This is a genomic window from Novosphingobium mangrovi (assembly GCF_022818885.1).
Taxonomy (GTDB): Bacteria; Pseudomonadota; Alphaproteobacteria; order Sphingomonadales; family Sphingomonadaceae; genus Novosphingobium; species Novosphingobium mangrovi.
The window spans coordinates 1-45148 of record NZ_JALHAT010000023.1 but is presented as its reverse complement, the minus strand read 5'-3'; the positions used below and the strand labels follow the sequence as shown (position 1 = coordinate 45148).

Sequence of the window (45148 nt, the reverse complement as noted above, 5' to 3'; positions counted from 1 at the left end):
CGGGGCCGCGGCTGGCGCGGGCGGTGCCTCGCTCGCCGGTTTCGCCTTCTTGGGCGCGGGCGCGCGGGCGGGCTTCTCGTTCGCCTTCACCGGGGAAGGGCGCGCCTTCAGACCCAGGCGGTGGGCCTTGCCGATGACCGCATTGCGGCTGACGCCCCCGAGTTCTTCCGCGATCTGACTGGCGGTGGACCCGCTTTCCCACATCTTGGTCAGCTTCTCGATGCGCTCGTCCGTCCAGCTCATTCCTGTTCCGTTCCTCACAGGACAACCGCGCGCGGGTTGTCCGAAATTCAAAAGGTGGCGCTTGCCATGCCAAACGTCAGCCGATAGTCGCCGGGGCATGGACGATCAAACGAATTCGACCGAACTCCACAGTGCCGAGAGGCCCGTTGAGCCCCGCCGTTTCCCGGCCAAGGGCGAGCCCATCATCCACACGGTGAACTGGGTCGGGCTCGGAACCCTCTATATGAAGGAGGTGCGCCGGTTCTTCAAGGTCCAGACGCAGACGATCTGGGCGCCTGCGGTGACCACGCTCCTGTTCCTGGTGATCTTCTCGCTGGCGATGGGCCGCGGGGACCGCATGGTGCTGGGCGTGAACTTCGCGACCTTCGTGGCACCGGGCCTGATCGTGATGGGCATGATGCAGAACTCGTTTGCCAATTCCAGCTTCTCGTTCCTGGCCGGCAAGATCCAGGGCACGATCATCGACTACCTCATGCCGCCCCTGAGCGAAGCCGAACTGATGGCCGCGATGGTGGGGGCTGCGGTCACCCGTGCGGTGATGGTGGGCCTGGCGCTGTCGATCGCGATGCTGCTCTGGCCCGGGGTCGACCTCTCGATGGCGCACCCCTGGGCGGTCGTGTGGTTCGGCCTCATCGGCGCGGTGTTCCTGGCGCTGCTGGGCCTTCTGTCCTCGATCTGGGCGGAAAAGTTCGACCATAACGCGGCGGTGACAAACTTTGTCATTGCCCCTCTCTCGCTGCTTTCAGGTACGTTCTACGTCATCGACAACCTGGCGCCTGCCTTCCAGGTCATCAGCCGCATCAATCCCTTCTTCTACGTGATCTCGGGCTTCCGCTTCGGGTTCCTGGGCGAAAGCGACATCGGCGATACCAACATGGACGTGCTGCACAGCGCGCTGGGCATGACGCTGGTCGATGCCGTTCTGGCCGTAGTGGTCTACATGATCCTGCGCTCGGGCTGGAAGCTCAAGGGATAGATCTCGTTCATGCCGAATCTGCCGCACACGAGGATTTGTTGGGGAAGGCAGAAGGTGGCTTGCGACATTAACCAAATTGCATCTCTTGCGGGAGCAGTCTGGCGCCCGTGAAGGAACGGCGTGCCCATCCCCCTCGGGCAGGTTCGGACCGAAGCGGTTCGGCCTTTGCCTTGTCGCTGGCTCTCGCCATCATGGTGCTGGGCACGCTGCTGGTCGCGCTGCTCCAGTGGTCGGGTGGCCAGGTCGACCGGATTGCCCGCGAGCGGGACCAGGCGACCGCGAAGACCGTGGTGGCGCAAAGTGTCGAGCAGATGAGCCATGGGCTCGAGGTCGGCGCGTCCTCCCGCGCACTGCTGGGCCAGTTGTCCAGCGGCGAGCCGGATCTCGAATGGCTCGACGTTTTCGCCGAGCGCTGGTTCACCGACTATGCGGGCCTTGCCGAGACCTATCTCCTGTCGCCTGAAGGAACGCCGCTCTACGCGATTGAGGGTAACGCGCGGGTCGCGGCGCGCAGCTACATCGGGATCGAGCAATACGCCGCCCCGCTGGCCGAACAGATGCGCGGGGCGACCATCCGCAACCGCACCCAGAACGATGGTTCGAGCACGCGTACGCCGGTGGTGGCGGATCTGCGTTTCCTGCGCGGCCGCCCCGCGATCCTCTCGGTAAAGCCGGTCCTGGCTGGCCGGGCGTCCGATGGCGAACGCGTGGGCGCGGTGCCGATGGTGGTGGGGGTCGCCTATCTCGACGGGCCTTTCTTCGAGCGTCTGGCGCAGCACTACGGCCTGGCCGATATGCGCTACCAGTCCGGTCCCCGGACCGGGCCGGGCGAGGCCTCCGCGCCGCTGCGCGATCGCTCCAGGCAGGTCATGGGCTACCTCGTCTGGCGTGCCTTCACGCCGGGCCAGCAGGTGGTCTCCGCGCTCGGCCCCGTGTCGATGCTGTTGGTGGTGCTCGTTGCCTCGGTGGTCTTTTTCCTCGCGAACCGTCTGACCCGGCGGACCCACGACCTGGCCGTGAGCCGCAGCGAAGCGCACTATCAGGCTCTTCACGATCCGCTGACGGGGCTGGCCAACCGCATGATGTTCGAGGCCTGGCTCGATGAGGCGCTGGAGCGCTGCGAGCAGGGGCCGGAGGGGACAGGGCATCTGGCGCTGCTGTGCATCGACCTCGATCGCTTCAAGCTGATCAACGACACTCTGGGCCATCCGGCGGGCGATGAACTGATCCGGCAGGTGGCCGCGCGCCTGCGCGCCGAGGTGCGCGATTACGACATGGTTGCGCGCATGGCGGGGGATGAGTTTGCCATTGCCATCTGCGAGCCCGAGGACCGCGCGGCCGTCGAGGGGATCTGCGCGCGCATTGTCGAGCAACTGGCCCGGCCCTTCGATCTGTTCGGCGCGCGCGCCTATATCGGCGGCAGCATCGGTGTCGCGCTCGCTCCCGATGACAGCCGCGAGCGGACCGAGCTGACCCGCCGTGTCGACATCGCACTCACCACGGCCAAGGCCGAAGGGCGCGGGCGCTACCTGTTCTTCACTCCGGCGATGGATGCGGACATCCGTGCGCGCGAGGAGCTGGTGCAGGCGCTGCGCCACGCCGTGTACGAAGACCCGGCGCAGTTGCATGTCCATTACCAGCCCATGTACTGCGCGCGGACCGGCGCAATTCTGGCGGTCGAGGCCTTGTTGCGCTGGGAGCATCCCGAGCGCGGTTTCATCGGCCCGGGCACGTTTATCCCCCAGGCCGAGGAATCGGGGCTGATCGAGGCGCTGGGCAACTTCGTTCTGCGCCGTGCGCTCGAGGACGCACGGGCCTGGCCTGAGGTGCGCGTCAGCGTCAACATCTCGCCCTCGCAGATGCGGTGTACCGATTTCGTGGCACGTGTCCGCGACCTGCTCGAGGAGACAGGGGTTGCGCCGCAGCGTCTGGAACTGGAGATGACCGAGACCGCGCTCATGGCCTCCTCACGCGATGTGCGCCGCACGATCGCAGCCCTGCGCGAACTCGAGGTGGCCTGCGCCCTCGACGATTTCGGGACAGGCTATTCCTCGCTCAGCCACATCCGCGACATGGCGGTCGACCGCATCAAGGTCGACAAGTCCTTCGTTGCGGCCATTTCAACGCCGCAGGGGGCAGGGCTGGTGGAGGCCATCGTCAGCGTGGCGCGGGTGCACGGCATGGCCGTAACGGCCGAAGGGGTGGAAACCCCGATGCAACTGGCCTTCCTGCGCGACCTGGGGTGCCATGAACTGCAGGGCTTCCTGCTTTCGCATCCGGTCTGCGCGACGCGGCTGTCCGCGCTTCTGGCGGAAAGCCGGGCCGGACAGGGCCCGGCGCTGCAATGGGCCGGGAGTGGCGGCTGGGCGATCTAAGATCGCCGCATAGGGCCGCGAACCGCCGCGTTGAACTCAATGCGCGAGGCTGCGACGAAGCTGGTAGCGGCCGTTGCGGTAGTCTTCGAAGATCTGCGAGAGCGAGGGGTGGTCGACCGGACCGCCTTCGTCGTCGGCCATCAGGTTCTGCTGGCTGACATAGGCGACGTAGCTCGAATCGTCGGCTTCGGCGAGGAGGTGGTAGAAGGGCTGCTCGCGCAGGGGGCGGATCTCGGCCGGGATCGATTCGTACCATTCCTCGCTGTTGGCGAAGACAGGGTCGATGTCGAAGACGACGCCGCGGAAGTCGTGATCGCGGTGGCGCACGATGTCGCCGATGGCAAAACGGGCGCGCATCTGGCGCGGCGCATCGATCACGCGTCCGGCCTGAGGCGAGAAAAAGGACGCTCTGTTCATATGTGCAATATAGGCCCCGCGAGGGGGGCGGACAAGCAAGCTGAAAAAATGTTCCCCTTTTTTGTCATTTAGGGGCTTGGCAAGACCGCAAAGTTGGATTAGTGGCGCGCTTCTTCCTGACCTCGCAGGCATATCCTGCAGATGGCACTTCGAGCGGAGAGGTGGCAGAGAGGTCGAATGCGCCGCACTCGAAATGCGGTGTACGGGCAACCGTACCGTGGGTTCGAATCCCACCCTCTCCGCCACTTACTCTATAACCCGTTGATTTCGCTAAAACCCCTGGATATCCGGGGGTTGGAGGCGTAGATGTGTCACAGAAAATGTCACATTCCAAGTCCTCTCCCTCGACGTTGCAACGGGTTGCAAACCACCGCTACCTCTACCGGCGCGGAAGCCATTTCTACTTCCGCCGGGCTGTGCCCAAGGACGTGCGGCAGGCTTTCGGAGGCAAGCCGGACGAGACCATAGCCCTCAAGACCGATAGCCTCTCGCAGGCACGTCATGTGCTCGCGAGGCACCTGAGAGATTTCGACCGCAAGCTGGCCGAGGCGCGGGCCTTGCCCGACCCTACGGCTCCGGGTTTGCCCAAGTCGCGCATCCTGCGCGTCCCGGAGACCGAAGAGGTCGATGCGGTCGTGCGCGCTTGGCTCAAGACGCAGGAGGCAGAGACCGTCACGCGCGTCATGGCCCTTACGCCCGGCCAGCTCGATGCCAGTGCCGACGAACTCGGCCACTTTGAGCAAGCGGTGCGGGCCGCAGCACGGGCGGGGAACGGCGCGAACCTGCCGCTGTCTTGGCTCGCGGATCACCTTGCAGAGGCACACGGTTGGGAATGCCACGCCGGAAGTCGGGCGCGCGGTTACCTCGAAGTCCGGCTGGCGCGGGCGCAGCTTGAATGGGCGCGGGTTGCTCGGTCCGAGTACGCATTTGATCCTCGCCCTCAGCCGGACGCCTATTTCGCGCCCGACCATGCTCGTGCGGATGCCGAGGTCTTCGCGAAGGTGGTGCACCATCAACCCCTGCCGATCTTCGATCTGCTGGGAGACTATGCCAACGAGGCGATGCCATCCCCGGCGACACTGAAGGCTTGGCGCACCTGCCTCCAATCCCTCATCGATCATCTTGGTCACGACGATGCCGCGCGAGTGAGCCGTGCGGACGTGGTCGCTTGGAAGGACGCGCTTCTCAAGCCACAGGGAGGTGAGAAACCCAGGTCACAGCAGACCGTAAGCAAGAAATACCTTGCCGCCGCCAAGACGGTCTTCGGTTGGGCTGAGCGCAACATGCGCATACCGGAGAACCCGGTGTCCAGGGTCGTCGTGTCGATCCCAAAAAAGGAGCGCCTGCGCGAGGAGAAAGGCATAACCGATGCCGAAGCCGAAGTGATCCTCGCTGCGGCCCTCGCTGCCGAACCGGATGCCCGCTCCCCAATCAGGGGGTTCGCGCGCCGCTGGGTTCCTTGGATATGCGCCTACACTGGCGCCCGCGTCGGCGAAATCACGCAGTTGAGGGCTGAGGACATATTCCGGCATTCCACAGGCGTGCAGTGCATACGGATAACGCCAGAGGCGGGGGCGCAGAAGGGTAAGCAAGCGCGGATCGTGCCATTGCACCCCCATCTCCTCGAACAGGGCCTCCTCGACGTTGTGAAGGGCAAAACAGGGCCGTTGTTCTACGATCCGTCGAAGCATCGTGGCGGGACCGAGGGGAACCCGCAGCACAAGAAGGTAGGCGAGCGGCTTGGGGGTTGGGTCCGAGACCTTGGAGTGGACGACGAGGAACTGCAGCCAAACCACGGCTGGCGTCACCGCTTCAAACAACAGGCACGCGCGATCTACATGGACATAGAGACACGGGATGCGATCCAAGGGCACGCCGCAACGACCGAGGGGCAGAAATACGGCTCTGTCCCGGTCCAAGTGATGTACGAGCAGATTGCACGGCTTCCACGATATTTTGCAACATAACACCTCGCACTTAGGCGGCACGTGTGGCGGCTGAAGTGCAACCCGTTGCACTCGCGGACCGTGAACGTGCAAGGTCGCGTCAGTCGTCTCGTGGATGACGGCCGCGCTTGGATGCCGCGCCGCCTAAAAAATTGACTTGCATGCCATTCCAAATTTAGGTTTTGCCACTTAACAGTGGCGCAATGCGGAAAAGGCCCCTCTTTTACAAGACAATCGCAGAGCTCGAAGCTCTAGTGGAAGCAGAACAACATAGCGCGCCTGTACTCGATCAGGTCTGCGATGAACTCGGGCATCGAGATACGGACCGTGCCGACCGGCTTTCACGCCACATCGCGTCAATCAAGCACGCCTTGAAGTCTGGCGAACCTGTCCGGTCTGCTCCTCCGACGCCAATCCAGGCTGAGTTTCCTGATCTCACTCCTGCTGGCGATGTGCATCGTGACGAGGTCACAACGCCGGAGAGCCGAACACAGCTTCGCAATATGCTGCGCGCCGTGCGAGAGCGAAAAGCCGAAGAGCCAGATGAAGATACTAGGACGACGCCTTCCGTGACTTTGGACCGTACTGGCGACCACGTGCAGCGTCCTGATCCGCATGTCGTTTCGCGCATGATCGACCTGATCGACTATGTCGTCGCGGTCGAGAAGGACAAGCTGAAGATCGTCACCGATGTTGCACAGCACGGCGCTTTTCGCCGTGACGCTGCCGGTCTCGCCAACTTGCCAGGCGTGCACCTGAATGCAGTCGATGGCGGCGAAGTCGCCTGGCTGAAAGTCGAGCGCCTGAGCAGGGTTGCGCCGCCGGTCCCTGATGGACCAGCTTTGAAGGTCTGGGCGGTGCTCGTCGACGACCCGGCAAAGAAGCCACGGCTGCGGGACAGCATTACAGCCAGCGAGTGCGTCCGTGCGGGGCTTCAACTTCAGTCAGGCCAGAACTCGCTGAGGCTGTCCGACCTTGATGAGTGTGGCGACATCGAGGCCGCATTCGCTGGCTACCTCGCAGGGCCATGGGAGGAGTGGTCAACGAAAGAAGGGCCGCGACGGGAGGCCATTGCGCTCTATTCCGCGCTGTTTTCCCTCCGAACAGTCCTGGGAGCACCAGATGGGGCGCCGCAGGAATTCGTGTGCGGTATAGGCTTTGCCGCTCTTCTGCGAGACGATAAGCGTTTGAACTACCCGTTGCTCACGGTCCCGCTCGACATCGAATTGGACCACAAGAGCCACACCATCTCGCTCGTGCCCCGCGAGGAGGTGGCTCCCTCGGTGGAGGTCGATCCGCTTGATGTGCTGGGACTGAAGCACGTGGACGATTGGCGTAAGCAAGCCCGCCAACTCCTCGACGGACTGGCTGACTCACCCCTGACGCCATTTGCGGCGGAGACCTACGAACCGATCCTGAGGCTGGCCTCTTCAGTGCTCGATCCAAATGCCCGCTACGTTGAAAGCAAGGGTAAGGTCCTGTCGCCGCCCGTGCCGGGGGCGGAGCTTGTCGTGAGCGATGCTTTCGGGTTCTTCCAGCGGGAACGACGGGCTACCCAACTCATGGCGGACCTGCGGTGCTTCCGGGAACTGTTGGAGGGCCCTGAGACATCTCTGGAGCTGCCAGGTGCCGTAGAAGCGCTTTTCTCGGAGCCGTCAGACGACGTCGCGCACGAAGATTTTCCCACCTTTCGCGGGATCAACGCGATCCCAGGCGTCACGTCCTCGAACGGAGAAGGTGCGGACCTGTTCTTTCCCAAGCCCTTCAACGGTGAGCAGGTCCAGATCGCGCAGCGCCTTGCGGTGCGCGATGGCGTCGTTGTGCAAGGGCCTCCCGGCACGGGCAAGACACACACCATTGCGAACATCATCAGTCACTACCTTGCGAGCGGCAAGCGCGTGCTAGTGACCTCGCAGAAAACCCCTGCCTTGCAAGTGCTCAGGGCGCAGCTTCCGGTTCCCATCCAGCCCTTGGCGGTCAGCTTGCTAGACAGTGACCGGGAGGGGTTGCGTCAGTTTCGCGCCTCAGTTGACCACGTGGCAGAGCGTTTGCAGAACATGCGGCGCGCGGACCTTGATCGCGAGATTGAGGATATGGAACGTCGGGTGGACGGGCTGCATAAGACCCTGGCGCAGCTTGACTTCGAGATCGATAAATTGGGACGCACGGCACTCCAGCCGGTCTCATTGGATGGGCAGGCGATCCCGCCCTTGAAGGCCGCTAACGAGGTTATGGAGGCGGGCGATGCAGCTCGCTGGATCGAGGATGCGATCACGCCCGATGAACGATTTGCACCCCGGTTTGCCGAGGAAGATATTGCGATATGTCGTGATGCCAGGGCGGCGGTTGGTGACCTGATAGACTATCTCGGAAAGCAGCTGCCTCCGGGTGATCTTCTCGAAGACGTTGACGGCATTTGCGCAATTCACTCCAGCTTGCTTCAGGCCGAGGACATCAAGGCGCGTATCAGCGATGGCGCGCTCTGGGGCCTCGTAGATGAGACAGCGGCAACCTTGGAAGCGGTCGCTTCCGTGCAAGATCGGCTCGCGGTCTGGACGGAGCAGCGTGACAGCCTTGGCGTTGGTGCGCCCGCTTGGGATAGCACGCTTGAAGACTTGCTGGCGTCGCCGTCGGAACCGTTGCTCACGGCCCTAGAGGAACTTGAGGCGGAAGCTGTCAGATTGGCTGAGGAGCACGCTTGGTTTCTGACCCGTCCCGTCACCATACCTAATGGGGCGCTTTCTGACCCGAAATTCATTGAAGCCGTTCATGATCTGCGTGATGGAGGGCAGGGCATCAGCGGCTTTGCAGGCCTATTCGCTCGTCGCACCAAGCAAATGCTGGCCGATGTAAGGTTGCGTGGGAAGGCGCCGGATGGCCCGGAGCATTGGGCTGACGTGACTCGCTTTATAAGCTCGAATGATGATGCGCACAGCTTCTCAGCGAGTTGGAACCATGCCTGTGCGGGCACGGGGTTGCCGGAACTGCCCTTGAACGCGTTGTCTGCGGGGCGGGAGGCGGTTCAGGTCCTATTTCGTTTGGGCGCGCTGAAGCGTCTGCATTCAGACGCGGTATCCCTCTCGGCGGAATTGCGCAAACTGCTGCCTGAGTGGAGCGGTTCAGTTGACCGCAACGCCGACACCAGTGCCACCCTCTATTGTCTCAGGCTGCATCTCGACCGGGGTCGGCTTAGCCGAGCTAACGAGAAGCGCCGGAAGTTGTTGGCGGCTTTGGAAGCGCACGACACCCCGCTGCATGAAGACATGAGACAATTGGCCAACCAGCTCGGTTCCGGTCAACTCTCAGAGGCGGCGTGTAGGGATAGCCTCCTCACCTTGCTCCGTCGTTCAGAGCATCTACATGGGCTTCAGAGGCACTTTGACGACATTGCCCGGATCAGTGAGGCAGTGGCGTCCTCAGGGGGCGTAAGCTGGGCTGAGCGCCTCAGAACCCGTGCGGTCAATGGGGAAGACCTTGAGTGTCCCGGCGACTGGCGCCGTCGCTGGCGACTTCGGCGGCTGGCCACATGGCTCGACGCGTCCCAGTCAATGGATGCATTTATGCGATTGCACGGCCAACGTAGGGAGGCCGAAGGTGACCTCGCACGAACCTATACCCGATTGATTGAACTGCGGACGTGGCGGGAACTCAAGAGCCAGGCTTCACCGAAGGTCATGGCTGCCCTTAGCGCCTATGCCGTTGCCGTAGGCAAGATAGGGAGGGGAACCGGCAAGAATGCCAACCGGCACCGCAAAACAGCGCAGCACGCCGCAAATGCCGTGAAGGGCGCTTTGCCGTGCTGGATCATGCCGCATCACCGCGTTTCTGAGTCACTTCCCGCCGAGCTTGGCATCTTCGATCTAGTAATTGTCGATGAAGCCTCTCAATCGACCCTAGCGGCGTTGCCAGCCCTGTTTCGCGCTCATCAAATCCTGGTGGTCGGTGATGACAAGCAGGTCAGTCCCGACAACGTGGGGCTTGCCATGGATCAGGCGAACGCTCGCGCCGCAAGATATCTGAGTGAGCAGGTCGCACTCTATCGAGCACCGATGCGTGAAGAGGCATCCTTCTACGATCTGGCGAGTGTGATCTTCGGGAACGACAACCTGATGTTGCGAGAGCATTTCCGGTGCGCCGCCCCCATCATCGAATTCTCAAAGCGCCAGTTCTACCGCAACGAGTTGAGGCCATTGCGACTGTCAAAGCCATCCGAGCGACTTGATCCTGTCCTAGTCGATGTTCGGGTGACTGACGGGTACAGGAAGGGGAAAACAAACCCACCTGAGGCGGATTTCATCGTTAGCGAGTTGCGTCGGATGGGAGATGATCCTGCTTTCGACGGGAGGACGTTCGGCGTGACGACCTTGTTGGGCACGGAGCAGGCCGCACTCATTTACAAGCGTATCGAGGACGAACTGGGTATCCCCTTCATTGAAAAATACCACGTGCGCGTTGGAGACCCGGCCAAGTTCCAAGGTGACGAGAGAGACGTCATGTTCCTCTCGCTCGTCGTGACTAAAGGCCACGCTAACGCCCTGAGTGGTCTTGGGTTTGAACAGCGCTTTAATGTCGCGGCTTCTAGAGCACGCGAGCGGATGGTCCTCGTGCGTTCCATCGAGCTGGAGGAACTAAGCCAGCGCGATGCACTTCGGCGAGCGCTGCTAGAGCATTTCCGATGTCCCTTTCCAGCAGACGAGGAGAATGCGCAGGATGCGAGGGCGCGATGTGAGTCAGGCTTCGAGCGCGAAATGTTCGATGCGCTGACGACGTTGGGGTACAGTGTCGATACGCAAGTGAAAGTCGGCGCCCACCGGATCGACATGGTTGTTGAAGGGGATGACGACCGACGCCTAGCTATCGAGTGCGATGGCGATCGTTACCATGGGCCAGAGCAATGGCCTGCAGACATGGCGCGGCAGCGAACGCTTGAACGCGCAGGCTGGACAATTTGGCGGTGCTTTGCATCTCGTTTCGTGCGCGAGCGGCAAACTGTCATCGACGAGCTTCTGGAGCTGTTGAAGTCCATGGGCATCCAGCCGCGTACGTCTGAACGAAGGTCACGGGTTCACACCAGTTTGCGTGAGTGGTCTTCGGGCGGTGATGGTGATTTGGCGCAGCATGACACAGAGCTGGCGATTGCTAGCATTTCGGAAGAAGGCTTGGCCTCTTCCGAAGTGGTGCAATGATAGAGGGGGCTAAGGGAATTTGCCGGTTCGACAAAGGCGGAAGCCGGAAATTCGGGTCGCTAAGTCCGCGTTCAAATGGCGCCGCTGTGCCGTCAGGGTGCCGCGCATGGTGAGCGAACCCGCGCCGAGGGCGGTGTGAACGAGGCCCAGCATGCAAGTTACGCAGCGATTCGTGCCAACCTTTTCCTGGGCGCGCACGAGGCTATCGGCGATTGGGCGGCGTTCCCCTGGCACAGCGTGCGCGGCGAAGTGCAGGCCTGGAAGCCGCACAGCTCGCAGGCGCTGGCCATCGATGTCTTCGGCACCATCGCAGCGCATCCGGATCGCGACATCGTGCTGGATGCTCTGGCGCGCTATGCAGGCCTCCCCGCAGGCGGACCATGGGAGGTGCTGCTTGAATGGAGCGACCCCGCCAACCTGCTCGCCGAACCGCGCCCGACGCAAGTCGACGTCCTGGCGGTGGGGGCCAACGCCATTCTGGTCATCGAGTGCAAATTCACCGAACCCGGCGGATCGTGCAGCCAGACCAAGCGCATCGCCTCTGGGAGGGGCGCAGGGCTGGCCCAGTGCGACGGTGCCTACCATCCCCAGGTGAACCCCAGATCGGGCGCAGAGGGCCGCTGCGCGCTCTCTGCCAAGGGCATCCGCTATTGGGACGCGCTGCCAGCCGTCTTCGCGCTCGACCCCGAAGCCGACCATGCCCCGTGCCCTTTCCGGGGCGAAGTCTTCCAGTGGATGCGCAACATGGTCCTCGCCCATGAACTGGGCCGCACGAGAGGCAAGCAGGCCCGCTGCATCGTCGCCTTCGCGGCTGGCGGCAACTTCCCGACCGAGATCAAGGCGCGCTCGCTGGACTGGCTCCCACCGTTGCAACCCGTTGCACCGTCGCCGTTGGCGCTGTCGTATCAGGCGATCATCGAACTGGGGGGCGAGGCATCCGGCAGCCCGACATGGGGCGATTTGCGCGCATGGGTGGACGGCAAGGTCGATACAGTCCTCGCCGCGAAAAATAAGGTGGGAAGACCATGACGGGTCGCGTCTACATCGCCAACTTCGGCGAGGGCAATGCGCTCTGGCCGGTGGCCAAGGCGAACGATACAGTCGCCCCTCAAGCCGTGGCCCGCGTCTTCAAAGGCAAACGCGCGTCCACCACCCACCCCGTGCTTGATGCGCTGGCTGGGATTGGCATGGTGCGAAGGCTCGCCGATGGATGGTTTGCGGCGTGACCACCGTGCAAGAGGTTGTCGGATCGCCCGACAGGGTTATGGGTGCGAAGGCCGTATTCGGCCCGATCAGTTCGCACGTCTTGTGCTTTGGCGGTCGCGGCGAAAGCACCGAAAAGAGGTTCTACTCGCAACCCGCAGGCGCTGCGAAGCGCGCGGTCAATGCCCCGTGGGTGTTCGCTATCGGCGGCGGGAGCAAAGTCCGTGACAACCTCGGAGGCAAGGTGGTCAACCTCGTGCGGGTTTCATGTGTATACGGTGATACCGCTGCCTTCGTTTCCCCGGCAGAGGCTGAAAGACTTGCGCAGTGGCCTGCCGCTGTCGCGTTGCACGATGTCTGGGAGCTTGATGGACACCCCCACTTGGTCGACGATCTCGGGCTACCCGATCGCAGAATACTTGCGGGGGCAGTGGACGGGATCATCAAGCCCGAACAGCATTTCGATGCCTTCTGGAAGGCTGTGCGCGACTGGCCGGTCACGCTGAAACCCCTGCCGTTGCCGCTCAACTTTTACGACAGCGGCGTGCCGCGCCAAGTCAACCGGATGTTGCCCACGCTCAAGACGGGCACCGAGGAAGGCAAAGCCGCGTGGAAGCTCCAACGTTCTCGCGAACGCGATCGTGCGCTTTCACGGGCGGCAAAGGTGCTCAACGTCGGCAAGTTTGGCGTTTGCACCTGCGAAGCGTGCCAGTTCGCTCATAGCGATTTGGGTCTCTTCGACGCGCATCACCCCAACCCGCTTTGTGCTGGCATTCGAACCACGCTCGCCGAGCACCTCGTGGTCCTATGCCCGACATGCCATCGTCGCGCCCACCGCAAGGACCCACTGTCACCTTTCACGCTCGACGAACTGAAGGAGTGGAACCGTGCGGGTCGTCCTTGACCCAGAAAGTGCTCGAAGCATCGTAGCTGACGCCAGTCCAGTGGCCCTGTGTGTGGGGGGGGCTGCTGTTGCTACTGGGCTGGGCTTGCTCAGGCTGTGGGAGTTCTACCGCGACCGATCACCCCAGCTCAAGGTGACCAGCATGTGGCGCGCCGACCCCGAAACGGGCAACGACGTGCTCATCATCAACGCGGGACGAAACGTCCATGGCGTTGCGCCCGACAACCGGAGGGTTTCAAGCTTTAGCTTTGCTAGGCGCAAATCTTGTAGCTTGTGATCTATAGCTCACAACATAAGTTGACGAGTGTTATGAGCCTGCTTAAGAGCCAGGTCAGCACCGCACCTAACTTGTGAGCCATGCCATGAAAATTGCGTACTACCGGGTCTCTACAGGCGACCAGAGCATCGAGGCCCAGCGCACTGCTATGGGTGGTCCATTTGACAAGGAATTCGCCGACGAGGGCATCAGCGGTGCAACTGTTGCATCAGCGCGCCCCGCCTTCGCCAAGCTGCTTGAACTTGTTCGTCCGGGCGACGTGGTCCATGTCTACGCGGTCGACCGCCTTGGCCGTGATGCCATCGACGTGCAAACTACGGTGCGCCGCTTGATCGATGCAGGCGTGACGGTCGACGTGCAAGGTCTCGGCCCCATCGCGAGGGGCGTTGGCGAAATCATCCTCGCCGTGCTTGCACAGGTTGCGGAAATGGAGCGGCAGAGGATTGCAGAGCGCACAGCGGCAGGGCGCGCAGCAGCGCGCAGGGCTCTCGCTGAGACCGGTAAGACCCATCGTGGCAAGGATAGCCTAGGGCGCCCGTATGCGCACGACGCCGCCGTTGTACGTCAATGGCGCGCCGACATGGGGGCCAGCATTTCTGCGACCGCCAGGCACTTCAAGCTCTCCACCGCGACAGTGAAGCGCTACTGCGCGATGACAGCCTAAAATGGTCGTGTCGGACAGGCTCTCGGCCTAGCGCCTGAGGGTGCCTCTCAAAGGATCAGCTAGCCAGTTTGCAACGGGTTGCACAAAGCTGACGCACGCGCGGAGCACATGAGGTTGGTCAGGCGGCGCTCAAGGCGGGGCCAGCCGTCCCACCAGCCCCAAGCGGCCTTTTTCGCGACGATGTGCCTCTCGATCTGGTCAAGTTCGTGAGGGCCAGCGTGCATGATGCTCGTCCCGACCGAAATGTCCCATGCGGCTACCACTTGCCTTGGAATGGTGGCGCGAGCGTCACCATCGGCCGGCTTGCAGTACCAGGTGCCAAGGTAATTGAAGCCTTGGTCCAAGACCTCACTGCGGGCCATGCCCAATTCGAAGGGGCCAGCGCCGTGCGCGCGAAAAGCGGCACGGGCAAGGTCCACGATCTCCCTCTCACGTAGGCGGGGCGCAAGAACGCCTACGTTGTCCGACCATGTGAAGATGGGCAGGTCCTCGAAGACAGCGACGCTTCGGATCACCGCACCTATCACCATTTCGCCGATGAGAGGGGAGAGCGCAGAGCCTTGGGGTATCCCCCGCTGGCCCCTCTCTCTGGTTGCTTCATGCGATGCATGAACGATGGTCCGTTCCCTGTAGCCCGTGAAGCTCATTTGCCCTGTGTGGACATGTCGCCGAACGAGCTCTGGGGGAAGGCCCAGTTCCCTTTCTAGCCAGGCATGTGAAATGGACCCGTAGAAGTCCTTCACGTCGAAATGGAGGAAGACCATGTCTTCGTCGCATTCGGCCATGGCGGCTAGGAGGGCTTTGCGAACCGCCGCTGGTCCACGACGCCCTCTATCACGCGCGAGCATGAATTGGGCCTCGTGGAGGTTCGCAAAGGGGGTGAGGGCCGTGCGCAAGACCTTCTGACGTGCGCGGTCAACCCAATGAAAGGACGTGACGAGGCGGTGGCCCTGCCCCGGTCCCTTGCTGACTGAAAAATTTTGTGCGCGTGCAGGGCGCGTGAAGGTCCGCGACTTGCCCAAGGCCTCGAAGACATGTTGCAGTCGCTTGAGGCGGGTAGTCTCGGCAACATCAGCATTGTCATCGGACCGTATAGGCCAACGCTTCCGCGACGCCGAAAAGAGGGCGTCCAGGTGTGCCGTCACGGATTGCAGATGGTCTCGCCTTGCCCGGCGAGCGTTCCGGGAATGCCCAATGGTGGTCAGGCGTTCAATGCTGAGAGCAGATTGCCGGGCTGATTGCCTACACCAACGCCGCAGTGCTCGCTCCTCATCGAGCGAGATGGACCGAGCAGAACGCACCCCCGTGAGGATCGCAGCAAGTGTGGCCTCATCCCCTCCATCATTGAGGTGAGGGGCATTCTGATTGGAACTCGGCATTTTGGCTCCTTGCGAAGGAGCCTCCCCCTTTAGCCAAATCTAGAGGCAATGCACTACCCTTTCGGTTGCAACTCCGTTGCAAAGCTCGGCCTCCAAGTAGTGGGGTGAAGGGGCCCCAAACATGTAGGTTGCAATCTACCAAATCTTTGATTTGCTGAGAATATTTCTATTGACTCGAACATGAGGTAGCTTCAGCTTGCTGGGGGCAGAGGAGGTCTTATGTCACGCAGGTACACATGGCAGGTCGGTCACCGAGGCTGCTTCTTGGGGTATGGAGACAGGATTGGCACAGAGGTCGGGCAACTTCCTCCGTTATGCCATGTTGTCGTCGTAAATGTCGGTGGCGGTGGCGACCTGCTCGTGATCCGTCTGGATGGACCTGGTTACAAGCCGCACCAAGAGACGGTCTGGCCGGAGGAGCTCCTGTTCATTCCTCATGGCATGCCCGACGACCCCGACGACGAATGAGGTCGATGAAGTTGCAATTTGATGCGGAGGAGGCTCATGGCCAAGGATCTATGGACCGATGTACTGTCACATAATGTGGCACATTTTTCTGCTTCGGCAAATTGTCAGAATATTGATTTTAAACGATTAAAATTCCATAGGTTCGAATCCCACCCTCTCCGCCACGACGTCCTAAGCGACTGTCGCTCCACAACCTTTTGACTACGCGCCTTGGACGGCTTTCGAAATCGGAAGCGAATCGTCTCGATGCGCCGGTAATCGATCAGTTCCGGACGCGGATCGAGCGGGCAAGGCGCGGGGTGGTCGATGAGATGGCTCCACCACCATCGGCTATCGGCGTCGCTGCAATCACGCATATCACCTATCATCTCGGGCGGAATTTCTGACGGATACCACGGGACTGGGCCAGCCTTACAGGCGGGCGCCGCATGCCGTCTGGGGAAGCGCGAAGCGCGGATTGGTGAGGAACCCCTCGTCGGTAAGGCTGGCGAGCAAGGCGGTCAGGCGGTCCATGTCTTGCGCGGAATAGGACGGCACCGGTCGATGCCGCGCGATCGCGGAGGCGAGTTCGGGGGCCGATCCGTCGTGCAGATAGGGCGCGGTCACGGCGACGTTGCGCAGCGGCGCGGTGCGAAAACGGCCGGCATCCTGCGTCCTGCCGGTGATCTCCTGCAGGCCCGGGTCCTCGGGACGCATAGCGGCGATGCGGTGGTAATTGGTATTGGTGAGGTTGTCGCCCGCATGGCACGAGGCGCAGTCCTGCGTGAAAATCCCGGCCCCTGTACGCGCGGCCGGTGACAGGGCCTCGCTACGGCCCGCACGCCACTGGTCCCAGAGGCTGCCTTCGGAGACAAGAGTGTCCTCGAACGCGGCCAGGGCCTGCGCGACGCGGGCGTAGGTTATGACCTCGCGTCCCTCGTGCTTTTCCGGGAAAGCCGCCTTGAACATGGCGATGTAGCAGGGGTCCGCAACCTGTTCGACGACTACTACGTCCTGACCGATGGCTTCCCGGGACGCGGGCGCAGCTTTTTCGTCGGGCTCAACGTGGCGTACTGAAGCGGGGGAGGGCTCGCTTCCCCCCTCAGAACATGCTGAGTGTGCCGGTGCCTTGCGCGTAGTCGAGGAGAATCTGGCGCGTCTTCTCGTCCATGAAAGGTTCGGTGTGGCTTGATGCCTCGATCACGAGAAGGCGCGGATCGGCGGGATCGAAGGTGGGCCAGCGCGGAGCGAGCGTGGACGTGGGCGTGCCGCGCGTGATGAAGCTGGCCCACAGGTCCGACATGGTCAGCGCCACGCGCCAGTCGTCGAAACCGAAGTCCCGGGCCGCAGACGTACCCAGCGTGCCGAACAGGTAGGGGATCTCGGAGGAGTGGAAGGCCCCCCAAAGCGCCGCTTCGCGAGCGTCCCGGGCCGGCGGTTCGGCATGCGTGAAGAAATAGGTGTAGAAGGGGGAACGCGCGTGCGCGTGGCGTTCGCGTGCCCACACAAGATGCGCGCCGAGCCCGCGCTGCCAGCGCATCCGGCGCGCCGCAGCGGCGCGGCCGGTGTCGCTGGTGGCGGCGTAGAGTGCCGCCAGGTCCGGGCTGGCATTGGGGAAGTTCGTCTCGAACTCTTCGTGCCATTCGTCCTGGGAGAGCGCGGGAGCGACGGGACGCCGGGTCACGTTCTCGTCCTGGTTCATGCCCACGATCATCGGCACGTCGGCTAACGCGGCAATGCCTTCGCTCGTTCCGGGATCATGGGGCAGCACCTTGCCGTCCACGACCGGGCCAAAGCGCAAAGGTGCGCCGCCAGGGGCGGGGAGGAGCTTTTGGGCAGGAAGCTGGCGCGCCTGCGCCACGCTGGAGACACCAAGCCCGGCCAGGAACGCGCTGCCGTTCGTGCGGGCATCGGCGATGGGGCGGGCCATGCCGGGCGCGGGCAGGCCCGATTCGACGATGGCCTGGTGGAAAAGGCCGCGGGCTGCGGGGGCGGACAGGAGCGTGTGGACGCTCATCCCGCCCGCGGACTGGCCCACGATCGTCACCTTGTCCGGATTGCCGCCAAAGGCTGCAATGTTGCGCTTCACCCATGCGAGCGCGGCGATCTGGTCGAGCACGCCGAAGTTGCCCGAAAGGCCGTTCCGGCCCTCGGTCGCAAGGAACCCGAGGGCGCCCAGGCGGTAATTCAGGGTCACCACCAGCATCCCGCGGGTGGCGAGGTTGTGCCCATTGTAGATCGGCACGGCGGAGGAGCCCGAGGTGAAGGCGCCGCCATGGATCCAGACCATCACCGGCAGAGCTTTCGCGGTCGTCTCGTCCGACGACCCGGTGGCCTGCACAGACGGACGCCAGACATTAAGCGTGAGGCAGTCCTCGCTGAAATTGTCCGTGACCACGTATTCGCGGGTCCAGGGGCCGTAGTCGCCCTGGCCTTCGGGCTGGATGCAGCTGGCACCAAAGGCATCGGCGGCGCGTACATTGTCCCAGGCCGATGCGGGGGCAGGGGCCTTCCAGCGACGCTCGCCGACAGGCGGTGCGGCATAGGGGATGCCGAGGAATGCCTCGACCTTGCCTTGCGACACGCCCGAAAGCGCGCCCTGTTCGACGCGGACCTGCGGGAGCGGGCGTTCCTGCGCCTGGGCTGCCGGGGCGCCGAGCGCGCCCATGCCCACAAGAGTGCCGATCAGGCGGGCGGCGAATGCCCGGGTGGGTCGCATAACGGTTCGGATCCTTGTTGGGCTGGCCACATACCGGCAGGGTTAGCTCTGCTGCGGTGGGGAGCCTTCGAGATAGGGAAGCGCCGCGCGTCCCAGCAGCAGACCCGAAGGCCAACCGGCGTAGAACGCAAGGTGCACGATCAACCCGCGTAATTCATCGGGTGTCACGCCGTTCCCGATAGCCTTGGCCACGTGCGATTCCAACTCGTCGCGGCGGTTGGAGGCGGCGAGCAGCGCGCAGGTGACAAGGCTGCGCTCACGTGGCGGCAGTTCGCTCTGTTCCCACAGGTCGCCCATGAGGACGGTGCGCCGGATCCGCTCGAACTCGGGCACGGCTTCGTAGACGCGCATGATCTCGGCGATGGCGGGGCTCTGTTCGGGCTCAGTCGACATAGGGCCTATCCAGTACGATCAGCTTGGATTCGATGAACGACATCAGCCCCTCGATCCCGCCCTCGCGGCCAAGGCCTGACTGCTTGAAGCCGCCAAAGCTGATCGTGGCGTCGGTGCGCGAGGCGTTGTGGCCGACGGTACCGGCACGGATCTGCGCGGCCACGCGGCCGAATGCCTCAGGGTCGTGCGTGAAGACCGAGGCGTTGAGGCCGTAGATCGTGTCGTTGGCGAGCTGGATCGCGTGCGCCTCGTTTTCGGCCGGGATCACGGCGAGAACGGGGCCGAAGACCTCCTGGCGCCCCAGCGTGGAATCGTTGCGCACGTTGCCAAACACGGTGGGGGTTACGTAAAAGCCGGTGTCCAGCCCTTCGGGCCGCGTCCCACCCACGGCAAGCTGGGCGCCTTCCTCCACGGCCCTGGCAATGAAGCCCTCGACTGCCTCGCGCTGGCGCTGCGTGGCGAGGGGACCCACGGTGCTCGCCGGATCGAAGGGGTCGCCGACCTTGAGCGCACCGACCGCCTTGGCGAGCGCTGCGACCATGGCGTCGTGGCGCTCCTTGTGGACGATCACCCGGGTGAGGCTGTGGCAGACCTGTCCGGTCAGGAAGCTGCAGCCCGCGGCAATCGTCTGGGCGGCGGCATCAAGGTCGTAGTCGTCGAGCACTACGGCGGGCGACTTGCCGCCAAGTTCCAGCGTGAAGCGGGCAATGCGTTCGCCACTTGCCGAGGCGATAGCGCGGCCTGCGCCGGTCGAGCCGGTGAAGGTGATCTTGTCGATGCCGGGATGGCGGACCAGCGCCTCGGATGCGGCGCGGTCGGCCATGACGACGTTGATGACGCCTGCGGGAAGGCCGATGTCCTCGCAGATCTCGGCGAAGAGATAGGCTGCGCCCGGCGCCTCGGGCGAGGGTTTGACGACGACGGTGCAGCCCGCGATCAGCGCGGGCGCGCACTTCTGGGCCATGAGGGGACCGGGACCGTTCCACGGCACGATGGCCGCGACCGTGCCGACCGGTTCGCGCACCAGCTGCGCCTCCATGCCCGAAATATGCCGGTGCCGCTCACGCCAGGCGAAGCTCTCGGCGTAGTCCGCGTAGATCCGGAAAGGACGCGCCATGGCCCCGCCGATACGTTCGCACGCGGCCGAGAAGAGCACGCCTGATTCCAGCGTCCAGGTGAGCGCGAATTCGCGTGAACGGGCTTCGAAGGCGTCGGCGATGCGGCGCATCCAGTCGGCCCGCTCGGCATGGGAGAGGCGCGGCCAGGGCCCTTCGTCGAACGCGGTGCGCGCGGCGGCGACCGCACGTTCGATGTCCGCTTCCACGCCTTCGGCCACCGTATAGACGGTGCTCTCGTCGTGCGAGGCGATGACGGGAATGGTCCGCCCGGTCGAAGGGGCCACCCATTCGCCGCCGATGAAGAGGCGATCGGGATGGCGCAAGGTGAGGGTGTGTTCGCTCATGTCCTGATCTCTTACACGATACCGGCGGCGCGCAAGCCATCGATCTGGCCAGCATCCATGCCCAGGATTTCGCGCAGGATTTCCTCGGAGTGCTGGCCCAGGCTGGGGGGCGGATCGCGGCGTGGCGGGGGCGAGCCGCTGGTCTTGATCGGTTGTCCGGTGACCCGGACCGGGCCCCAGGCCGGGTCCTCGATTTCCATCAGCATCTCGCGCGCGGCCACCTGCGGGCATTTGGCGATGTCATCCACGTCCTGGATGGGAGCCGCCGGAACGCCCTTGGCGATGAGGTAGGGCACGACTTCGTCGCGGTCGCGCTCGGCCAGCCATTCGTTGATGAGGGGGGTCAGCCAGTGGGCATGGGCGTTGCGCTCGACCCCGCTTTGCAGGCGTTCATCGCTGCCGAGTTCGGGGCGTCCGATCGCCTCGCAGAAGCGGGCCCAGATCTTTTCGCCCAGCACCGCGATGACGACCGACCCGTCGCGGGCGCGGAAGGTGCCGAAGGGATAGCTCAGCGCATGAAGGCCCGGCTCGGGCACGATGCCCATGGCCGTGTTGAGGATCATGGCCAGCTCGTTCATGGCAAGGGCGGCATCGTACATGGCCACGTCCACGCGCTGTCCCTTGCCGGTGCGCGTGCGCTGGAACAGGGCCTGGAGCGTGCCGGTGACCGCGACGATACCAACCTGGATGTCGGCCAGCGGGAAGCCGAGATAGGCCGGGTCGGTGCCGGTACGCTCGGGCCGCTGCATGAGGCCCGCCATGGCCTGCCCGACGATGTCGAAGGCGGGCCAGTGCTGGTAGGGACCTTGCGACATGTCCGAGCGGCCAAAGCCCGAAATCGTGGTGTAGATCAGCCTGGGGTTGATCGCCTGCAGCCGCTCCCAGGTGAAGCCCATGCGGGCAACCGCTTCGGGGCTGAGGTTGTCGAGCAGCACGTCGGCCTCGGCCAGGAGCTTCTCGAACACCGCTTTGCCTTCCTCGCTCTTGAGATCGAGGGTCAGGCTCTTCTTGTTTCGGTTGGCGCGCAGGAGACCCAGGCTGCGGGGCTGCCCGTGCGCGTCGTTCTTCTTGGGCGCGATCGTGCGGCAGGGCTCGCCATGGCCGGGCTGCTCGATCTTGATGACTTCCGCACCCATGTCGGCGAGCCACATCGAGGTGGTGGGGCCAGCGATGAAGCATTCGAGGCTGAGGACGCGGATACCTTCCAGCGCCGGGGCGGCATCGGGATCGCACGGGATCATCGAGGAGATCATGGCTGCACCTGTGCGACGGGAACGAAGAAGGGAAGGGCGAAGCGCGCGTCGTAGGAAATCACCTTGCACTCCAGTTCCAGGCCGACCTTCAGGTCGTAGCGTTCACCAGGCGGAATGCCGCTGATCATGCGCGGCCCTTCGGCGAGGCGCACGAGCGTGACGACATAGGGCACCGCGCTGGTCAGCCGGTCGTGCACGGGATGGCGCACGGTGGTGTAGGACTGGAGCGTGGCGCGGCCCGAAACCGGGGCCCAGTGCTCACCGATGTGGCGGCACTTGGGACAGCAGGGGCCAGGGGGATGGCGAAATGCGCCACAGGCCTCGCAGGCGTTGAGGTGAAGCTGTCCGGCGGCCAGGTGGCGCCAGAACGGCTGATCGAGAAGCTCGTCGGCGGGGCGTACGATGTTCATGCGCGCCCCAGGATCATCGAGCTGGCACCGCGAAGTGTCATGAAGGCAGTCTCGCAATCGACCTGGTTGGGGGATTCGCCGCGCAGCTGGCGCACGGCTTCGGCAATCGAGTTGAGCCCGTGGAAGTAGCCCTCGGACAGGAGCCCGCCATGGGTGTTGATGGGCAGGCGTCCGCCCGGGCCATTGCCGCCCGAGGTCAGGAAATCATGCGCCCCGCCGCGCTCGACGAAGCCGAAATCCTCCAGCGCCATGGGCACCATGATCGAGGTGGCATCGTAGAACATGGCGACGTCGATTTCCTGCGCGCTCACACCTGCGCGCCGGAACAGGATCTCCCCGGCTTCGGGCGGCACGAGGCGGTGGGTGTCCTCGGCGTAGAGGAACATCGGGACCGAGCCGGGATGGACGTATTGCTGGGCAGCCAGCACGTCGACCGTGCGCGAGCGCAGGCTCTTGGCCTTCTCCTTGGAGGTGATGACAATGGCCATCGCCCCGTCCGTTTCGAGGCAGTAGTCGTAGAGACGCAAGGGTTCGGAAATGATGCGTCCGGCGAGGTACTGCTCCATGGTCAGTTCGCGCTCGCGCAGGAGGGCGCGCGGATTAGCGTTGGCATAGGCGCGCTGGGTGACCGCGATGGCGCCCAGCATCTCGGCGCACTGATCATCGCTCAGGCCATAGTGGTCGAGGTAGGCGCGCGCGTAGAGGGCGTGGTGCTGCCCGGGCACGAGGAGGCCGAACGGCGCCGAGTAGACATCGCCGGGCGGCTCCATCTGGCGGTTGACGAGCTGGCCGTTCTCTTCGGACAGAATGCGGTCGCCCCGGCCATAGCGAGTGCCCGAACGGGCGTTCAGCGCGCGGTAGAAGACAATGCACGAGGCGAGCCCCGCCTCGATCGCGGCGCAGGCCTGCGCGATCGCGCCGCAGCAGTTGACCCCGCCAAACTCGGTCTCGCCATAGTAGGTGAGGCGCGGCAGGCCCAGCGCGTTGAGGATCGCGGCCTCGGTCGTGTTGTCCCAGGTGTAGCGCACCAGCCCGTCGATCTCGTCGATGTCGATCCCTGCGTCGGCCACGGCGGCCTTGATCGCCTCGATCGCGAGCTGCAGTTCGCTGCGCCCGGAGCGGACCGAGAATTCGGTTTGACCGATCCCTGCGATACTTGTCGTCACTCTCGCCAATCCATCTTTAAAGGACCTGTGCCCCAGAGCTGGGACCGGGTCCGGTTAGTGCCCTCGTTGTGCCCCAGCTTGTGCGGTCGATAAAGCGCCGGGCCGTTGCACTGGCCGCGAATGACTTTCCCGCGCGGCGGCGTTTCACAGGGTATCCCCGTGGCTTGGTGGCAAGCGTGTCTTTGCGTCTGCCGGAATACTCCTTTCCGTTCAGGAGGGCTGTGGCGGGACCTGCAAATCGCGCTAACCACGAAGGAGCAAGAACAGCGCGACCGGCGCAGCACGACCGGTCCCGGAGAGGAACGCGATGAAGACGATGACGGCCCGTGAAGCGCTCGCGCACGTCGAGAGCGGCATGACGGTGGCCTTCCCCCATCTTTCGGCCGAGCCGCAGGCGCTGACCCGCGCGCTGTGGGCGCGCGCCGAGGCGCTGGACGAGATCACCGTCTATTCGGGCATGCTGCTTTCGGGCTACGACTTCCTGAAAGGGCCTGCTGCGGGCAAGATCCGCTTCAAGACCTGGTTCATGCCGGGGACCTTGCTGCGCAAGACGGCCGCCGACGTGAAGGCGGAGTATCTTCCGCTGACCTGGGCGCAAACCGGGCGCTTCCTCAACGAGGTGCCGATCGACGTCGGGCTCATTCAGGTGAGCGCGCCCGACGAACAGGGCAACTACAGCCTTGGCGTCAACGCCACTGTCGCGCGCGCGCTCATCAATAATGCCAAGACCGTGATCGCGCAGGTCAATCCCGCGATGCCGCGCACACGGGGCGACAGCCTCGTCGCCGGGGAAGCCTTCGACATCATCGTCGAGGACGAGGTCCCGCTGATCGAGTTTCCGTTCCGCCCCGTCGATGCCATCGACCAGGAGATCGGCCGCACTATCGCGGGCTTCGTCGAGGACGGGGCTACGCTCCAGTTCGGCATTGGCGGCATTCCGGGCGCGGCGGTCGAGGCGATGATCGAACGGGGCTGCCGCGACCTTTCGATCATCTCCATGGTCACCGACAGCGCCATGCAGCTGATCGAGGCGGGATGCTGCCGCAAGGCCGATCCCAAGGCCTTCGTTGGCGACATCCTGGGCACCCGGGCCTTCTACGACTGGGTGGACGGTAATCCCGCCATCGCGCTGGCCGATGCCTCCACCACGCACACGCCCGAAAGCTTCGTGGCGCGCGGCAACATCTTCTCGATCAACTCGGCGCTGGAGATCGACCTGTTCGGCCAGGTCAATTGCGAGACGCTGGGCGGCAAGCAGGCGGGCGCGATTGGCGGCAGCGTCGATTTCGCGATGGCCGGGCAGGTTGCAGGCACGACCAGCGTGATTGGCCTGCGCTCCACCACCAACAAGGGCGCCTCGCGCATCGTCAGGCGCCTCGATTCCGAGATCGTGACGATTTCGCGTACCTTCGTGCAGCGCGTGGTGACCGAACATGGCGTTGCGGACCTGCGCAATCTGTCGGTGCGCGAGCGGGCCATTGCGCTGGCGCAGATCGCCCACCCCGACCACCGCGAAGACCTGATGGCGCAGGCCATCGAGCTGGGATGAGGACCCGAACATGACCACCACAGCCAGCCCGGCAAAACCCCATCCGGCCAAGACGTCGCGCAAGGTGATCGTCACCTGCGCCATCACTGGCTCGATCCATACCCCCTCGATGTCGCCGCACTTGCCGGTGACACCCTCCGAGATCGCGCATTCGGCGATCGAGGCTGCCGAGGCCGGGGCCTCGATTGTTCACCTCCACGCGCGCAACCCCAGAACCGGCGAGCCGGACCAGTCGGTCGAAGCCTACGAACACATCCTCCCCGTCATCAAGCAGGCGAGCAACGTCGTCATCAACGTGACGACCGGCGGCTCCACCCTGATGACGACGCAGGAACGTCTTGCGCCCGCGATGCACTACAAGCCCGAGGTCGCCTCGCTTAACATGGGCTCAATGAACTTCGGCCTGTTCCCGATGCTGGGCCGCTTCAAGGATTTCCAGCACGACTGGGAGCGTCCCTACCTCGAAGGATCGAGCGGACGGATCTTCCGCAATACCTTCGATGATATCGAGACCATCCTGACCAGCTGCGCCGAGAACGGCACCCGCTTCGAGGTGGAGTGCTACGACATCGGGCACCTCTATACCTGCGCCCACTTTGCCGAGCGCGGCCTGATCAAGCCGCCCTTCTTCATCCAGAGCGTGTTCGGCATCCTGGGCGGCATCGGCGGCCACCCCGAGGACGTGCTGCACATGAAGCGCACCGCGGATCGCCTGTTCGGCGAGGACTATCGCTGGTCGGTGCTGGGCGCCGGGCGCAACCAGATGCCGATTGCGACGCAGGCGGTGGTCAATGGAGGGAACGTGCGCGTGGGGCTGGAGGATTCGCTGTGGGGCGGCAAGGGCCGCATGGCCACCAGCAACGCCGAGCAGGTGCGCATGGTGCGCGGCCTCCTCGAAAACCTCGGCCTCGAGATCGCGACCCCCGACGAGGCGCGCGCGATGCTGCAACTGAAAGGCGGCGACAATGTCAATTTCTGATGGGAGCCGCGCACGATGAGCCTCCTTCGCGAGATCGACGGCAACGTCCTTCGCCTCATCATTGACCGGCCCGAAAAGCGTAACGCCATCGACGAGCCGACGATGCGCGCCCTCACGCGCGAATTCGCAGCCATCGACCACGCCTCGCCGATCCGCGCGGTGGTTCTGACCGGGAGCGGAGACAAGGCGTTCTGTTCGGGCGCCGATCTTGGCGGCGAGGCGGCAAGCTTCGGGCCCCAGCATCACAGGCCGACGACCGTCTACGCCGATCTCCTGCGCGCGGCTGCCCGCCTGCCGGTCCCGCTCATCGCGCGGGTGCAGGGTTGGTGCCTGGCAGGCGGCATGGGCCTCCTCGCCATGTCCGACATGGCCGTGGCCTCCCACACGGCACGTTTCGGCCTGCCCGAAGTCAAGGTGGGGCTGTTTCCGATGCAGGTTGCCGCGCTGCTGCAATCGCTGATCCCGCGCCGCCGCTTTGCCGAGATGTGTTTCACCGGCGAGCCGATCAGCGCGGATGAGGCGCTGGCCATCGACCTCGTCAACTACGTGGTGGAGCCTGAGGAACTCGACGCCAAGGTGGACTGGCTGCTCGCCCGCCTCGTCGACAAGTCGCCCACCGCGATCCGGCTTGGCAAGCACGCCCTGCGCGCGATTGCCGACATGAGCGTGGAGCAGGCGCTCGCCCACATGGAAGGCCAGGTCGCGCTGATCCCGCTCACCCAGGACGCCGCCGAGGGGCTGGCCGCCTTCCGCGAGAAGCGCGCGCCGGTCTGGACCGGAAAGTAGGCGAGGAGAATCCCCATGAGCGATCTGCCCCGTTTCGTCGAAATCCTCGAGGAAGGCCCGCGCGAAGGCTTTCAGGCCGAACCGCCTGGCATTCCCGTTGCCGCCAAGCTCGAACTCATCGAGGCGCTGGCCGAAACCGGCCTTGCCGAGATCAACTGCGCCTCGTTCGTGAGCCGCAAGGTCATGCCGCAGATGGCCGATGCCGAGGAAATCGCCGCCACCGTGCACCGCAAGGAGGGCGTGCGCTACCGCGGCATGTGGCTGAGCAAGAACGGGTTCCTGCGCGCGGCCAACAGCGGGCTCGACCTGATGGCGACGCTCAGCGCCAGCGCCTCGGACACGTTCCTGTTCAAGAACAACAACCGCACGCCCGAGCAGTACCTTGCCGAACAGGAGCAGATGCTCGACCTGTTCGAAGCCCATGGCTTGAAGAACGGTCCGGTTTATATCTTCACCGCCTTTGGCTGCAATTACGAAGGCGCCATCGACCCGGCCCGGGTGGTGGAACGCACCGCCCCTCTGCTCGATCTGCTCGCCGCGCGCGGACACACGCCCAGCCACGTCACCTTGTGCGACACCATCGGCTCGGCCACGCCCGAGGCGGTGCGCCGCGCGATGGGGGCCGTGCGCGAACGCTGGCCCGACCAACCCATCGCGCTGCACTTGCACGACACGCGCGGCCTTGGCCTCGCCTGCGCACTGGCCGGGCTCGAAATGGGCGCCTCGCGCTTCGACGCCTCGGTCGGAGGCCTTGGTGGCTGCCCCTTTGCGGGCAACGCGGCCGCTGCCGGCAATATCGCGACCGAGGAGCTGGTGCTTCTGTGCGAATCCATGGGGCTGGCCACCGGCATCGACCTGGCGCGCCTCGTCGAGGTCGTCGCGCTGGCCGAACGGATCGTGGGCCGCCCGCTTCCCTCCCGGCTCGCCAAGGCGGGCCTGTTTCAACCAAATCCTGCGCGCGCCTGACGCGCGCCTTCATGTTCAAGGACTAGCGACAATGCGGATCGACGAACTGCCCGCCGGTATCGAGTGGAGCGAAGAACGGGTCCAGATCGCCGACTCGGTGCGCGCGGTGTGCGACCGGTTCGACGATGACTGGTGGCTCGAAAAGGAGCGCAAGCACGAGTTCCCCCATGAATTCCACACCGCCATGGCCGATGCCGGGTGGCTGGGCATCACCATGCCCGAGGAATTCGGCGGCGCCGGGCTGGGCGTGACCGATGCCGCGCTGATGATGCAGACCGTGGCGAATTCGGCTGGTGTCATGGCCGCGGCCTCGACCATCCACATCAACCTCTTCGGGCCCCACCCGATCCTCAACCACGGCACGCAGGAGCAGAAGGAGCGCTTCATCCCTGCGCTTGTCGAAGGGCGCGACAAGGTGGCTTTCGGCGTGACTGAACCCGATGCCGGGCTCGACACCACGCACATCACCACCCGTGCGGTGAAGCAGGGCACGAAGTACGTGGTCAACGGGCAGAAGGTGTGGACCTCGACCGCCCAGCAGGCCAACCGCATCCTGCTCCTCACCCGCACCACGCCCATCGAACAGTGCGCCAAGCCGACCGATGGCATGACCCTGTTCTACACCGACCTCGACCGGCGCCGCATCGCCATCACGGGCATCGAGAAGCTGGGCCGGGCGGCGGTCGATTCCAACTCGATCTTCATTGATGGCCTCGAAGTGCCCGAGGAAGACCGCATCGGCGAGGAGGGCAAGGGCTTTCGCTACCTGCTCGACAGCCTCAACCCCGAACGCATCCTGGTGGCCGCCGAGGCCGTGGGCGTCGGGCGCCGCGCGCTGGCGAAGGCGGTGGACTATGCCAACGAGCGCGTCGTCTTTGGCCGCCAGATCGGCAAGAACCAGTCGATCCAGCACCCACTGGCGCAGAACTGGATGGCGCTGGAGGCCGCCGACCTGATGATCTGGCACGCCGCGCGTCTCTACGATGGTGGCAAGTCCTGCGGGGCCGAGGCCAACAGCGCCAAGTTTCTTGCCGCGGACGCCGCCTTCGAGGCCTGCGACCAGGCCGTGCGCACGCATGGCGGCATGGGCTATTCCAAGGAATACCATGTCGAGCGCTACCTGCGCGAAGTGATGCTGCCGCGCATCGCGCCCGTTAGCCGCGAACTCATCATGTGCTTCATTGCCGAGCGCGTGCTCGGCCTTCCCAAGTCCTACTGACGAAGGAGCGTGAGGCGTATGGAGAACCTGTTCGATCTGTCGGGAAAGGTCGCTCTCGTCACCGGGGCCTCGGGCGGGCTGGGCGCCCACTTTGCGCAGGTACTGGCGCGCCGCGGGGCCAAGGTCGTAATCGGCGCGCGCCGGGCCGAGGCGCTGGAAGGCGTGGCCGGGGAGATCTGTGCTGAGGACGGCCTGTGCGAGACGGTCGCGCTCGACGTGGCTGATCCTGCCAGCATCGCCGCTCTGGGCGACCTCACCGGCCAGGTCGACATCCTCGTCAACAACGCCGGCATCGTGCGCGACGGCGCCGCGCTGACCCACCCCGAGGCCGACTGGGACGCGGTGATCGACACCAATCTCAAGGGCATGTTCCTTGTCTCACAGGCTGTGGCAGGCGCCATGAAAGCGCGCGGGAAGGGTGGTTCGATCATCAACATCGCCTCGATCCTGGGCCTGCGCCAGGCGGGCGGGGTGGTCTCCTACGCCGTCTCCAAGGCGGGCGCGATCCAGCTCACCCGCACGCTGGCGCTCGAATGGGCGCGCTATGGCATTCGCGTCAACGCGCTTGCGCCCGGCTACATCGCGACCGATCTCAACGCCGAATTCTGGGAGAGCGAGGCGGGCAAGGCCATGCTGCGCCGCATCCCGCAACGGCGTCTTGGCCAGCCCGAAGAGCTTGACGGGGCGCTGCTCCTGCTCGCCTGTGAGGCCTCCAGCTACATGACCGGCTCCGTCCTCGAGATCGACGGCGGCCATCTCGTCTCCACCTTGTGAGCCCCCTCCCATCCCTGAATTCGCGAAGGACCCCAAGACCATGACGCAAACCGGAGAGGAGCTCGCCCAGAAGGTCGAAGCCTTCGTGCGCGAGACGATCGTTCCCTTCGAGAGCGATCCGCGCATCGAGACGCACGGACACGGCCCGAGCGAGGACCTGGTCGCCGAAATGCGCGCGCTGGCGCGCGAGGCGGGGCTGATGACCCCGCATATCCTCGCGGATGGTTCGCACCTCTCGCAAGTCGATACGGCCAAGGTGCTGCGCGCCTCCGGGCTCTCGCCCCTGGGGCCGGTCGCGCTCAACACCATGGCGCCCGATGAAGGCAACATGTTCCTGCTGGGCAAGGTCGCCAGCCCCGATCAGAAGGCGCGCTTTCTCGCGCCGCTCGTGTCGGGCGAGGCGCGCAGCGCCTTCTTCATGACCGAACCCGCCGAGGACGGTGGCGCGGGCTCGGACCCGACGATGATGCAGACCACCTGCCACCTCGATGGCAACCACTGGGTCATCAACGGGCGCAAGGCCTTCATCACCGGCGCGCAAGGGGCAAAGGTCGGCATCGTCATGGCCAAGGCCGAGGAAGGGGCCTGCATGTTCCTCGTCGACCTGCCCGATCCCGCCATTCGCATCGAGCGCGTGCTCGACACCATCGACAGTTCGATGCCCGGCGGCCACGCCGTCGTCGCCATCGAGAACCTGCGCGTGCCCGCCGACCAGATGCTGGGCGAGGCTGGCGAGGGCTTTCGCTATGCGCAGGTGCGCCTTTCGCCGGCGCGCCTGTCGCACTGCATGCGCTGGCACGGCTCGGCCCGCCGCGCGCACGAGATCGCCACGCGCTATGCCTGCACCCGCAAGGCCTTCGGCAAGCTCCTTGTCGACCACGAGGGGGTGGGCTTCATGCTTGCCGAGAACGAGATCGACCTGCGCCAGAGCGAGTTGATGATCGACTGGTGCGCCGGTGTTCTCGATACCGGCGCGCACGGTACCACCGAAAGCTCGATGACCAAGGTCGCGGTGAGCGAGGCCTTGATGCGCATTGCCGATCGCAGCGTACAGGTGATGGGCGGCTCGGGCGTCTCGGGCGACACCGTGGTGGAGCAGATCTTCCGCGAAGTGCGCGCTTTCCGGATCTATGACGGTCCGACCGAGGTCCACAAGTGGTCGCTCGCCAAGAAGATCAAGAAGCAGCACGTGAGCCGCACATGAGCACGCAGGGCGAGGACAACCTTGGCACCACGGCGGTGCGCGAAGGCTACACCTTCAACGAGCCCCGCCTCGAAGCCTGGCTGGAGGCGCATGTCGAAGGCTACCGGGGGCCGCTTCGCGTGCGCCAGTTCAAGGGCGGCCAGTCGAACCCGACCTACCGGCTCGACACGCCTGCGCGCAGCTACGTGCTGCGCCGCAAGCCGCCCGGCGTGCTCCTGAAGGGCGCGCACGCGGTCGACCGCGAGGCGCGCGTCCTGACAGGGCTTGCGACCGCTGGTTATCCCGTCCCGCGCGTCTTCGGCCTGTGCACCGACGATGCCGTGATCGGCACCTGGTTCTACGTCATGGACATGGTCGAGGGGCGCATCTTCTGGGACGCCTCCGTGCCCGAAGTCGACGCGGCCGAGCGCAGCGCCCTGTTCGATGCGATGAACGGCGCGCTCGCGGACCTGCACAACGTCGACTACGTGGCGGCGGGGCTGGAGGATTTCGGCCGTCCGGGCAATTACCTGGAACGTCAGGTCAGCCGCTGGACGAAGCAGTACCTTGCCGATGAGGACGCGGGGCCCGACGCTACGCTCGACAAGGTGATCGACTGGCTCAACGCCAACATGCCCTCGGAGCAGGATGCGCGCACGAGCATCGTTCACGGCGACATGCGCATCGACAACATGATCTTCCATCCCACCGAGCCGCGCGTTCTGGCCGTGCTCGACTGGGAGCTGGCGACGCTGGGCGATCCGGCGGTGGACTTTGCCTACAACGCGATGATGTACCGCATGCCCCCACACATCGTGGCGGGCCTGGCCGGCGAGGGCCTCACCCGTCCGGGTATCCCGAGCGAGGACGAGTATCTGGCTGCCTATTGCCGCCGCACCGGGCGGGAGGGGATGCCCCACTACGATTACTACGTGGCGTTCAATTTCTTCCGGCTCGCCGCGATCTTTCATGGCATCAAGGGGCGTTATCTGCGGGGCAATGCGGCCAGCGCGCAGGCCAAGGCGCGGGTTGACGTCCTTCCCGAACTGATCGAACTGACCTGGCAGCAGACCCGCCGCGCCGCGCGCTGAGCCCGAAGGCCCACGCGCTCAACAAAGGACCTCCCATGGGCGCCGAGCCCTTTCGTTCGCCACCCCGTTCCCCCTTCGCCTTCCCGGCCTACCGCGCCTTGTGGTTTGCAAACCTCGCCTGCAACGCGGCCGTTCTGGTGCAATCGGTCGGCGCGTCCTGGGCGCTGGTTGAACAGGACGCCTCGCCCCAGCTGGTGGCCCTCGTGCAGACCGCGCTCAGCCTCCCGCTCATGCTGATCTCGCCGCTCTCAGGCGCGATCTGCGATGCCTTCGATCGGCGCAAGGTGATGATCGGGGCGCAGCTTGTCCTGTGCGCCGTCGCCCTGGTGCTGGCCTTTGCAAGTGCGCAGGGCTGGTCGAGCGCCCCTGTCGTGCTGGCCTGCATGTTCCTGGCTGGAAGCAGCCTTGCCTTCAACGGCCCTGCCTTCATGGCCTCGGTCAGCGACACCGTCCCGCGCGAGCGCCTGCCCGAAGCGGTGCTGGCCAACGCGGTCGGGCTCAACGTTGCGCGCAGTGTCGGCCCGGCCGCTGGCGGGCTGCTTCTGGCGGTGAGCGGGGTGGCCTCGAACTACCTCGTGGCCGCGGCCATTGCGCTTTTGCTGATGCTCGTCCTCTATCGCTGGCGGCCGGACTTCGGCGAGGATGGACGCGCGCAGCCACCGTTGGCGGAACCGCTGATCGGAGCCATCGGCCAGGGCTTTCGCTTTGCGCTGGAAACCCCGCCGATCAAGGCCTCGATCCTGCGCGCCATGCTTTTTACCGCGGCCTTCAGCGGCTTGCAGGCGCTGATCCCGCTGGTGGCGAGCCGGGTCCTTGCGGGCGGTCCGGACCTTTACGGCACGCTCTACGCCAGCTTCGGCGTCGGCGCGCTGGGCGGGGCGCTGCTTGGGGCGCGGGTCCGCCGCAAGCTGGGGGGCGAAGTGATCCTGCGCGGGTGCATCGTGCTCCTGGCGCTGAGCAACCTGCTGGTCGCCTTCAGCCCCTTCGTGCCCCTCACCATGAGCGCGCTGGCGCTGTCGGGCGCGGGTTGGGTCCTGGCCCTCTCGATCTTCAACACCACGATCCAGATGGCCTCGCCCCGCCGTATCGGGGGACGCACGCTTTCGCTCTACCAGATGGCGGTCTTCTCCGGTGTTGCAACGGGCAGCTGGATCAGCGGGCTCCTTGCCGATGCGGCCGGAACGCTCGTCAGCCTGTTCGCGCTGGCTGTGCTGGGCCTTGGCAGCGTGCTGGTCGGGCGCTGGCTGCCGATCCCCGACCAGAGGCGCGACACCCTTTCCTGAAGGAAAGATCGAAGGATGTTTTCAGGGGGCAATCGCCCCTTGACCCCAAAATGGACGACCACATCCTTTTCATTCCGGGCGGTTCAAGGTGGAGGAGTGGGGGTTAGCCCTTCTGCTCGGCGAAGCATGTGAGCAGGAAGTCGATGAAGGCGCGCGTCTTGGTGGGCAGGTGGCGGCTGTGCGGGTAGATCGCGTAGATACCCGCGTCGGTGCCGCTGAGGCCCACCGCGTAGTCTTCAAGCACGACTTCCAGCGCGCCCGAGGCCAGTTCGCCCTGCACCATGTACTTCTGGAGGACCACAAGGCCCATTCCCGCGACGGCCGCGGCCATCAGGGCAGGGCCCGAAGAGGACCGGAACGCGCCGGTGCCGTTGATTTCATGGGTTTCCTCGTCCTTCACGAAAGTCCAGCGCCCGTCGTAGTCCGGCGCGTGGTAGACGAGGCATTCGTGCTGTTCCAGATCATCAGGATGGGTGGGGCGCCCGGCCTTGTCGAGATAGGCGGGGCTGGCGCACAGGAGCCGCTTGCCGGGATCGAGGCGCCGCGCGATCAGCTCCGAATCCTTGAGCTCCCCGACCCAGACCGCGACATCGATGCTGTTCTTGAGGAGGTCGGGCCTCTCGTCGGTCAGGGTCAGGTCGATGGTGAGGTCGGGATAGCTCTCGAGGAAGTCCTTGAGCCGCGGCAGCACCACTGCGCCGGCCGAAATGCGCAAGGATACCCGCAGGATGCCCTTCACGTCCTCCTGGAAGGACAGCACCTCGCTGCGGGCCTCTTCGAGGTCGCGCAGAGCCGCGCGGGACTTGCGATAGTAGACTTCACCTGCCTGGGTGATCGAGAGGCTGCGCGTATTGCGGTTGATCAGGCGCACGCCCAGTTCGTCCTCGAGCGCGGCGACGCGTCGCGCGATCGAACTCGTCGAGACCGCCTGACGCCGGGCCGCAGCCGAAAAGCTGCCATCTTCCACGACGTCGAGGAAAGCGCGAATTTTGAGCAGATCATCCATATCTGCGGCCCGGCATAGCCCTTGCCTCTCGTGAGGCAAAGCCGTCTTTGCATCCACTGCCAATCACTTTCGCGCCGAAAGGGCGGTATTTTACCTTTCCAAGCCGACCCAGATCGGGGATTTAGGGCTCATCGAACAAGCAAAGAAAAGAGTTCGGGAGGGGTTGTGAAAAGGTTTTCCGCCAAGACCGTCATCGTGACCGGCGGCGCCAGCGGTATCGGCGCGGCCACGGTCCGGCGCCTGTACGAAGAAGGCGCCAATGTGGTCATCGCCGATCTCCAGGAAGACGCGGCCAGTGCGCTTGCGCAGGACATCGGTGATCCGCAGCGACTTCTCGTCCATGCCCTCGATGTCTCCGATGCCGAGGCCGTCGATGCCCTGATGGAGGCCTGCGTGGAGCGCTTCGGTGTGCCCGACGGCCTTGCCAATTGCGCCGGAGTGCGCGGGGTTGGCTCGATCCTGGAAACCGATCTCGACCTCTTTCGCCGTAATGTCGCCATCAACCTCGAAGGCGGGTTCAACACCTGCAAGGCCTTCGCCCAGCGCCTTGTCGATGCGGGCAAGGGCGGGGCCATCGTCAACGTATCCTCGGCGGCGGGCATTCAGGGGGTTCCCAACCGCCTTGCTTATGTCGCCAGCAAGCACGGCGTTATCGGCCTGACGCGGGGTGCTGCGCTCGACCTTGGCAAGTACGGCATCCGCGTCAACGTGGTCACCCCGGGGATGATCCATACCCCGATGACCGCGCCCATGTTCGAGGACCCGGAAAACGTGGACCGGATCCGCGCGGCGCATCCCATCGGCCGTGAGGGCATGCCCGAGGAAATCGCCGCCGCGATCGCCTTCGCGCTCGCCGACGAAGTGGCCTTCATGACGGGCGCGGTGATTCCGGTCGATGGCGGCTCGTCGGTAGGCCAGCCCTCACACTGATGTATCTACAGGCGGAGGTTCCGCCACCGACAGAGCCCGTGTCACGCGCGGGGTGAGGATGGGGCGACCCATCCCAAGGGACGCTGCCTGCGCGAAACCCAGGATTTTTCCTCAGGTCACTTCCACTCCTGGCGGAAAGAACCTTTGCATACATGATGACTGATCCCGGGACGCGAAATCGCCTATCCGGAGCTAAAGAACAAACAACATCGATCCTCAAGGGAGGGGACATACCATGAAGAAGACCCTGTTCGTCTGCGCATCGTCCGTCATTGCGCTTGCGGCCACGCCGGCCCTTGCTCAGGAATCCGCCGAAGGGGACGCCCCCCTCGGTGCTGGCGACATCATCGTTACCGCCAACCGCACCGCCTCGCTCCTGTCCGACACCCCTATCGCCATGTCCGCGATCGGCGGGGACCAGCTGGCCGATGAGCAGATCCTCGACCCCACCCAGCTCAACGAACTGGTGCCCAACATCGCGATTACCCGCGGTAACGGCCTGCAGATTACCATCCGCGGCGTGACCTCGACCGACCAGACCGAGAAGGGCGACCCGTCCGCCGCCTTCAACCTCAACGGCATCTACATCGCGCGTCCCCAGCAGCAGGAGACCAGCTTCTTCGACGTCGAACGCGTCGAGGTTCTGCGCGGTCCTCAGGGCACGCTCTATGGCCGCAACGCCACGGCGGGCGTCATCAACGTCATCTCGGCGCGCCCCAAGTACGAGTTCGGCGCCTCGCTGGATGTCAACTACGGCAACTTCGACAAGCTCAACGCGACCGGCGTGCTCAACGTCCCCGCGAGCGACACGCTGGCCTTCCGCCTGGCTGGCAACGTCGACCAGCGCGACAGCTACATCATCGACGGCGCGCCTGACGATGGCGTCGACTACAACCGCTTCAAGAACAACAAGGCGGTGCGCCTCTCGGCCCTGTTCGAGCCGACCAGCGACCTCACCGTCTACCTCGTGGGTGACTACAGCCGCCTTACGGGCGACAACGTCAACACGATCGTCAACTCCAACTTCGTGCCCGCCTCCAACTTCTACGAGGACATCGGGACGACCCCGCCGCTGACCAACGCGCGCTACATCAATGCCAACAACAAGGCCCAGCGCACCAACCCTACGCCTTTCTCCCAGCAGCCTTCGGGTCGCACCGAAAACTGGGGCATCACCGGCGAGATCACCTACAACTTCGGTCCGGCCAGCGTGACCTACCTCGGGGGCTACCGCGAGACCGACGCCTACGGCATCGGCGTTCTCACCAATGGCGCGCGGCAGGCCGACACCTCGGGCGATTACAACCAGCAGTCGCACGAGCTGCGCTTTGCGTACAACGATGGCCCGCTTCAGGCGCAGGTCGGTGGCTACTATTTCCGCGAGGAATCGGACATCACCCTGAACATCAACCGGGGCACGGGCGAGAATGTGGGCCGTCTTTCGTTCCTCCAGGGGCCGACCACGTCCCAGAACAAGTCGGTCTTCGGCCAGATTACCTATGAACTCATGCCCCGGCTGCGCGCGACGGGCGGCATCCGCTACTCGCACGACAAGAAGTCGCGCGTGGGCCGCGGCATCATCCAGACCTACAGCTACATCAACAGCTCGTACGACTTTGGCGTGCCTGTGGGTGATCCTTTCATTCTCACCAACAACCAGGCCGAGCGCAGCTTCAGCAAGGTGACCTGGCGCGCCGGGCTCGACTACGACACCGATCTGGGCCTCATCTACGCCTCGGTCTCGACCGGCTACAAGGCGGGCGGCTTCAACGATGGCTGTCTTGAGGGCACCCTGCCGGGCTGCACCTTCACGCAGGACTTCCTGTTCTACGAGCCCGAAACGCTGACCGCCTACGAAGCGGGCTTCAAGTTCGCCTTCGGTCCGGCCTTCGCGCTCAACGGCACGGTGTTCCACTACGATTATTCGAACATGCAGCTCACCGAGCTCGTGCTCAACCTGCTCGGGCCCGGCCAGAACGGCCAGATCACGACCAACGCGGCCACCTCGAAGGTCGACGGTGTCGAGCTCGATGCGACGCTGCGTCCCTCCGATCGCTGGACCTTCAACGTCGCCTTCAACTACCTTGATGCGCGCTATGCGACCTTCAATCCCGGGCAGGACCTCTCGGGCCGTCCGCTCACGCGCAGCCCCAAGTATTCGGGCCGCGTGGCGGCGAACTACAGCCTGCCGGTGGGCGACGGCGTGATCGACTTCAACGCGGCAACGCGCTTCAGTTCGAGCTACGACCTGTCGAGCGACTTCTCGACCTACCGCTTCTTCGAGCAGCCGGGTTACACCAAGACCGACCTTTCGGTGACCTACAAGGCCCCGGACAGCCGGTACTATCTGGGCGCCTATGTCGAGAACCTGGAGAACAACCTCATCGTCACTGTGGCAAACGCGCCCCAGACGGCTGTCTTCTCCGATCCGCGCACTTATGGTCTGCGCGCAGGCGTGAAGTTCTAAGCAGCTCCTCCCTGGGGGCGGCCTGCCGGTCGGTAGGTCGCCCCCGCCTCTCTCTACTACCATCCCGTGGGGGATGAGACTTGTGCGAAGGAAGAAATGGCCCGTCGCGACGTCCTGAGTATCGCCCTTGCCGGAACCGTCCTGATCGGAGCCGGCAGCTTGCCCGGAACCGCTCACGCCCAGACTTCCGCCTCCTCCCAAGCGGGCGCACTGACGCACGAGGACATGCTCGCCGCCCGCCAGCGGGCCGAGGCCATCGTCGCGCAGATGGAGCCGCAGGAGAAAACGCACCTGACCTGGGGCGTGATGCCGCTCCCGATCCGGCCCAACAGCCCGCCGCCACCCGAAGGGGCCATTCCCGCGGCAGGTTTCGTGCCCGGCATCGCGCGTCTGGGCATCCCCAACCTTACCGAGACCGACGGCCCGGCAGGCATCAGCTACGTGCAGGGTCTGCGCGGCGATTTTGCCACGGCCATGCCCTCCGGGATTGCGCTGGGGGCCTCCTTCGACCGCGATCTGGCTTATGAACAGGGGCGCACGATCGGTCAGGAGGCCCGCGCCAAGGGCTTCAACGTGCTGCTGGCGGGCGGCGCCAACCTGGCCCGCGATCCGCGCAACGGACGCACTTTCGAATATATCGCGGAGGACCCGCTGCTGACAGGCCAGGTGATCGGAGCCAACATCGCGGGCGTCCAGTCCAACCACATCGTCTCGACCATCAAGCACTTTGCCTTGAACGGGCAGGAGACCGGGCGCCGCTTCGTCGACGTGAAGATCAGCGACAAGGCCGCGCGCGAGAGCGATCTCCTGGCCTTCCAGATCGGCATCGAGATCGGCCAGCCCGGCTCGGTCATGTGCGCCTACAACAAGGTCAACACCGAGCGCGGCTGCGCCAGCGAATACCTCCTCAACAAGGTGCTCAAGACCGATTGGAACTACCAGGGCTGGGTGATGAGCGACTGGGGCGCGGTGCCCGGCCTCTACGCCGCCTGGAACGGCCTTGACCAGCAGTCGGGCGCAGGCCTCGATCCCGACGTCTTCTTCGATGATACCCTGCTCAACGCGGCAAAGGCCGACCCGGCCCGGATGGACCGTCTCGACGACATGAACGCGCGCGTTCTGACCGGCCTTGCCGCGACCGGCGTGCTCGACCATCCGGTAAAGCCGGGCGGCGCCATCGACTGGAAGGCCCACGCCGATGTCGCGCTGCGCTCGGCCCAGGCGGGCATCGTCCTGCTCAAGAACGCGGACGACATCCTGCCGCTGGCGAGCGATGCCAAGTCCATCCTGGTGGTGGGCGGCAACGCCGATTTCGGCGTGCTCTCGGGCGGTGGGTCAAGCCAGGTTCACGGGGAGGGCGGTCCGGCCTTCATGCGCCCGCTGATGAATTCAGGCGCGTTTGCCTCCATGACCACCGAGCAGTACCAGCGCGGCGCGCCGCTCGAGGCTATCCGCAAGAGGAAGCCCGGCGCGGTCGTGCGCTACCGTCCGGGGCGCTATGCTTCGGATGCCGCCGCGCTCGCCGCGCAGATGGACATGGTGATCGTCTTTGCCAACCAGTGGATGGCCGAGGGCATCGACGTCAGTGACCTTGGCCTTCCTGAAGGCCAGGACGCGATGATCGCGGCCATTGCCAAGGCCAACCCGCGCACGGTGGTCGTCCTTCAGACCGGGGGCGCGGTCAACATGCCCTGGCTGGACGACGTCGCGGCCGTTATCGAGGCCTGGTATCCCGGCCAGGAAGGCGATGAGGCGATTGCGGGCGCGCTCTTTGGGGAGTTCAATCCCAGCGGGCGCCTGCCGATCACCTTCCCGCGCACGACCGCACAACTCCCGCGCGAGGACGTGCCGGGCATGATCGAATTCGATCCCATCGCCTTTGGCTCGACCGTCGATCCCAGTCTCAAGCTGGAGACCGACTACAACATCGAAGGCGCCGAGATCGGCTATCGCTGGAACGCCAAGGAAGGCCACAAGGCGCTGTTCCCCTTCGGCTATGGCCTCTCGTACACGACCTTCCGCTCCGGGGACCTGAAGACCGACGGCACCAGCGCCAGCTTTGCCGTCACCAACACGGGCGCGCGGGCGGGGCGGACACTGGGCCAGGTCTATCTCGTGAGCCGGGATGGCAAACCCCGCCAGCGCCTTGTCGGTTTCGAGCGCGTGACGCTCCGGCCCGGCGAGACGAAGCGGGTCCAGGTCTCCTTCGATCCACGCCTGCTGGCCGAATGGAACGGCGCGGGCTGGACGATCCCGGCCGGAACCTACGGCTTTGCCCTGGGCGAGAATGCCGAGGATCTTGGCGCGACCGTCACGGTTCGTCTCAAGGCGCGCAGCTGGAAGGATTGACGCGCGTTGGTGTCCTGAGCAGAGGTTTCTAACCCCCAGAACAGGACCTGATTTCGTGCAGAACCAGACCGTTACAATCGCGCAAGGGTGTCTTGAAGGACAGGTGCAGGAACTCCGGGAAGGGAACGGCGTGGCCTCCTTTCTCGGTATTCCCTACGCCGCGCCGCCGGTCGGCGAACGTCGCTGGCGCGCGCCCTGTCCAGCGCCCAGCTGGGAGGGTGTCCGGCGCGCCGACACCTGGGGCGATGTCTGCCCGCAGAATATCTTTCCCCCCAACATACTCCCGGAAATGCCCGTGGGCATGTCGGAGGACTGCCTGACACTCAACGTCTGGAAACCTGCCGAGGCCGGAGCCGACGCGGGCCTTCCCGTGATGGTCTGGATCCATGGCGGCGGCTATGTCTCGGGCGGCTCGGCGAACCCGGCCTATTCGGGCCACGCCTTTGCGCGCGATGGTGTCGTGCTTGTCAGCATCAACTACCGCATCGCGCGCTTCGGCTTCTTCGTGCATCCCGCGCTGGCGGACGAGGGCTTTGGTGGCAATTTCGGCTTTCTGGACCAGATCACCGCGCTGGAATGGGTGCGCGACAACATCGCGGCCTTCGGCGGCGATCCGGCGCGCGTGACGGTGTTCGGGGAAAGCGCAGGCGGGGGCTCGGTCCACATGCTGCTGCAGTCCCCGCGCGCGCGTGGCCTGTTTGCAGGCGCCATCGTGCAATCGGGCGGTGGGCGCGACACCATGCTGCCCGCTTCCAGCAAGGCGAAGGCCGCGGCCACCGGAGAAGCCTTCGCTCCCGGCGCCAGCGCGCAGGACCTTCGGGCCATGCCGGAGGCGGACATCGTCGGTGATCTGGGCATGACGAAGATGATCTCGGACAGCTACTGCGGCCCGGTTCTCGACGGTGAAACCCAGATCGGCGAACCCCTCGCGGCTGCCCGCAACGGCCTCTATCCTGATGTCCCGGTCCTGATTGGGGCCAATTCGGCCGATGGCTTTCCGTCCGGAGAGGACAAGGACGCGCTGTTCGCCCGGTTCGGGGAGGCCGAGGCGCAGGCAAGGCGCCTCTACGATCCGGAAGGGGACAAGAGCGCGCTGGAAATCGGCACCCAGATGAGCGCGGACCATCTCTTCCGCGAGCCTGCGCGCGCCCTTGCCCGCACGCTCGCCGCGCGGGGGCAGCACGTGTGGCTCTACCGCTTTGCCCATGTCGGCGTGACGTCGGGCCTTGCCATGGGCGGCGTGCCCCACGCGGCCGAGATCCCTTACGTCTTCGATGTGCCCGAGGCGCGCCTCCAGCAGATCGACACCGGATACGATGCGGCTGTCGCCGCGCTGACCCACCGCTACTGGGTGAACTTTGCGAAGACCGGGCGCCCGGATGGTGTGGGCGACGTTCCCGCCTGGCCGCGTGTCACCGGGGAAAGTGACACGTGTGTCCAGTTGATCGAGAGCACGGGTGCCCGCCACGCCGAGGACCCGCTGACTGCGACCCTCGACTTTCGCGAGCGGCAATTGCAGGGTTAAGGCAGGTCGAGGCGGTAGATCGCCTTGGCGGTGCCATGGAAGAGCGCGTTGCGCTCGTCCCCTGAAAACCCCGTCGTGGCCAGCTTGAGCGCGTTCCACAGGTCCACGTAGCTGGCTGAGCGGCTGTCGGGCGGATAATTGCTGCAGGCCATGCAGCGCGCCGGGCCAAAGGCGTTCAGCGCGGTCTCGATGAGCGGCTGCCAGAGCCGGGCGAGCTCTTCGGGACCGGCCTTTTCGGTGCGTTCGTGGAGCCCCAGGTTCCAGAACGGCATGCCAAGGCCACCGACCTTGCAAGTGACATTGCCGCGCTGGGCCAGATCGGTGAGGTTCGCCGCCCACAGGGCAAAGACATCGCGCCTGTCCTCGCCCTCGGTATCGAGCGCCATGGCGATGCCCATGTTGTTGACGATGATCGGCGTGTCGGGAAAGGCGTCGGCCAGCTTCGCGATCTCGGGCAAGCGGTGGTGGAACGCGGCGGCGTCGAAGGACAGCCCGCGCCGCGCGAGCTCGGCAAAGCCTTCGCGAAAGCGAGGGTGTTCCAGAACGCCCATCGGCGGCTTGCCCGACATGAAATAGCGGTACGGGCGCTCATCGGGGAAATCCATCGTGGTCTGGCGGATGCCGCGAAACCGCTCGGGCGCGGCGGCCATGGCGCGGTCGAGCAGTTCGCCCACGGCCGCGCCGTGGCGCAGGTCGGCATGGCCCACGATCCCGGCGCATAGCCCCAGCCCGCCAAAGGCACCGCCGCGCGCCATGGCGCCGATCCCGTTCGCATATTCTACCTCGCCCAGCGGGCGCAGCACTTCGGGGCCGTCGGGTCGGTAGAAGCTATGTGCATCGACATAGACGCTCGCGATGACCTTGTGCCCGCTTGTGGCATCGCGCGCATAGTCCTGCGCCCCGTACGTCACGTTCGCGTTGTGGAACAGGTGATGGTGCGCGTCGACGATGGCGAGGTCGGGCTCGAGGATGGCAGGGGTAAGGTCGGTCACGCGGGCGCCTTGTGCTGGTGCGGGGTGGGATATGGCGAGTAAGCGCCCGGGTCAGGTGATGGTTTCGTCCGCATCGGGAATCCGGTCTGCCGCGCGGCGCAGGCACTCCGCCGCGATCAGCGCGGCGATGCAGAACACGATTGCGCACGAGGCCCCCACCATCAGGTCGTCGGCAAAGACATAGTCGGTGATGAGCGCGATGAGCGTCGCCCCGAAGCCAAGCCCCAGAAGCGTCCCTGTCAGGAGATAGGCGGCAATCACCTGCCCGCGGAACTGGTTGGGGGTGACCTGGTAGATCGCGACCACCGACTGCGCGGAAACCGTGCCGATGAGGAACAGGAACAGCGCCAGCGCGGCCAGCACGAGCGTGGGCGAGGGCACGAAACCGATGACGAGGGCAAGTGCGGCCATCAGGTACATCGAAGTCATCGGCGTGGTGGCGAGCACCCGGCCCGATCCGCGCACCGAGGCCCGCGTGACCCACCACCCGCTCGCCAGGATACCCGCCGACCCGAAGATCAGCTGAAGGAGGCCCATGGCAAAGCCGATGTCCTGCGCGCGCCAGGCGAACTTGCGCATGAAGACCGCGGGCATCCAGGTGTTGGTGCCGAAATAGACCACCCCGTTGAGCGCAAAGGCGGCGATGAGCAGCGCAAGCAGGCGCCAGCGGCGGCTGAGGAAGGCTCGAAGATCGGCCACGGGCGCGCCTTCCTTGGCAACTTCGCGGCGTTCGGGCTCGCGCACGAGAAGCATCAGGGCGGCCATGACGATGCCGGGAATACCCACCGCAATGAAGACCGTCTGCCAGTTGCGCACTTCACCGGTGAAGGGCAGGATCATGGTATCGGACTGGCTGGCATAGGCGACCGCTGCGGCCCCGAAGAGAAGGGCAACACCCGATCCGGTGAACGCCCCCATGGTGTAGAAGGCGGTCGGGCGCGAGCGCGTCTCCTTGGAGAAATAGTCCGCGATCATCGAATAGGCCGCCGGGCTGAGCGCGGCTTCGCCCGCCCCCACCAGCACGCGCGCGGCGAAAAGCTCGGCATAGTTACGTGCAAGCCCGCAGCCGATCGTCGCCACACTCCAGACCAGCATGCCCACGATGATCATGTTGCGCCGGTTGCGGGTGTCGGCGATCTTGCCCAGCACCAGCCCCATGACGCCGTAGAACAGCGCGAAGGCGATGCCAGCCAGGAGGCTGAACTGCGTGTCGCTGAGCTGCATGTCGGCCTTGATCGGCTCGACCAGGAGCGCCAGGATCTGCCGGTCGACCAGCGCGATGGCATAGGCAAACTGCAGGCAGACAACGACAAACCAGGCATAGCCTGCCGGTGGGTAGGGCTTGCCGGCAGGGCGTGCCAGCGCGTCGTGTGTCGTCATTCGGATCCTCTTCCCAAAGGCTCGCAGCGGTAAATGGCCGAATATCGTTTTCGGCTCTTTTCGTATCCCGTGCCCAGGGCTGCGCGATGAGGAGGAGGAGGAGTGGCCGCCCGGGGCACGGGATACAGGCCCCATGCTTAACCCGGACCATGGCCCGTGACGACCGCCTTAATGCGTTGCGACGTTGCGCGCGGTGCGAAAGAGCGTTGCAACGCAGATGAGGTGCCTCGCGCACCGATATGCGCCACACCGCAGGACGCGCGCGGCCGGACGGATCGCCGCACACGGGAACGAGGAAGCCAGAATGAAAGTGATACGCGCCGGAACCAACCCCTCGGCACCGGCAGGCCCCGATGCCACCTTCACCGGACGCGTACGGCGCGATCCGCTGGTCAACGCCGAGGCGCCCGGCCGGGTGCTCACCGGTACGGTCAGTTTCGAACCTTGCGCCCGCACCGACTGGCACACCCACCCGCTCGGCCAGATCCTGATCGTCACGGCCGGGTGCGGATGGGTTCAGGCCTGGGAGCAGGCCAAGCAGGTCATCCGTCCGGGCGACGTGGTCTGGACGCCGCCGGGCGAAAAGCACTGGCACGGCGCCACCGAAACGACCGCGATGACCCATATCGCGGTGACCGAGGCGCTCGACGGCAAGGCCGTGGACTGGCTCGAGAAAGTCTCCGACGCGCAGTATCGCGGCCCCGCCGTCGAGCCCTGAGGCCAGATGCGGATTTACCAGGCGTAGGCCTGCGGCGCCTCGCCGCCCGGGCCGGGCCAGATTTCGTCGAGGCGGGCGAGAGCTTCTGCGCAAAGCGTCAGCTCCTGGCTGGCAAGCGCGTCGTCCAGCTGGTCAAGCGTGCGCGGGCCGGTGATGGGGGCGGTGACGACGGGGTTGGCGCGAAGCCAGGCCAGGGCGACGGCGCCCGGTGTGGCGCCCAGCTCCTTGCAGAAGGCTTCGTAAGCTTCGAGCTGCGGGCGAACCGCCTCCACCTTCTGCGCCACACCGGCGCGGGCGCGGCGGCCCTGCGAAGGGGCATCGAGCACGCCGCCCAGAAGGCCGCGGTTGATCGGGCTCCAGGCGACAAAGCCCATGCCATGGTACTTGCAGGCGGGCAGGACCTCGAGTTCGGCGGTGCGCTCCATCAGGTTATAGTAGGTCTGTTCGCAGACGAGGCCGAGCGAGCCGCGCGCCTGGGCGGCGGCGTGCGTCGTGGCGATCTGCCAGCCGGCGTGATTGCTGGAGCCGACA

General features: G+C 65.0%; 36 protein-coding genes and 1 tRNA gene. 23 read left to right on the top strand and 14 right to left on the bottom strand.

What is annotated here, in order from left to right; all coding sequences use genetic code 11:
• The coding region (locus tag MTR65_RS13055; RefSeq protein ID WP_243800886.1) for a GcrA family cell cycle regulator at positions 1-243 on the bottom strand (243 nt) is incomplete at its 3' end.
• A gap of 97 nt (positions 244-340) precedes the next feature.
• Here MTR65_RS13055 and MTR65_RS13050 point away from each other — a divergent pair.
• Together MTR65_RS13050 and MTR65_RS13045 are read left to right on the top strand one after the other, a co-directional pair.
• Positions 341-1219, top strand: coding sequence for an ABC transporter permease (locus tag MTR65_RS13050; RefSeq protein WP_243800885.1), 879 nt, complete (start codon positions 341-343; stop codon positions 1217-1219).
• Positions 1220-1326: 107 nt separating this feature from the next.
• Positions 1327-3594 carry a putative bifunctional diguanylate cyclase/phosphodiesterase gene (locus MTR65_RS13045; RefSeq protein WP_243800884.1) on the top strand — a complete coding sequence of 756 codons (2268 nt, stop codon included), beginning with the start codon at positions 1327-1329 and terminating at the stop codon, positions 3592-3594.
• Between the two features lie 36 nt (positions 3595-3630).
• Here the strand turns inward: MTR65_RS13045 and hspQ are convergent, their stop codons facing one another.
• Positions 3631-4011, bottom strand: coding sequence for a heat shock protein HspQ (gene hspQ, locus MTR65_RS13040; protein WP_213503889.1), 381 nt, complete (start codon positions 4009-4011; stop codon positions 3631-3633).
• A gap of 155 nt (positions 4012-4166) precedes the next feature.
• Here hspQ and MTR65_RS13035 point away from each other — a divergent pair.
• The 7 genes from MTR65_RS13035 to MTR65_RS13005 all read left to right on the top strand — a co-directional run bounded on the left by MTR65_RS13035 (position 4167) and on the right by MTR65_RS13005 (position 14191).
• Positions 4167-4256 (top strand) — tRNA-Ser (locus MTR65_RS13035).
• A 75-nt stretch (positions 4257-4331) separates the two neighbouring features.
• Positions 4332-5978, top strand: coding sequence for a DUF6538 domain-containing protein (locus MTR65_RS13030; protein ID WP_243800881.1), 1647 nt, complete (start codon positions 4332-4334; stop codon positions 5976-5978).
• A 233-nt stretch (positions 5979-6211) separates the two neighbouring features.
• Positions 6212-11143: an AAA domain-containing protein gene (locus MTR65_RS13025; RefSeq protein ID WP_243800878.1), complete on the top strand. Its 4932-nt coding sequence runs from the start codon at positions 6212-6214 to the stop codon at positions 11141-11143.
• 75 nt (positions 11144-11218) lie between these two features.
• Entirely contained in the window at positions 11219-12172 is a 954-nt protein-coding gene (locus MTR65_RS13020; protein ID WP_243800877.1) for a PGN_0703 family putative restriction endonuclease, read from the top strand.
• Positions 12169-12369, top strand: a complete 201-nt coding sequence (locus MTR65_RS13015; RefSeq protein WP_243800876.1) for a hypothetical protein — start codon at positions 12169-12171, stop codon at positions 12367-12369. The genes MTR65_RS13020 and MTR65_RS13015 overlap by 4 nt, the downstream gene beginning before the upstream one ends.
• Positions 12366-13250 carry a hypothetical protein gene (locus MTR65_RS13010; RefSeq protein ID WP_243800875.1) on the top strand — a complete coding sequence of 295 codons (885 nt, stop codon included), beginning with the start codon at positions 12366-12368 and terminating at the stop codon, positions 13248-13250. Before MTR65_RS13015 ends, MTR65_RS13010 begins: the two co-directional genes overlap by 4 nt.
• A 362-nt stretch (positions 13251-13612) precedes the next feature.
• A complete protein-coding gene (locus MTR65_RS13005; RefSeq protein ID WP_243800874.1) occupies positions 13613-14191 on the top strand; it encodes a recombinase family protein in 579 nt (192 codons plus the stop codon).
• Between the two features lie 59 nt (positions 14192-14250).
• Here MTR65_RS13005 and MTR65_RS13000 read toward each other — a convergent pair whose 3' ends face one another.
• The 8 genes from MTR65_RS13000 to MTR65_RS12965 form a co-directional block, all read right to left on the bottom strand.
• The gene (locus MTR65_RS13000) at positions 14251-15570 is read right to left on the bottom strand and encodes a reverse transcriptase domain-containing protein (protein WP_243800873.1); all 1320 of its coding nucleotides are present in this window, start codon (positions 15568-15570) and stop codon (positions 14251-14253) included.
• 879 nt (positions 15571-16449) lie between these two features.
• Positions 16450-16986: a cytochrome-c peroxidase gene (locus MTR65_RS12995; protein WP_243800871.1), complete on the bottom strand. Its 537-nt coding sequence runs from the start codon at positions 16984-16986 to the stop codon at positions 16450-16452.
• Between the two features lie 133 nt (positions 16987-17119).
• Complete coding sequence (locus tag MTR65_RS12990) at positions 17120-18736, bottom strand: carboxylesterase/lipase family protein (RefSeq protein WP_243800869.1); 1617 nt, start codon at positions 18734-18736, stop codon at positions 17120-17122.
• A gap of 42 nt (positions 18737-18778) precedes the next feature.
• Positions 18779-19129: a carboxymuconolactone decarboxylase family protein gene (locus MTR65_RS12985; RefSeq protein WP_243800866.1), complete on the bottom strand. Its 351-nt coding sequence runs from the start codon at positions 19127-19129 to the stop codon at positions 18779-18781.
• A complete protein-coding gene (locus MTR65_RS12980) occupies positions 19119-20591 on the bottom strand; it encodes an aldehyde dehydrogenase (RefSeq protein WP_243800864.1) in 1473 nt (490 codons plus the stop codon). The genes MTR65_RS12985 and MTR65_RS12980 overlap by 11 nt, the downstream gene beginning before the upstream one ends.
• A gap of 11 nt (positions 20592-20602) precedes the next feature.
• A complete protein-coding gene (locus MTR65_RS12975) occupies positions 20603-21844 on the bottom strand; it encodes a CaiB/BaiF CoA transferase family protein (protein ID WP_226635421.1) in 1242 nt (413 codons plus the stop codon).
• Positions 21841-22254 (bottom strand): Zn-ribbon domain-containing OB-fold protein, encoded by a 414-nt coding sequence (locus MTR65_RS12970; RefSeq protein ID WP_243800862.1) that lies wholly within the window; start codon positions 22252-22254, stop codon positions 21841-21843. Before MTR65_RS12970 ends, MTR65_RS12975 begins: the two co-directional genes overlap by 4 nt.
• On the bottom strand, positions 22251-23420 hold the full coding sequence (locus tag MTR65_RS12965; protein ID WP_243800860.1) for a thiolase C-terminal domain-containing protein: 1170 nt from the start codon (positions 23418-23420) through the stop codon (positions 22251-22253). Before MTR65_RS12965 ends, MTR65_RS12970 begins: the two co-directional genes overlap by 4 nt.
• A gap of 307 nt (positions 23421-23727) precedes the next feature.
• On the opposite strand from MTR65_RS12965, the gene MTR65_RS12960 reads away from it, so the two are divergent.
• The 9 genes from MTR65_RS12960 to MTR65_RS12920 are packed head-to-tail and all read left to right on the top strand — an operon-like array spanning position 23728 to position 33250.
• On the top strand, positions 23728-24969 hold the full coding sequence (locus tag MTR65_RS12960; protein ID WP_243800857.1) for an acetyl-CoA hydrolase/transferase family protein: 1242 nt from the start codon (positions 23728-23730) through the stop codon (positions 24967-24969).
• Between the two features lie 10 nt (positions 24970-24979).
• Positions 24980-25948, top strand: coding sequence for a 3,5-dioxohexanoate:acetyl-CoA acetone transferase (gene kce, locus MTR65_RS12955; protein WP_243800854.1), 969 nt, complete (start codon positions 24980-24982; stop codon positions 25946-25948).
• Positions 25949-25963: 15 nt separating this feature from the next.
• Positions 25964-26734, top strand: coding sequence for an enoyl-CoA hydratase-related protein (locus MTR65_RS12950; RefSeq protein WP_243800852.1), 771 nt, complete (start codon positions 25964-25966; stop codon positions 26732-26734).
• A gap of 15 nt (positions 26735-26749) precedes the next feature.
• Complete coding sequence (locus MTR65_RS12945; RefSeq protein WP_243800850.1) at positions 26750-27700, top strand: hydroxymethylglutaryl-CoA lyase; 951 nt, start codon at positions 26750-26752, stop codon at positions 27698-27700.
• Between the two features lie 31 nt (positions 27701-27731).
• Positions 27732-28919: an acyl-CoA dehydrogenase family protein gene (locus MTR65_RS12940; protein ID WP_243800849.1), complete on the top strand. Its 1188-nt coding sequence runs from the start codon at positions 27732-27734 to the stop codon at positions 28917-28919.
• Between the two features lie 18 nt (positions 28920-28937).
• Complete coding sequence (locus MTR65_RS12935) at positions 28938-29693, top strand: SDR family NAD(P)-dependent oxidoreductase (protein ID WP_243800887.1); 756 nt, start codon at positions 28938-28940, stop codon at positions 29691-29693.
• A 40-nt stretch (positions 29694-29733) separates the two neighbouring features.
• A complete protein-coding gene (locus MTR65_RS12930; RefSeq protein ID WP_243800848.1) occupies positions 29734-30897 on the top strand; it encodes an acyl-CoA dehydrogenase family protein in 1164 nt (387 codons plus the stop codon).
• A complete protein-coding gene (locus MTR65_RS12925; RefSeq protein WP_243800847.1) occupies positions 30894-31967 on the top strand; it encodes a phosphotransferase in 1074 nt (357 codons plus the stop codon). Before MTR65_RS12930 ends, MTR65_RS12925 begins: the two co-directional genes overlap by 4 nt.
• Before the next feature lie 35 nt (positions 31968-32002).
• Positions 32003-33250 (top strand): MFS transporter, encoded by a 1248-nt coding sequence (locus MTR65_RS12920; RefSeq protein ID WP_243800842.1) that lies wholly within the window; start codon positions 32003-32005, stop codon positions 33248-33250.
• Between the two features lie 103 nt (positions 33251-33353).
• Here MTR65_RS12920 and MTR65_RS12915 read toward each other — a convergent pair whose 3' ends face one another.
• Positions 33354-34256 carry a LysR family transcriptional regulator gene (locus MTR65_RS12915; protein WP_243800840.1) on the bottom strand — a complete coding sequence of 301 codons (903 nt, stop codon included), beginning with the start codon at positions 34254-34256 and terminating at the stop codon, positions 33354-33356.
• Positions 34257-34421: 165 nt separating this feature from the next.
• On the opposite strand from MTR65_RS12915, the gene MTR65_RS12910 reads away from it, so the two are divergent.
• The 4 genes from MTR65_RS12910 (at position 34422) to MTR65_RS12895 (ending at position 41527) form a co-directional block, all read left to right on the top strand.
• Positions 34422-35186, top strand: coding sequence for an SDR family NAD(P)-dependent oxidoreductase (locus MTR65_RS12910; protein ID WP_243800838.1), 765 nt, complete (start codon positions 34422-34424; stop codon positions 35184-35186).
• A 235-nt stretch (positions 35187-35421) separates the two neighbouring features.
• Positions 35422-37653 carry a TonB-dependent receptor gene (locus MTR65_RS12905; RefSeq protein WP_243800836.1) on the top strand — a complete coding sequence of 744 codons (2232 nt, stop codon included), beginning with the start codon at positions 35422-35424 and terminating at the stop codon, positions 37651-37653.
• A gap of 96 nt (positions 37654-37749) precedes the next feature.
• On the top strand, positions 37750-40002 hold the full coding sequence (locus MTR65_RS12900) for a beta-glucosidase family protein (RefSeq protein ID WP_243800835.1): 2253 nt from the start codon (positions 37750-37752) through the stop codon (positions 40000-40002).
• Entirely contained in the window at positions 39941-41527 is a 1587-nt protein-coding gene (locus tag MTR65_RS12895; protein WP_243800834.1) for a carboxylesterase/lipase family protein, read from the top strand. The genes MTR65_RS12900 and MTR65_RS12895 overlap by 62 nt, the downstream gene beginning before the upstream one ends.
• Here the strand turns inward: MTR65_RS12895 and MTR65_RS12890 are convergent.
• Positions 41524-42519: an amidohydrolase family protein gene (locus tag MTR65_RS12890; protein WP_243800833.1), complete on the bottom strand. Its 996-nt coding sequence runs from the start codon at positions 42517-42519 to the stop codon at positions 41524-41526. The two genes, MTR65_RS12895 and MTR65_RS12890, sit on opposite strands and share 4 nt — an antisense overlap.
• Before the next feature lie 51 nt (positions 42520-42570).
• Positions 42571-43899 (bottom strand): MFS transporter, encoded by a 1329-nt coding sequence (locus tag MTR65_RS12885; RefSeq protein ID WP_243800832.1) that lies wholly within the window; start codon positions 43897-43899, stop codon positions 42571-42573.
• A gap of 304 nt (positions 43900-44203) precedes the next feature.
• Between MTR65_RS12885 and MTR65_RS12880 the strand changes: the two genes are divergently transcribed.
• Positions 44204-44617 carry a (R)-mandelonitrile lyase gene (locus MTR65_RS12880; RefSeq protein WP_226635385.1) on the top strand — a complete coding sequence of 138 codons (414 nt, stop codon included), beginning with the start codon at positions 44204-44206 and terminating at the stop codon, positions 44615-44617.
• Positions 44618-44631: 14 nt separating this feature from the next.
• Here the strand turns inward: MTR65_RS12880 and MTR65_RS12875 are convergent.
• Positions 44632-45148 (bottom strand): aldo/keto reductase (locus tag MTR65_RS12875; RefSeq protein ID WP_243800831.1); only part of this gene is annotated, 517 nt, incomplete at its 5' end.

What these genes read in the sequence shown, in the direction of transcription:
- MTR65_RS13050 (WP_243800885.1), top strand. Translation starts at nt 341, where the DNA reads ATGGACGATCAAACGAATTCGACCGAACTCCACAGTGCCGAGAGGCCC.
- hspQ (WP_213503889.1), bottom strand. Translation starts at nt 4,011, where the DNA reads ATGAACAGAGCGTCCTTTTTCTCGCCTCAGGCCGGACGCGTGATCGAT.
- MTR65_RS13030 (WP_243800881.1), top strand. Translation starts at nt 4,332, where the DNA reads ATGTCACATTCCAAGTCCTCTCCCTCGACGTTGCAACGGGTTGCAAAC.
- MTR65_RS13020 (WP_243800877.1), top strand. Translation starts at nt 11,219, where the DNA reads ATGGCGCCGCTGTGCCGTCAGGGTGCCGCGCATGGTGAGCGAACCCGC.
- MTR65_RS13015 (WP_243800876.1), top strand. Translation starts at nt 12,169, where the DNA reads ATGACGGGTCGCGTCTACATCGCCAACTTCGGCGAGGGCAATGCGCTC.
- MTR65_RS13005 (WP_243800874.1), top strand. Translation starts at nt 13,613, where the DNA reads ATGAAAATTGCGTACTACCGGGTCTCTACAGGCGACCAGAGCATCGAG.
- MTR65_RS13000 (WP_243800873.1), bottom strand. Translation starts at nt 15,570, where the DNA reads ATGCCGAGTTCCAATCAGAATGCCCCTCACCTCAATGATGGAGGGGAT.
- MTR65_RS12995 (WP_243800871.1), bottom strand. Translation starts at nt 16,986, where the DNA reads ATGTTCAAGGCGGCTTTCCCGGAAAAGCACGAGGGACGCGAGGTCATA.
- MTR65_RS12990 (WP_243800869.1), bottom strand. Translation starts at nt 18,736, where the DNA reads ATGCGACCCACCCGGGCATTCGCCGCCCGCCTGATCGGCACTCTTGTG.
- MTR65_RS12985 (WP_243800866.1), bottom strand. Translation starts at nt 19,129, where the DNA reads ATGTCGACTGAGCCCGAACAGAGCCCCGCCATCGCCGAGATCATGCGC.
- MTR65_RS12980 (WP_243800864.1), bottom strand. Translation starts at nt 20,591, where the DNA reads ATGAGCGAACACACCCTCACCTTGCGCCATCCCGATCGCCTCTTCATC.
- MTR65_RS12975 (WP_226635421.1), bottom strand. Translation starts at nt 21,844, where the DNA reads ATGATCTCCTCGATGATCCCGTGCGATCCCGATGCCGCCCCGGCGCTG.
- MTR65_RS12970 (WP_243800862.1), bottom strand. Translation starts at nt 22,254, where the DNA reads ATGAACATCGTACGCCCCGCCGACGAGCTTCTCGATCAGCCGTTCTGG.
- MTR65_RS12960 (WP_243800857.1), top strand. Translation starts at nt 23,728, where the DNA reads ATGAAGACGATGACGGCCCGTGAAGCGCTCGCGCACGTCGAGAGCGGC.
- kce (WP_243800854.1), top strand. Translation starts at nt 24,980, where the DNA reads ATGACCACCACAGCCAGCCCGGCAAAACCCCATCCGGCCAAGACGTCG.
- MTR65_RS12950 (WP_243800852.1), top strand. Translation starts at nt 25,964, where the DNA reads ATGAGCCTCCTTCGCGAGATCGACGGCAACGTCCTTCGCCTCATCATT.
- MTR65_RS12945 (WP_243800850.1), top strand. Translation starts at nt 26,750, where the DNA reads ATGAGCGATCTGCCCCGTTTCGTCGAAATCCTCGAGGAAGGCCCGCGC.
- MTR65_RS12940 (WP_243800849.1), top strand. Translation starts at nt 27,732, where the DNA reads ATGCGGATCGACGAACTGCCCGCCGGTATCGAGTGGAGCGAAGAACGG.
- MTR65_RS12935 (WP_243800887.1), top strand. Translation starts at nt 28,938, where the DNA reads ATGGAGAACCTGTTCGATCTGTCGGGAAAGGTCGCTCTCGTCACCGGG.
- MTR65_RS12930 (WP_243800848.1), top strand. Translation starts at nt 29,734, where the DNA reads ATGACGCAAACCGGAGAGGAGCTCGCCCAGAAGGTCGAAGCCTTCGTG.
- MTR65_RS12925 (WP_243800847.1), top strand. Translation starts at nt 30,894, where the DNA reads ATGAGCACGCAGGGCGAGGACAACCTTGGCACCACGGCGGTGCGCGAA.
- MTR65_RS12920 (WP_243800842.1), top strand. Translation starts at nt 32,003, where the DNA reads ATGGGCGCCGAGCCCTTTCGTTCGCCACCCCGTTCCCCCTTCGCCTTC.
- MTR65_RS12915 (WP_243800840.1), bottom strand. Translation starts at nt 34,256, where the DNA reads ATGGATGATCTGCTCAAAATTCGCGCTTTCCTCGACGTCGTGGAAGAT.
- MTR65_RS12905 (WP_243800836.1), top strand. Translation starts at nt 35,422, where the DNA reads ATGAAGAAGACCCTGTTCGTCTGCGCATCGTCCGTCATTGCGCTTGCG.
- MTR65_RS12900 (WP_243800835.1), top strand. Translation starts at nt 37,750, where the DNA reads ATGGCCCGTCGCGACGTCCTGAGTATCGCCCTTGCCGGAACCGTCCTG.
- MTR65_RS12895 (WP_243800834.1), top strand. Translation starts at nt 39,941, where the DNA reads ATGCCGAGGATCTTGGCGCGACCGTCACGGTTCGTCTCAAGGCGCGCA.
- MTR65_RS12885 (WP_243800832.1), bottom strand. Translation starts at nt 43,899, where the DNA reads ATGACGACACACGACGCGCTGGCACGCCCTGCCGGCAAGCCCTACCCA.
- MTR65_RS12880 (WP_226635385.1), top strand. Translation starts at nt 44,204, where the DNA reads ATGAAAGTGATACGCGCCGGAACCAACCCCTCGGCACCGGCAGGCCCC.